The sequence below is a fragment of the Citrobacter freundii complex sp. 2024EL-00216 genome, assembly GCF_043945515.1.
Classification (GTDB): domain Bacteria; phylum Pseudomonadota; class Gammaproteobacteria; order Enterobacterales; family Enterobacteriaceae; genus Citrobacter; species Citrobacter portucalensis.
In genome coordinates, this window is record NZ_JBIMRA010000011.1 from 114558 (window position 1) to 171104 (window position 56547).

The 56547-nt window shown below is 52.0% G+C and carries 57 protein-coding genes and 1 tRNA gene (2 of these 58 running past the window's edge); 33 read left to right on the forward strand and 25 right to left on the reverse strand.

Going from position 1 to position 56547, the window contains the following annotated elements:
* On the forward strand, window positions 1-692 hold the 3' portion of the coding sequence (locus tag ACHHZ7_RS15825; protein ID WP_060682828.1) for a BglG family transcription antiterminator. The gene continues 1222 nt to the left of window position 1, outside the view; 692 of the gene's 1914 nt are visible here — the last part of the coding sequence; the start codon falls outside the window, past its left edge; the stop codon is at window positions 690-692.
* Between the two features lie 33 nt (window positions 693-725).
* On the opposite strand, the gene nrdG is transcribed toward ACHHZ7_RS15825, so the two are convergent.
* The 5 genes from nrdG to treR all read right to left on the reverse strand — a co-directional run bounded on the left by nrdG (window position 726) and on the right by treR (window position 8083).
* Window positions 726-1190: an anaerobic ribonucleoside-triphosphate reductase-activating protein gene (gene nrdG / locus ACHHZ7_RS15830; RefSeq protein ID WP_048227187.1), complete on the reverse strand. Its 465-nt coding sequence runs from the start codon at window positions 1188-1190 to the stop codon at window positions 726-728.
* A gap of 120 nt (window positions 1191-1310) precedes the next feature.
* On the reverse strand, window positions 1311-3449 hold the full coding sequence (nrdD, locus tag ACHHZ7_RS15835) for an anaerobic ribonucleoside-triphosphate reductase (protein ID WP_060682827.1): 2139 nt from the start codon (window positions 3447-3449) through the stop codon (window positions 1311-1313).
* A gap of 408 nt (window positions 3450-3857) precedes the next feature.
* A complete protein-coding gene (gene treC / locus ACHHZ7_RS15840) occupies window positions 3858-5510 on the reverse strand; it encodes an alpha,alpha-phosphotrehalase (RefSeq protein WP_060682826.1) in 1653 nt (550 codons plus the stop codon).
* Window positions 5511-5559: 49 nt separating this feature from the next.
* Window positions 5560-6978, reverse strand: coding sequence for a PTS trehalose transporter subunit IIBC (treB, locus tag ACHHZ7_RS15845; RefSeq protein ID WP_008786051.1), 1419 nt, complete (start codon window positions 6976-6978; stop codon window positions 5560-5562).
* A 157-nt stretch (window positions 6979-7135) separates the two neighbouring features.
* Complete coding sequence (treR, locus tag ACHHZ7_RS15850) at window positions 7136-8083, reverse strand: trehalose operon repressor TreR (protein ID WP_060682825.1); 948 nt, start codon at window positions 8081-8083, stop codon at window positions 7136-7138.
* 191 nt (window positions 8084-8274) lie between these two features.
* Here treR and mgtL point away from each other — a divergent pair, with 191 nt between their 5' ends.
* From mgtL to ACHHZ7_RS15890, 8 genes are all read left to right on the forward strand, one after another.
* Window positions 8275-8328 (forward strand): mgtA regulatory leader peptide MgtL, encoded by a 54-nt coding sequence (gene mgtL, locus ACHHZ7_RS15855; RefSeq protein WP_223240846.1) that lies wholly within the window; start codon window positions 8275-8277, stop codon window positions 8326-8328.
* A gap of 144 nt (window positions 8329-8472) precedes the next feature.
* Window positions 8473-11181 (forward strand): magnesium-translocating P-type ATPase, encoded by a 2709-nt coding sequence (mgtA, locus tag ACHHZ7_RS15860; protein ID WP_048215054.1) that lies wholly within the window; start codon window positions 8473-8475, stop codon window positions 11179-11181.
* A 375-nt stretch (window positions 11182-11556) separates the two neighbouring features.
* Window positions 11557-12534, forward strand: a complete 978-nt coding sequence (locus ACHHZ7_RS15865) for a TRAP transporter substrate-binding protein (protein ID WP_048215053.1) — start codon at window positions 11557-11559, stop codon at window positions 12532-12534.
* A 62-nt stretch (window positions 12535-12596) separates the two neighbouring features.
* Window positions 12597-13106, forward strand: a complete 510-nt coding sequence (locus ACHHZ7_RS15870; RefSeq protein WP_020996255.1) for a TRAP transporter small permease — start codon at window positions 12597-12599, stop codon at window positions 13104-13106.
* Between the two features lie 30 nt (window positions 13107-13136).
* Window positions 13137-14423, forward strand: coding sequence for a TRAP transporter large permease (locus ACHHZ7_RS15875; RefSeq protein WP_060682824.1), 1287 nt, complete (start codon window positions 13137-13139; stop codon window positions 14421-14423).
* A gap of 192 nt (window positions 14424-14615) precedes the next feature.
* Complete coding sequence (locus tag ACHHZ7_RS15880) at window positions 14616-15290, forward strand: hypothetical protein (RefSeq protein WP_225623062.1); 675 nt, start codon at window positions 14616-14618, stop codon at window positions 15288-15290.
* On the forward strand, window positions 15283-15702 hold the full coding sequence (locus ACHHZ7_RS15885; protein ID WP_048227185.1) for a hypothetical protein: 420 nt from the start codon (window positions 15283-15285) through the stop codon (window positions 15700-15702). Before ACHHZ7_RS15880 ends, ACHHZ7_RS15885 begins: the two co-directional genes overlap by 8 nt.
* Entirely contained in the window at window positions 15699-16067 is a 369-nt protein-coding gene (locus ACHHZ7_RS15890) for a hypothetical protein (protein WP_060682823.1), read from the forward strand. The genes ACHHZ7_RS15885 and ACHHZ7_RS15890 overlap by 4 nt, the downstream gene beginning before the upstream one ends.
* A gap of 34 nt (window positions 16068-16101) precedes the next feature.
* On the opposite strand, the gene ridA is transcribed toward ACHHZ7_RS15890, so the two are convergent.
* From ridA to pyrL, 5 genes are all read right to left on the reverse strand, one after another.
* On the reverse strand, window positions 16102-16488 hold the full coding sequence (ridA, locus tag ACHHZ7_RS15895) for a 2-iminobutanoate/2-iminopropanoate deaminase (protein ID WP_000047544.1): 387 nt from the start codon (window positions 16486-16488) through the stop codon (window positions 16102-16104).
* Window positions 16489-16564: 76 nt separating this feature from the next.
* Complete coding sequence (gene pyrI, locus ACHHZ7_RS15900) at window positions 16565-17026, reverse strand: aspartate carbamoyltransferase regulatory subunit (RefSeq protein WP_003025816.1); 462 nt, start codon at window positions 17024-17026, stop codon at window positions 16565-16567.
* Between the two features lie 13 nt (window positions 17027-17039).
* Window positions 17040-17975 carry an aspartate carbamoyltransferase gene (gene pyrB / locus ACHHZ7_RS15905; protein ID WP_003025818.1) on the reverse strand — a complete coding sequence of 312 codons (936 nt, stop codon included), beginning with the start codon at window positions 17973-17975 and terminating at the stop codon, window positions 17040-17042.
* 2 nt (window positions 17976-17977) lie between these two features.
* Complete coding sequence (locus tag ACHHZ7_RS15910; protein ID WP_106875647.1) at window positions 17978-18031, reverse strand: pyrBI operon leader peptide; 54 nt, start codon at window positions 18029-18031, stop codon at window positions 17978-17980.
* On the reverse strand, window positions 18012-18113 hold the full coding sequence (gene pyrL, locus ACHHZ7_RS15915; protein ID WP_003025819.1) for a pyr operon leader peptide: 102 nt from the start codon (window positions 18111-18113) through the stop codon (window positions 18012-18014). Before pyrL ends, ACHHZ7_RS15910 begins: the two co-directional genes overlap by 20 nt.
* Window positions 18114-18351: 238 nt before the next feature.
* Here pyrL and ACHHZ7_RS15920 point away from each other — a divergent pair, with 238 nt between their 5' ends.
* Entirely contained in the window at window positions 18352-18804 is a 453-nt protein-coding gene (locus tag ACHHZ7_RS15920) for a YhcH/YjgK/YiaL family protein (RefSeq protein ID WP_008786059.1), read from the forward strand.
* Window positions 18805-18910: 106 nt separating this feature from the next.
* On the opposite strand, the gene argF is transcribed toward ACHHZ7_RS15920, so the two are convergent.
* Window positions 18911-19915, reverse strand: a complete 1005-nt coding sequence (argF, locus tag ACHHZ7_RS15925; protein ID WP_060682822.1) for an ornithine carbamoyltransferase — start codon at window positions 19913-19915, stop codon at window positions 18911-18913.
* Window positions 19885-19980, reverse strand: coding sequence for a hypothetical protein (locus tag ACHHZ7_RS15930; RefSeq protein ID WP_370867251.1), 96 nt, complete (start codon window positions 19978-19980; stop codon window positions 19885-19887). The genes argF and ACHHZ7_RS15930 overlap by 31 nt, the downstream gene beginning before the upstream one ends.
* A 98-nt stretch (window positions 19981-20078) precedes the next feature.
* Here ACHHZ7_RS15930 and rraB point away from each other — a divergent pair, with 98 nt between their 5' ends.
* The 3 genes from rraB (at window position 20079) to ACHHZ7_RS15945 (ending at window position 22310) form a co-directional block, all read left to right on the forward strand.
* On the forward strand, window positions 20079-20504 hold the full coding sequence (rraB, locus tag ACHHZ7_RS15935; protein ID WP_060682821.1) for a ribonuclease E inhibitor RraB: 426 nt from the start codon (window positions 20079-20081) through the stop codon (window positions 20502-20504).
* A 51-nt stretch (window positions 20505-20555) separates the two neighbouring features.
* A complete protein-coding gene (miaE, locus tag ACHHZ7_RS15940; RefSeq protein WP_060682820.1) occupies window positions 20556-21314 on the forward strand; it encodes a tRNA isopentenyl-2-thiomethyl-A-37 hydroxylase MiaE in 759 nt (252 codons plus the stop codon).
* Window positions 21315-21479: 165 nt separating this feature from the next.
* Window positions 21480-22310: a hypothetical protein gene (locus tag ACHHZ7_RS15945; protein WP_060682819.1), complete on the forward strand. Its 831-nt coding sequence runs from the start codon at window positions 21480-21482 to the stop codon at window positions 22308-22310.
* A 26-nt stretch (window positions 22311-22336) separates the two neighbouring features.
* Here ACHHZ7_RS15945 and ACHHZ7_RS15950 read toward each other — a convergent pair whose 3' ends face one another.
* The 4 genes from ACHHZ7_RS15950 to pepA form a co-directional block, all read right to left on the reverse strand.
* Window positions 22337-22840, reverse strand: a complete 504-nt coding sequence (locus tag ACHHZ7_RS15950; RefSeq protein WP_003025856.1) for a GNAT family N-acetyltransferase — start codon at window positions 22838-22840, stop codon at window positions 22337-22339.
* A 206-nt stretch (window positions 22841-23046) separates the two neighbouring features.
* Complete coding sequence (locus ACHHZ7_RS15955; RefSeq protein ID WP_008786064.1) at window positions 23047-25902, reverse strand: valine--tRNA ligase; 2856 nt, start codon at window positions 25900-25902, stop codon at window positions 23047-23049.
* Window positions 25902-26345: a DNA polymerase III subunit chi gene (holC, locus tag ACHHZ7_RS15960; protein ID WP_003830256.1), complete on the reverse strand. Its 444-nt coding sequence runs from the start codon at window positions 26343-26345 to the stop codon at window positions 25902-25904. Before holC ends, ACHHZ7_RS15955 begins: the two co-directional genes overlap by 1 nt.
* A gap of 117 nt (window positions 26346-26462) precedes the next feature.
* Window positions 26463-27974 carry a leucyl aminopeptidase gene (gene pepA, locus ACHHZ7_RS15965; protein WP_003025870.1) on the reverse strand — a complete coding sequence of 504 codons (1512 nt, stop codon included), beginning with the start codon at window positions 27972-27974 and terminating at the stop codon, window positions 26463-26465.
* 153 nt (window positions 27975-28127) lie between these two features.
* Between pepA and ACHHZ7_RS15970 the strand changes: the two genes are divergently transcribed.
* The 3 genes from ACHHZ7_RS15970 to lptG all read left to right on the forward strand — a co-directional run bounded on the left by ACHHZ7_RS15970 (window position 28128) and on the right by lptG (window position 30423).
* On the forward strand, window positions 28128-28178 hold the full coding sequence (locus ACHHZ7_RS15970; protein ID WP_212723231.1) for a hypothetical protein: 51 nt from the start codon (window positions 28128-28130) through the stop codon (window positions 28176-28178).
* 62 nt (window positions 28179-28240) lie between these two features.
* Complete coding sequence (gene lptF / locus ACHHZ7_RS15975; protein ID WP_032942200.1) at window positions 28241-29341, forward strand: LPS export ABC transporter permease LptF; 1101 nt, start codon at window positions 28241-28243, stop codon at window positions 29339-29341.
* Window positions 29341-30423: an LPS export ABC transporter permease LptG gene (gene lptG, locus ACHHZ7_RS15980; protein ID WP_008786067.1), complete on the forward strand. Its 1083-nt coding sequence runs from the start codon at window positions 29341-29343 to the stop codon at window positions 30421-30423. The genes lptF and lptG overlap by 1 nt, the downstream gene beginning before the upstream one ends.
* A 65-nt stretch (window positions 30424-30488) precedes the next feature.
* Here lptG and ACHHZ7_RS15985 read toward each other — a convergent pair whose 3' ends face one another.
* Window positions 30489-31991 (reverse strand): helicase HerA-like C-terminal domain-containing protein, encoded by a 1503-nt coding sequence (locus tag ACHHZ7_RS15985; protein ID WP_060683757.1) that lies wholly within the window; start codon window positions 31989-31991, stop codon window positions 30489-30491.
* A 147-nt stretch (window positions 31992-32138) separates the two neighbouring features.
* Window positions 32139-33158 (reverse strand): NAD(P)-dependent alcohol dehydrogenase, encoded by a 1020-nt coding sequence (locus ACHHZ7_RS15990; RefSeq protein WP_060682818.1) that lies wholly within the window; start codon window positions 33156-33158, stop codon window positions 32139-32141.
* Window positions 33159-33378: 220 nt separating this feature from the next.
* Here ACHHZ7_RS15990 and ACHHZ7_RS15995 point away from each other — a divergent pair.
* The 5 genes from ACHHZ7_RS15995 to ACHHZ7_RS16015 all read left to right on the forward strand — a co-directional run bounded on the left by ACHHZ7_RS15995 (window position 33379) and on the right by ACHHZ7_RS16015 (window position 37380).
* Window positions 33379-33463 (forward strand) — tRNA-Leu (locus tag ACHHZ7_RS15995).
* Between the two features lie 163 nt (window positions 33464-33626).
* Window positions 33627-34913 carry an integrase arm-type DNA-binding domain-containing protein gene (locus tag ACHHZ7_RS16000; protein ID WP_060682817.1) on the forward strand — a complete coding sequence of 429 codons (1287 nt, stop codon included), beginning with the start codon at window positions 33627-33629 and terminating at the stop codon, window positions 34911-34913.
* A gap of 116 nt (window positions 34914-35029) precedes the next feature.
* Window positions 35030-35707, forward strand: a complete 678-nt coding sequence (locus ACHHZ7_RS16005; protein ID WP_060682816.1) for a DNA methyltransferase — start codon at window positions 35030-35032, stop codon at window positions 35705-35707.
* Window positions 35708-35716: 9 nt separating this feature from the next.
* Entirely contained in the window at window positions 35717-36100 is a 384-nt protein-coding gene (locus ACHHZ7_RS16010) for a hypothetical protein (RefSeq protein WP_060682815.1), read from the forward strand.
* 2 nt (window positions 36101-36102) lie between these two features.
* Complete coding sequence (locus tag ACHHZ7_RS16015; protein ID WP_060682814.1) at window positions 36103-37380, forward strand: DUF6575 domain-containing protein; 1278 nt, start codon at window positions 36103-36105, stop codon at window positions 37378-37380.
* 652 nt (window positions 37381-38032) lie between these two features.
* Here ACHHZ7_RS16015 and ACHHZ7_RS16020 read toward each other — a convergent pair.
* The 3 genes from ACHHZ7_RS16020 to ACHHZ7_RS16030 are packed head-to-tail and all read right to left on the reverse strand — an operon-like array spanning window position 38033 to window position 39601.
* On the reverse strand, window positions 38033-38599 hold the full coding sequence (locus tag ACHHZ7_RS16020) for a phage polarity suppression protein (protein ID WP_060682813.1): 567 nt from the start codon (window positions 38597-38599) through the stop codon (window positions 38033-38035).
* Window positions 38600-38614: 15 nt separating this feature from the next.
* Complete coding sequence (locus tag ACHHZ7_RS16025; protein ID WP_000468231.1) at window positions 38615-38854, reverse strand: ogr/Delta-like zinc finger family protein; 240 nt, start codon at window positions 38852-38854, stop codon at window positions 38615-38617.
* A 3-nt stretch (window positions 38855-38857) separates the two neighbouring features.
* Entirely contained in the window at window positions 38858-39601 is a 744-nt protein-coding gene (locus ACHHZ7_RS16030; protein WP_265453569.1) for a capsid protein, read from the reverse strand.
* Between the two features lie 539 nt (window positions 39602-40140).
* Between ACHHZ7_RS16030 and ACHHZ7_RS16035 the strand changes: the two genes are divergently transcribed.
* From ACHHZ7_RS16035 to ACHHZ7_RS16055, 5 genes are read left to right on the forward strand one after another with little or no spacing between them, the layout of a single operon-like run.
* Window positions 40141-40407, forward strand: coding sequence for an AlpA family transcriptional regulator (locus tag ACHHZ7_RS16035; protein ID WP_000556587.1), 267 nt, complete (start codon window positions 40141-40143; stop codon window positions 40405-40407).
* Window positions 40404-40955 carry a host cell division inhibitor Icd-like protein gene (locus ACHHZ7_RS16040; protein WP_058678336.1) on the forward strand — a complete coding sequence of 184 codons (552 nt, stop codon included), beginning with the start codon at window positions 40404-40406 and terminating at the stop codon, window positions 40953-40955. The genes ACHHZ7_RS16035 and ACHHZ7_RS16040 overlap by 4 nt, the downstream gene beginning before the upstream one ends.
* The gene (locus ACHHZ7_RS16045) at window positions 40952-41179 is read left to right on the forward strand and encodes a hypothetical protein (RefSeq protein ID WP_001216599.1); all 228 of its coding nucleotides are present in this window, start codon (window positions 40952-40954) and stop codon (window positions 41177-41179) included. Before ACHHZ7_RS16040 ends, ACHHZ7_RS16045 begins: the two co-directional genes overlap by 4 nt.
* A complete protein-coding gene (locus ACHHZ7_RS16050) occupies window positions 41176-41496 on the forward strand; it encodes a DUF5375 domain-containing protein (RefSeq protein WP_001472077.1) in 321 nt (106 codons plus the stop codon). The genes ACHHZ7_RS16045 and ACHHZ7_RS16050 overlap by 4 nt, the downstream gene beginning before the upstream one ends.
* 14 nt (window positions 41497-41510) lie before the next feature.
* Window positions 41511-43844 (forward strand): primase-helicase zinc-binding domain-containing protein, encoded by a 2334-nt coding sequence (locus tag ACHHZ7_RS16055; protein ID WP_060682812.1) that lies wholly within the window; start codon window positions 41511-41513, stop codon window positions 43842-43844.
* A 544-nt stretch (window positions 43845-44388) separates the two neighbouring features.
* Here the strand turns inward: ACHHZ7_RS16055 and ACHHZ7_RS16060 are convergent.
* On the reverse strand, window positions 44389-45261 hold the full coding sequence (locus tag ACHHZ7_RS16060; RefSeq protein WP_060682810.1) for a phosphorothioated DNA-binding restriction endonuclease: 873 nt from the start codon (window positions 45259-45261) through the stop codon (window positions 44389-44391).
* A 140-nt stretch (window positions 45262-45401) separates the two neighbouring features.
* Between ACHHZ7_RS16060 and ACHHZ7_RS16065 the strand changes: the two genes are divergently transcribed.
* Complete coding sequence (locus tag ACHHZ7_RS16065; protein WP_060682809.1) at window positions 45402-46037, forward strand: HNH endonuclease; 636 nt, start codon at window positions 45402-45404, stop codon at window positions 46035-46037.
* Between the two features lie 45 nt (window positions 46038-46082).
* Here ACHHZ7_RS16065 and symE read toward each other — a convergent pair whose 3' ends face one another.
* Complete coding sequence (symE, locus tag ACHHZ7_RS16070; protein ID WP_060682808.1) at window positions 46083-46445, reverse strand: endoribonuclease SymE; 363 nt, start codon at window positions 46443-46445, stop codon at window positions 46083-46085.
* A 777-nt stretch (window positions 46446-47222) separates the two neighbouring features.
* On the opposite strand from symE, the gene ACHHZ7_RS16075 reads away from it, so the two are divergent.
* From ACHHZ7_RS16075 to pdxY, 3 genes are all read left to right on the forward strand, one after another.
* Complete coding sequence (locus ACHHZ7_RS16075) at window positions 47223-48593, forward strand: tyrosine phenol-lyase (protein WP_016155590.1); 1371 nt, start codon at window positions 47223-47225, stop codon at window positions 48591-48593.
* Window positions 48594-48782: 189 nt separating this feature from the next.
* Window positions 48783-50048: an aromatic amino acid transporter gene (locus ACHHZ7_RS16080; protein WP_003830097.1), complete on the forward strand. Its 1266-nt coding sequence runs from the start codon at window positions 48783-48785 to the stop codon at window positions 50046-50048.
* 11 nt (window positions 50049-50059) lie between these two features.
* Complete coding sequence (pdxY, locus tag ACHHZ7_RS16085; RefSeq protein WP_060682807.1) at window positions 50060-50917, forward strand: pyridoxal kinase PdxY; 858 nt, start codon at window positions 50060-50062, stop codon at window positions 50915-50917.
* A gap of 500 nt (window positions 50918-51417) precedes the next feature.
* On the opposite strand, the gene ACHHZ7_RS16090 is transcribed toward pdxY, so the two are convergent.
* Window positions 51418-52971, reverse strand: a complete 1554-nt coding sequence (locus ACHHZ7_RS16090) for an L-lactate permease (RefSeq protein ID WP_008786084.1) — start codon at window positions 52969-52971, stop codon at window positions 51418-51420.
* Between the two features lie 581 nt (window positions 52972-53552).
* On the opposite strand from ACHHZ7_RS16090, the gene ACHHZ7_RS16095 reads away from it, so the two are divergent.
* From ACHHZ7_RS16095 to ACHHZ7_RS16105, 3 genes are read left to right on the forward strand one after another with little or no spacing between them, the layout of a single operon-like run.
* Window positions 53553-54272: a (Fe-S)-binding protein gene (locus ACHHZ7_RS16095; protein WP_001102107.1), complete on the forward strand. Its 720-nt coding sequence runs from the start codon at window positions 53553-53555 to the stop codon at window positions 54270-54272.
* A 10-nt stretch (window positions 54273-54282) separates the two neighbouring features.
* Complete coding sequence (locus ACHHZ7_RS16100) at window positions 54283-55710, forward strand: LutB/LldF family L-lactate oxidation iron-sulfur protein (protein WP_008786085.1); 1428 nt, start codon at window positions 54283-54285, stop codon at window positions 55708-55710.
* Entirely contained in the window at window positions 55703-56398 is a 696-nt protein-coding gene (locus ACHHZ7_RS16105; RefSeq protein ID WP_032942282.1) for a lactate utilization protein C, read from the forward strand. Before ACHHZ7_RS16100 ends, ACHHZ7_RS16105 begins: the two co-directional genes overlap by 8 nt.
* 49 nt (window positions 56399-56447) lie before the next feature.
* On the opposite strand, the gene gntP is transcribed toward ACHHZ7_RS16105, so the two are convergent.
* A protein-coding gene (gntP, locus tag ACHHZ7_RS16110) for a gluconate permease GntP (RefSeq protein WP_060682806.1) crosses the window boundary here: on the reverse strand, window positions 56448-56547 show its end. 1244 nt of this gene lie beyond the right edge of the window; the window shows 100 of its 1344 coding nt (coding positions 1245-1344); the start codon falls outside the window, past its right edge; it ends in the stop codon at window positions 56448-56450.

Sequence of the window (56547 nt, forward strand, 5' to 3'; positions counted from 1 at the left end):
GCGATGCCGGAAATGCGATGGCGCGGATGATTGAAGCGGTACTGGCGCGTAAGTATCCGCAGATAGAGATCGTCGATACCGTAACGCTTCGCGACTACGAACAGCGGGAAAGCATCAGCGAAGATTTTGTCATCTCAACCGCGCGGATTGGTGAAAAAGATAAGCCGGTGGTGATGATTGCGCCGTTCCCTACCGATTATCAGCTGGAGCAGATTGGCAAACTGGTGCTGGTCGACAGAACCCGTCCGTGGATGTTGAACAAATTCTTCGATGCCGCCCATTTTCGTGTGATTGACGAGCCAATGGATCAACAAACGTTGTTCAAAACCTTATGCCGTCAGTTGCAGGATGAAGGTTTTGTCGACGCGGAATTTCTTGATTCGGTGGTTGAGCGTGAGGCCATCGTCAGCACCATGCTGGGTGACAGCATTGCCTTGCCGCACGCCCTTGGTCTGCTGGCAAAGAAAACGGTGGTCTACACCATCCTCGCCCCACAGGGTATCGCCTGGGGCGATGAAACGGCCCACGTGATCTTTTTGCTCGCCATCAGCAAGAGTGAATATGAAGAGGCGATGGCTATCTACGATATCTTCGTTACCTTCCTGCGTGAACGCGCGATGACGCGACTCTGCGCGTGCCGTAATTTCACCGAGTTCAAAGCGGTTGCGATGGAGTGTGTGAGCCGTTTTTGAGAGGCGGATAACAGAATGTTTACCGCCTGAAAGTTAACGCAAATGATGTACAACCTGGTTGCTGCTACCGCGCCAGATCAGCGCCGGGTCTTTAAGATCCTGCACAAATTTACCATCGACCAGCACGTTGATGAGATCCACCACCTGCATTTGTGCGGCGTTGAGTTCATCAAGCTTGTAGCCAGTCCACACCCAGATATCTTTCCCCGGACACTCAGCGTGAATACGCTGTACCAGTTGCAGGATATCCGGCACGTTTTGCGGATGCAGCGGATCGCCGCCGGACAGCGAAATACCCTGGCGAGGGATTCGCGTGTCGTTCAGATCGGCAATGATCTTGTCTTCCATCTCTTTGGTAAACGGCTGGCCGGAATTGAGTCGCCAGGTGCTTTTGTTATAGCAGCCAGGGCATTCATGCACGCATCCCGACACAAACAGGGTGCAGCGAGTGCCGGGGCCGTTAACGATATCGACGGGATAGTATTGATGGTAGCGCATAGCGGGTGTCCAGAAAGCATGTAGGCCGGATAAGGTGCTTGCACCGCATCCGGCAACATTGTGATGCCTGATGGCGACGCGATTGCGTCTTATCAGGCCTACGGCCTTTGCAAACGGAAATTAACCTATCTGCCCATTACCTAAATGCTTAACGCGGCGCTTCACTTCTTCCTGCTTACCGGCGTTAAACGGACGAGCGTCCGGGCTGCCTAAATAACCGCATACGCGGCGAGTGACCGACACGCGCGCGGCGTCGTGGTTACCACATTTCGGGCAGGTAAAGCCTTTGCTGGTGCACTCGAACTCACCGGTAAAGCCGCACTCGTAGCATTCATCGATTGGCGTGTTGGTCCCGTAATACGGCACGTGCTGATAGCTGTAATCCCAGACGTCTTCCAGTGCTTTCAGGTTGTGCTGAATGTTCGGATACTCGCCGTAGCAAATGAAACCTCCGTTCGCCAGCGGCGGGTACGGCGCTTCGAAATCGATCTTGTCGTACGGGTTAACCTTTTTCTCCACGTCGAGGTGGAAGCTGTTGGTGTAGTAACCTTTGTCGGTAACACCCAGCACCACGCCAAACTCGGCGGTATCCAGACGGCAGAAACGATCGCACAGGTTTTCACTTGGTGTACTGTACAGACTAAAGCCGTAGCCGGTTTCGTCTTTCCACTGATCGACCGCCTGACGCAGACGTTCCACAATGGCGATAGCTTTAGCGCGAAGCTGCTCGCTGTCGTACAAGTGTTTGTCGCCAAACAGCGCGTTGATGGTTTCGTGAATGCCAATGTAACCCAGAGAAATCGATGCGCGGCCGTTTTTAAAGATTTCAGACACGTCATCGTCTGCTTTCAGACGCACGCCGCAGGCCCCTTCCATATACAGGATTGGTGCAACGCGGGCCTTCACGCCTTCCAGACGCGCAATGCGGGTCATCAGCGCTTTACGCGCCAGGATCAGACGGTCGTCGAGCAGTTTCCAGAAGGTGGTTTCATCGCCATGAGCTTCCAGCGCGATACGCGGCAGGTTAAGGCTGATAACGCCGAGGTTGTTACGGCCATCGTGGACCTGTTCGCCGTTCTCGTTTTCCCATACGCCCAGGAAGCTGCGGCAGCCCATCGGCGTTTTGAAGGAGCCGGTCACTTTAACCACCTGATCGTAGTTCAGGATATCCGGATACATACGCTTGCTCGCGCACTCCAGCGCCAGCTGCTTGATGTCATAGTTCGGATCGCCAAACTTGTGGTTCAGACCGTCACGAATCGCAAACACCAGTTTCGGGAACACGGCGGTTTTACGATTTTTACCCAGGCCGGCAATGCGGTTACGCAGAATGGACTGCTGGATCAAACGCGATTCCCAGCTGGTTCCCAGGCCGAAACCGAAGGTGACGAACGGCGTCTGACCGTTGGCGGTATGCAGGGTATTCACTTCATACTCAAGGGACTGGAATGCGTCGTAGCACTCTTTCTCGGTACGGGAATGCGCATAACCGTCGGCATCTGGGATCTGCCACTCTTCAGCGGTTTTGCGATGCTTATTAAAGCTCTCGGTCACGAACGGTGCGAGAACTTCGTCAATACGGTTAATGGTGGTACCGCCATAAATATGACTGGCAACCTGCGCGATAATTTGCGCGGTGACGGCCGTCGCGGTGGAGATGGATTTTGGCGGCTCAATCTCCGCGTTACCCATCTTAAAGCCCTGCGTCAGCATACCTTTCAGGTCGATCAGCATGCAGTTAAACATTGGGAAGAACGGAGAGTAGTCGAGATCGTGATAGTGAATATCACCACGCTCGTGCGCCTGGACGACATCACGCGGCAGCAGGTGTTGACGCGCATAGTGTTTGGCGACGATACCGGCCAGCAGGTCGCGCTGGGTCGGGATCACTTTGCTGTCTTTGTTGGCGTTTTCGTTCAGCAGAGCAGAGTTGGTTTGCTCAACCAGACCACGAATTTCCTGGTTCAGACGGCCACGTTTTTCACGCTGTATATCACGGTCGTGGCGATATTCGATGTACGCACGGGCGAGTTGTTTGTACGGACCAGACATCAGCTGGTTTTCAACCGCTGTCTGGATCTCGTTGATATCGACCTGGCTGCGCTCATTCATCTGGCTACTAACGACTTCTGCGACGGTGGCACAGTAATCTGCGTCATCGACTCCCGCTGCTTTAGCTGCACGCAGAATGGCTTCTTTGATGCGCTCTGATTTAAACGGCACTTTACAGCCATCTCGTTTCATCACATGCGGTGTCATGATCACTCCATATTTATAAGAACAGGTTATCCACAGAGGTTGGGGAAGCGGTCATGGCTTTATTCATCTATCTGGCCAATGACTTCCCGCAATCCTGACCCACTTTATCCACAATTCCACCGTTAAACGGTGCACTGTAGTTGTAGCAATTGTAGTCGATTAATACAACATATTGGGTCGGCGTGCATTTTAAGTTCTATATGTAGTGATTTGCATCAAGGATGTTTACGATTTATTTGATGTAGCGCAAAGTAAAAATCGGAGCGTACAGATGACGGGCAGTACAGCGATTGTAAATTGTGGGCAGAAAATTCTGATTAATTATTCAACAAAAACAGGAAGCTAAGCTAAGCGTATGTAGCAACGCCCGGTAGCGCTATGCGTACCGGGCCTGAACATAATTGCAAGCTATTTTTGCACCCACCAGACGGCCTCAAAAGGACGCAGTGTCATGTCCCCTGGTTGGCTGGCAACCTCGGCATAGTTGTGCATCAGCACCTGCCAGTTTCCGTCGGTCTGGGATGGCTGCCAGCTCTGAAAGGTATCGCTTAGATTGGCAATGACCAGCAGCCGCTGCCCTTGCCACTCTCGTTGATAGCACCACAGATGCGGGCTGTCCGGTAGCAGATCCTGGTAGTCGCCCCAGGTGATAACCGGCTCCGCTTTGCGCAAGGCGATCAGCTTCTGATAGGTGTAGAACACCGACTCGGCATCGTTCAGTGCTGCCGCTACGTTAATGTCTGCTGCGTTGTCACACAGATTGATCCACGGCTCGCCGTAGGTGAAGCCCGCGTGTTTGCTGCTATCCCATTGCATCGGCGTGCGGCTGTTATCGCGTGATTTACTGGCGAGGATCGCCAGCAGTTCTTGCGCATCGCGTCCCTGGCCGTTCAACTCGGCAAACATGTTATGGCTTTCCACATCGCGATAATCGGTAATCTGGCGGAAGTGCGGGTTGGTCATGCCAATCTCTTCACCCTGGTAGATGTAGGGGGTGCCCTGCATGCCATGCAGCACCATCGCCAGCACTTTGGCCGACGGAACGCGGTATTTACCTTCATCGCCAAAACGCGACACGATGCGCGGCTGATCGTGGTTACACCAGAATAGCGCGTTCCAGGCCTGATTGTGCATGCCCTGCTGCCAGTGGCGGAACAGGGTTTTTAGCGCCACATAATCGGGTTTTGCTAACGTCCACTTCTCACCGTTGGGGTAATCCACTTTCAGGTGGTGGAAGTTAAAGGTCATCGACAGTTCACTACCATCTTGTGCGGCGTACTGCTGGCAATGTTCAAGCGTAGTGGAAGACATTTCGCCGACCGTCATCAGGTTGCGTGGGGTAAAAACATCGCGGTTCATCTCACGCAAAAATTCATGCGCGCGCGGGCCGTCGGTATAAAAACGCCGTCCATCGCCGTCGGGATCGTTCGGGAAGTCCTGGTCTTTAGAGATAAGATTCACCACGTCGAGGCGCAGTCCGTCCACGCCGCGATCGGCCCAAAACTCGCATACTTTCTTAAGCTCGGCGCGTACCGCCGGGTTTTCCCAATTCAGGTCGGCTTGCTCCGGAGCAAAGAGGTGCAGATAGTACTGCTCGCTTTCGGCGTGCCAGCCCCAGGCGTTGCCGCCAAACTTGGAGCGCCAGTTATTTGGCGGGCAGTCTGGCGTGCCGTCGCGCCAGAGATAAAACTGACGATACGGGCTGTCTTTATCCAGCGCTTCACGAAACCAGGCGTGCTGGGTTGAGGTGTGGTTAAACACCATGTCGAGAATAATACGGATGCCGCGCGCTTTCGCCTGCGCCACCAGTTCATCAAAGTCTTCCAGCGTGCCGTAGGCCGGATCGACAGACGTGTAGTCTGCGACGTCGTAACCGTTATCAACCTGCGGCGAAATATAGAACGGCGTCAGCCAGATGGCATCAACGCCCAGCTTTTGCAAATAGTCGAGGCGCTGCGTCACGCCGCGTAAATCTCCGGTGCCGCTGCCGGTGGTGTCCTGAAAACTCTTGGGGTAAACCTGATAGATAACGCCGTTTTGCCACCAGTGGGGAATATTCATGGTTGTTTCCTGGAAATACGCTGGGGCGCAACTGCGCCCCGAAGAAAAGTTAGACAATCTGTAATGTGCCCAGACGGTGTTTACGCTGGTAAACGAACGAGGTCAGTATCATTGGGATGACAATCGCAATGACCATCGCCATGCCAAAGACCTGCCAGTAAGTCGGCTGGATGGAGAGGATGCCCGGCAAACCGCCGACGCCAATCCCGTTCGCCAGCACACCGTTCAGGCCGCACAGCAGTCCGGCGAGACCGGAGCCGATCATCGCGCACAGCATTGGGAAGCGGTATTTCAGGTTGATCCCGTACATTGCTGGTTCGGTTACCCCGAGATAGGCGGAGATCGCGGCAGGAACGGAAATTTCACGTTCGTTGTGTTTGCGACTGGAGATAATGATCCCGACCACCGCAGAGGCCTGAGCGATATTCGACAGTGCGATCAGTGGCCATACCGGCGTACCGCCCATGCTCTGAATCATCTGCATGTCGATAGCCAGCGTGGTCTGATGCACACCGGTGATCACCAGCGGGGCATACAGGAAGCCGAACAGCGCCGCGCCAATCGGAGCAAAACTGCCGGTCAGCAGATGACGGACCGCAAACGCGACACCGTCGCCAATCATGCGGCCAAATGGACCGATAAAGGCATGCGCAAGGAATACCGCAAGGATCAGCGAGCACACCGGGACGATCACCAGATACAGGTAATCCGGGACGATGCGCTTCATGCGTGTTTCAATAAACCCGAGCGCCAGCCCGGCCAACAGTGCCGGAATGACCTGCGCCTGGTAGCCCACTTTCTCAATGCTGAACAGGCCGAAGTTCCACACGTCCGGCACCTGCTGACCGAGCAAATAGGCGTTCATCAGTTGCGGAGAAACCAGGGTCACGCCCAGCACAATACCGAGGATCGGCGTACCGCCCATTTTCTTCACCGCCGACCAACAAATCCCGACCGGCAAATAAAAGAAGATCGCTTCGCCAATCAGCCACAGGAAGTCATAGAGGGTTTTCAGCGAAGGATGCATCTGCGCCAGCGTCTGCCCGTTACTCATGGGCAGATCGCCGATCACGTTACGGAAACCTAAGATCAGGCCGCCGCTAATCAGCGCTGGCAGCAGCGGGAAGAAGATCTCCGCGAAGTGAGAAATCAGCTGCTCGTGCCACTTCATGTTCTGCCGCGCCGCTTTCTTTGCCTGCTCTTTGTCGGCACTGGCTTGTCCGGTGGTCGCCAACAGCGCTTTGTAGTAATCGCCCACCTCGGTGCCAATTACCACCTGAAACTGCCCGGCGTTGGTGAAGCAGCCTTTGACCATTGGCAACAATTCGATCTCTTTCGGTCTGGCGTTTGCAGGCTGATTCAGCACAAAACGCAGGCGAGTAATGCAGTGACTCACCGTAGCGATATTGTCGCGCCCGCCAACCAGCTCAATCAGCCGGTCGATGTCTGCTTGTTTTATTTTGCTCATGATGGTGTGTGTTCCCCGTAGACCGGAAAAGACGCTGTTGCGTCGTCATTCGGCAACTCTCTCGTTGTTGGCGCCAGAGTATATCTTCGATGAATATTTAAAAATGGGAACGTTCCCGAAACGCAGCGAAGATCACAAATTAATGCTCAGAAAGCGATCAGGAGAGGGTGGAAGGAATAACGATTTGTCGTGGTTCGCTGCGGCCGTTGATCTGTTCGATCAGCTGCGAGGCCGCTTGTCGCCCGGCTTCGGCGTATCCTGGATCGACGGTGATAATTTCCGGATGGAGGAATTTCATCAGCGGCGTGCTGCCCACGCTCGCCAGCTGCAGGTTCTCAATCCGCTGCTCCTGCAGGTATTTGCTGACGCCAAGGGCAAGGGTATCCGTCGCACAGACTAAAGCGGTGGTTTCCGGGGTGATGACGTTGGCGGCCAGCTCATAGCCCTGCTTCATGGCCAGACCCGGCAGCGCGGCCACAGGATGTAGTTTGTGTTTTTTACAGAATGCCAGGTAGGCCTCATGGCGGCGTTTACCAGTGGTCACATCGCTATGCGGAACACCAAGAAAGCTAATATGGCGATGCTCGCGTTCGTATAAACGCTGCATCAGGGTACGAATGGCACCCTCATCGTCATAGCAGACGGAGGCAAAGCCTTTGGCATCTCTAGCCAGCAGCACCAGAGAATCCTGCCAGGAGGCGAGCATGGCTTCAGTAATGCCGGTAAAACCAAACAGCACCACGCCATCAATGTTGCGGCGTCTGAGCATGCCGAGATGTTCTTCAACCAGCTCGGGCGAGAACTGGCTTTCCATCATGATCGGATCGTAGCCCTGTTCATAAAAGGCGGGCAGCATGGTCTGCACGGCGAGATTTTCCGAAAGCGAGTCCAGACGCGTGACGATAATCGCCACCACCTTGTCGCTTTGTCCGCGCATAGCGCGTGCGGAACGGGAAGGGGAAAAACCGTGCTGATTCATCACCGCCTCAACGCGTTCGCGGGTGCGTTCACTCACGCCGCTTTCATTGTTGAGCACACGGGAAACGGTTGATTTTCCCACACCGCTTAAGCGGGCGATGTCTTTAATGGTCAGCCGATTTTGCATCCTGTTTTCCCGTGTTGCGTGTGAAGTTATGCCAAATAGAGAATAACTTTACTCAAGCGCGGCGCAATGGGCAAAGTCTGGTATACGTTTGGTTTAGTTTCCATGGTTTATCATACCGCCATAATTGCCACAAACCTTATGGTTTTCTGCGTATAATCCGCGGCGCAAATCATTCACTTACCGGAGGCTATATGGATCCCGATCCCACCCCTCTCCCGAGATGGAGAAACAACCCTTTCCGGTAAGCCTGTCTTTCACTGTCTTACCGGAATAGTAAGACAGTGACGTTCTGACGTCCCTGTTGTGATTTTAATATTGCCACCAGGCAAGGCTTTGCCACGCCTGAAGGCTTTACTGCGCCTGTTTATACAGGTGCAGAGGGACTGCCTATGTTCAAAAATATGACCCGCCAGCTGTTTGCCCGGCTAAACCGCCATTTACCGCATCGTCTGGTGCATCGTGATCCATTGCCGAATGCTCAGACCGTTGCCAGCACGCCGATCCCGCCATCGCTGAGCGAACATTGCCTGAAAATGGCGCTGATGGACGAAGACGCGCTGTGGAAAACGTTCGGCGCTCATCCGGAAGGCTTAAACGCCGCAGAAGTCGAGAACGCCCGCGAAATACATGGCGAGAACCAGTTGCCGGCGCAGAAGCCGTCGCCCTGGTGGGTGCATCTGTGGGTCTGCTACCGCAATCCGTTTAATATACTGCTGACCATTCTCGGGGCGATTTCCTATGCCACCGAAGATCTGTTTGCCGCTGGCGTCATCGCCCTGATGGTCGTCATCTCTACGCTGCTGAATTTTGTGCAAGAGGCGCGTTCCACCAAAGCGGCTGATGCGCTGAAAGCGATGGTCAGCAACACCGCCACGGTGCTGCGCGTCATCAACGAGAAAGGGGAGAACGGCTGGGTTGAACTGCCGATCGACCAGTTGGTGCCCGGCGATGTCATCAAGCTTGCAGCAGGGGATATGATCCCGGCCGATCTGCGCGTGGTACAGGCTCGTGACCTGTTCGTAGCCCAGGCTTCGCTGACCGGTGAATCGCTGCCGGTGGAGAAAGTGGCAACCAGTCGCGATCCGCAGCAAAGCAACCCGCTGGAATGCGATACCCTGTGCTTTATGGGCACCAACGTGGTGAGCGGCACGGCGCAGGCCATCGTGATTTCAACCGGAGCCAATACCTGGTTTGGGCAACTGGCCGGTCGCGTCAGCGAGCAGGAAAGCGAGCAGAATGCCTTCCAGAAAGGGATCAGCCGCGTCAGCATGCTGCTGATCCGCTTTATGCTGGTGATGGCGCCCATCGTGCTTATCATCAACGGCTACACCAAAGGTGACTGGTGGGAAGCGGCGCTGTTTGCCCTGTCTGTGGCGGTGGGACTGACACCGGAAATGCTGCCGATGATCGTCACCTCGACGCTGGCGCGTGGGGCGGTGAAGCTGTCAAAACAAAAGGTTATCGTTAAACACCTCGACGCTATCCAGAACTTTGGCGCAATGGATATTCTGTGCACCGATAAAACCGGCACCCTGACTCAGGATAAAATTGTACTTGAGAATCATACGGATATCTCTGGTAAACCCAGCGAACATGTCCTGCATTCTGCGTGGCTGAACAGCCATTATCAGACCGGGCTGAAGAATCTGCTGGATACGGCGGTGCTGGAAGGTGTGGACGAAGAATCAGCCCGCCAGCTCTCGACTCGCTGGCAGAAAATCGATGAGATCCCGTTTGATTTTGAACGTCGCCGCATGTCGGTAGTGGTGGCAGAAGAAACCGATGTGCACCAGCTGGTCTGTAAAGGGGCGCTACAGGAGATCCTCAGCGTATGTACCCAGGTGCGTCACAACGGTGAGATAGTCCCGTTAGATGACAACATGCTGCGTCGGGTGAAACGCGTTACGGACACGCTGAACCGCCAGGGGCTGCGTGTGGTGGCGGTGGCGACGAAATACCTGCCAGCGCGTGAAGGTGATTACCAGCGTATTGATGAATCAGATCTGATCCTCGAAGGCTATATTGCGTTCCTCGATCCGCCGAAAGAGACCACCGCACCTGCGCTTAAAGCGCTGAAAGCCAGCGGCATTACGGTGAAAATCCTCACTGGCGATAGCGAATTGGTGGCGGCAAAAGTGTGTCATGAAGTGGGCCTGGATGCGGGCGATGTGGTTATCGGTAGCAGCATTGAAGGGTTAAGCGATGATGAGCTGGCTCGGCTTGCTCAGCGCACCACGCTGTTTGCCCGTCTGACGCCAATGCACAAAGAGCGCATTGTCACGCTGCTCAAGCGCGAAGGCCATGTGGTCGGCTTTATGGGCGATGGTATAAACGATGCCCCGGCGCTGCGTGCGGCGGACATTGGTATCTCCGTTGACGGCGCGGTTGATATTGCGCGTGAAGCGGCGGATATCATCCTGCTGGAAAAGAGCCTGATGGTGCTGGAAGAAGGGGTGATTGAAGGACGCCGTACCTTCTCTAACATGCTGAAGTACATCAAAATGACGGCCAGTTCAAACTTTGGTAACGTATTTAGCGTGCTGGTGGCGAGCGCCTTCTTACCGTTCCTGCCGATGTTACCGCTGCACTTACTGATTCAGAACCTGCTGTACGATGTATCCCAGGTGGCGATTCCGTTTGATAACGTCGACGAAGAGCAGATCAAAAAGCCGCAGCGCTGGAATCCCAGCGAATTGGGCCGCTTTATGATCTTCTTTGGACCGATCAGCTCGATCTTTGACATTCTGACCTTTTGCCTGATGTGGTTCGTCTTCCATGCCAATACGCCTGAACATCAGACGTTGTTCCAGTCTGGCTGGTTCGTGGTGGGCCTGCTGTCGCAAACGTTGATTGTGCATATGATCCGTACCCGTCGTGTGCCGTTCATCCAGAGCCGCGCCGCGTGGCCGCTGATGTTGATGACGCTGGTGGTGATGGTCGTCGGCATTGCATTACCGTTCTCGCCGCTGGCCAGCTATCTGCAATTGCAGGCATTGCCGCTGAGCTACTTCCCGTGGCTGATTGCGATTCTGGCGGGTTACATGACATTGACTCAATTAGTGAAAGGTTTTTATAGCCGTCGCTACGGCTGGCAGTAAACATCAAACGCCTCAGCAGGATGGTGTTAATACCATCCTGCATTCCTCATTTTCATTCGAAGATATTACCTCGCAACATTAGTGTTTTATTTTTATTGAAATGCTAACGGGTGTTATTAGTATCAAATCGCCTTCCTTGCGTTGTTTTTTTATCAATAAAACGATCTGCATTGCAAAAGTGAAACAGTGTGCTAAAAATTTTAAGCATCTGCGATTTTTTGTGAACGCAGTCATCGAAATAAATTGTTACACCAGTTAGTCTGCGCAGGTAACGTCGTTAAGAAAGTTTCTCGCTGCCCGTTTTTAATTCCGGCAGTCATTTGCTCTGCAAGCTATTCCTGTTAATGGATATTATGAACTTCTGGAGAAGGACAAATGAAACTGACAAAAAACCTGTTAAGTCTGTGTATTGGCGCGTCTGTATTCCTGGCGAGTCATGCAACGCTGGCACAAACTTTTCGCGCCGCAGATGTGCATCCGGCTGATTACCCGAACGTTGTCGCAGTGAAACATATGGGGGAAAAACTTAGCGCTGCGACCGACGGCCGTCTGGAGATTAAAACATTTCCTGGTGGCGTGTTAGGCGATGAAAAACAGATGATTGAACAGGCGCAATTAGGCGCTATCGATATTATTCGTGTCTCAATGACGCCTGTTGCCGCCATTCTCCCTGAAATTAACGTGTTTACCCTGCCATATATTTTCCGCGATGAGGACCATCTGCATAAGGTTCTCGACGGCATGATCGGGCAGGAAATTGGCGACCGTCTGACGGCTAATACCAAATCGCGGCTGGTGTTTCTCGGCTGGATGGATGCCGGCACGCGTAACCTGATCACCAAAAATCCGGTGGTGAAACCGGAAGATTTACACGGTATGAAAATCCGTGTTCAAGGAAGTCCGATAGCGCTGGATACCCTGAAAGCGATGGGCGCTAACTCCGTTGTCATGGGCGTCAGTGAAGTATTTAGCGGCATGCAGACCGGCGTTATTGATGGCACGGAAAATAACCCGCCAACGTTTGTTGCGCATAACTATTTGCCGGTCGTGAAAAACTATACCTGGAGCAAACACTTTATTATTCCTGAGCTTTTTCTGTTTTCGAAAGCTAAATGGGATAAGTTGAAAAAAGAAGATCAGGATCTCATTATTAAACTCGCCAAGGAAGCACAGATAGAGCAACGAAAACTTTGGCAGGATTATAATGCGAAATCACTGGAGACCATGAAAGCCAATGGCGTTCAGTTCCACGATATTGATACGGATTATTTCTATAAAGCCACGCAGTCAGTGCGGGATAATTATGGTAAAGACCACCAGGATTTGATCAAACGTATTCAGGATGTGAAGTAATTCATCAGGTGGAGGATATCAACCCTCCGCCTGAATCTTTTGATTAATTCGAGGTGATAATTATGGGTGAATGCTATTCATCGGTAATGGATTTTCTTTATCGGGTGTCAATGTGGATTGCCGGTATCGCATTATTGGTCATGGTCGCCATTATCCCCATTGGCATATTCGCGCGTTATGTTCTGAATAACGCTCTGTCATGGCCTGAACCCGTCGCTATTCTCTGTATGGTGACATTCACCTTTATTGGCGCGGCGGTGAGCTATCGTGCAGGCTCGCATATCGCGGTGAGCATGGTGATTGACCGTCTGGGGGATGCTTCCCGCCGTTATTGCTCGGTAATCGCTGACGTTATGTTGGTGGCGATAAGTCTGTTCATTCTGTGGTACGGAACCAATCTCTGTCTTGAACTGTGGGACCAGCCTGTGGCGGAATTCCCGCTTTTAAGCGCCGGGCAAAACTATCTTCCGTTGCCGATAGGCTCTGCCATAACGCTGCTGTTTATCGCTGAAAAGATTTTCCGTGGTCCGCAGTACCAACGTCCCGTTGTCATGCTGGGATCGACCAGCTAGTTACCGCCCCCATTTCAGAAAGGAAAGCAGATGGATGCATTTATTCTCGTCTTTACGCTCGGCATAATGCTGGCGATTGGGGTACCGGTAGCGTACGCAGTTGGCATTAGCGCCATCATTGGGGCCTGGTACATAGATATTCCACTGGAAGCGGTAATGATCCAACTGACCAGTGGGGTGAATAAGTTTTCGCTGCTGGCGATCCCATTCTTTATTCTGGCCGGGGCTATTATGGCCGAAGGGGGAATTGCGCGGCGACTGGTGAACTTTGCCTATATTTTTGTTGGTTTTATCCGCGGCGGACTGTCGCTGGTAAATATTGTGGCATCAACCTTTTTTGGCGCAATTTCCGGATCGTCGGTGGCTGATACCGCGTCCATCGGTTCGGTAATGATCCCGGAGATGGATAAAAAAGGTTATCCGCGTGACTTTGCCGCAGCGGTAACGGCCAGCGGTTCGGTACAGGCGATTCTTACGCCGCCCAGCCATAACTCGGTTATTTACTCGCTGGCGACCGGCGGCACGGTGTCGATTGCCGCGCTGTTCATCGCCGGGATCCTGCCGGGGCTGCTGTTAAGCCTCAGCCTGATGGTGATGTGCGTGGCTTTTGCGCACAAGCGCGGTTATCCAAAAGGAGAACGTGTACCGTTTCGCCAGGCGCTGAAGATTTTCGTCGATACGCTGTGGGGCCTGATGACCGTTGTGATCATCATGGGCGGTATCCTGTCAGGTATCTTTACCGCAACGGAGTCTGCGGCAATTGCCTGCCTGTGGGCTTTCTTTGTCACCATGTTCATCTACCGTGACTATAAATGGTCTGAGCTGCCGAAGCTGATGTTCCGCACGGTGAAAACGGTCACTATCGTTATGATCCTGATAGGTTTTGCTGCTGCGTTCGGTGCCGTCATGACTTATATGCAGTTGCCGATGCGTATCACTGAAGCCTTCACCAGCATCTCGGACAACAAATACGTCATCCTGATGTGTATTAACATCATGCTGCTGCTGATCGGTACGCTGATGGATATGGCACCGCTGATCCTTATTCTGACGCCGGTTCTGCTGCCGGTGACCAACGCGCTCGGCATTGATCCGGTTCATTTTGGCATGATCATGCTGGTGAACTTAGGGATCGGCCTGATTACGCCGCCGGTAGGGTCGGTGCTGTTTGTGGCCAGTGCGGTGAGTAAACAGAAAATAGAGCAGGTGGTGAAGGCGATGTTGCCATTCTACCTTGTGCTATTCCTGGTGCTGATGCTCGTGACGTACATTCCGGCGATTTCGCTGTTCCTGCCGAAACTGCTTGGTGTGATGTGATAAATGCCCGGTGGCGCTCGCGCTTACCGGGCCAACCTAAATTCATTCCGGGCTTCCATGCCCGTTTTTTTTGTGTTTCACCCAATACAGCTAAATATTTTCTGAATTATGGCATTGCCAGTGTCTTCCAACAGAATATGCTAGATTATAAATGTTAACATCTTGTCATGTTAATTATTCTTAGGAAGTATTATGATCGGTTATATATTGAGGAGAGAGGAACCTGAATATAGTGTTGATGTTGGAAGTGGTGAATGGTGTAGTGCGGGGCATTTTTCAGATCAATTTTATTATTATAAATATTACCTGGAGCAGTTGATTGATGGGAGCTTATATTTAAAGTATCGCTATCCTTTTTCACGAGAAAATTTACTGCATTATTTGCAAAATACGGGTGAAGACATACATATTAACTTAACTGATATGATGGGAAAATCAGCCCAGTTAAGGGATAATTATGTACAATTATTGAATGAGGCAAAGAGTTTTTGTAAAACATTACCGCCAGGTCAACATGAGTTTACTTCTGCGCATGTTAATACTGATGATTTTATTTCTAGCGATCCAGACTTGTTTTATGCTATAGGAGGTTATCAATACTGGGGTAAAGGTCGGGTGCAAATTACCGAAGATAAGTATAAAAATAAGATGAGCAATGGTAGTAGATTATGTAGTTATAATTTGACATTTCATTTTAAGTTTTTTGACAGGTATAACTGGAATGTAAGTGTCGCAAATTCTGGCGTTCGTTTAGGTAGTGTCGTTCCTGTGAGTGATAATTTTATGGGGAGGTTTCATCAGGAGTGTCTGGCCAGAGAGTACAATATTTTTGGTGCCATTGAGTCAGAGGTAAAATGGCATGACTGAGCATAGCACTTTATTTTACATGGAAAAAATACTCACTTTCGCTTTAGTTTGTGCCTTTTGTTATATGCTGTATATTATTTCGGTTTGCTGGTTACCCGTGCGTGAAAGTCACTATCTTCTGGTTGTACAATGGTGCCGTAACGATGATTCAAATACCCACTATGCAAAGAATTTATCTTGGCATGGTTTATATGTTTATTTGGAGAAATCGTCTGGGAATATTATTGTAAGGGAAATGAACACTCCTCTACACGATCCATTTCAGCCTTACCGGTACGTTTACCGTAAAATTGCACATGAAAATGATATATCCTTGGTCGCAGAGAAATGGGGGGTAATTAAGTGTCAGGAAAAAAATAAAGCGCTCATTGGTTCATCTGGCTATTCTTTTTTATGGGGACATGATCAATGAACACTTTTATAAGACGAACTACTCTAAAAATATTTTTTTTACTAATTATAATGTTTATCTGTGTTTTTTCTATTAATTCAGTTGAAAGATATAACAATATTGTTAATTTTAATATTCACAATAAGATAGTTTATACATTGGAAAAGATGAAAAATGATAGTGATGATGATATTAAATTTAATGTTTATAGTTCAAGGTTGAACTGGGTTTTAGGACAAACCTGTTTCTCAGAGAATATAGAGTTACAGCAGAAAGGGGAAATGGAATTATATAATTGGGGAGTGGGGATAATCGAAAATGAAACCATCACCTTAAAGAATAATGGAAGAGAATTGATTTTTTCAGTTATAGGCTGCAATACTTAAGGAACCCTGCCAGAGCAGGGCTCTCTAATAAGACTTAGCGACGAACGGCGATCGCTTCAATCTCGATTTTCACGTCTTTCGGCAGACGGGCAACTTCTACGCAAGAACGCGCAGGGAAGGTCGCGTTGTGTTCGGTGAAGAACGCTTCGTAGGTCGCGTTTACAGTTGCGAAATCGTTCAGGTCTTTTACGAAGACGGTCGTTTTTACGATGTCGCCCACTTTCAGGCCTGCTGCTTCAACGATAGCTTTTACGTTTTCCAGCGACTGACGTGCCTGAGCGGACACGTCTTCCGCTACGGCACCGGTTTTCGGATCGACCGGGATCTGACCGGAAGTGATTACCATGCTACCCAGGTCAACGCCCTGAACGTATGGGCCGATTGCTGCTGGTGCATTTTCCGTCGCGATAGTCTTGCTCATGATTTCTCCTGAATTACAGCGGTAGTAGAATGTTCCCGCTCATTATAGGGAGCCGGGATCTCATAACCAACCCCAATTAGTTGGCCAGCACCACATAATGCGAAAACTCTTTTTCACAGTATTTGCATTTGAGTGCGATGTCATCAGCACGCTTTTTCACTGCAAAACTGGAGGAAACCGGCTCAGCATGGCTGATACAGTTGCTGTTCGGGCAAACCAGTACATTGTCGATACGCTCAGGCAGGCTCGGACGAGATTTACCCACCACGTCGTAATCGTCAATGCGGTTTACCGTTGCCTGCGGGGCGTACAGGGAGAGCTGGTTTACCTGCTCATCGGTCAGGAACGTGTTTTCAATTTTAATCAGGTCCTTACGGCCCATCTCGCCTGACGGCAGGTTCAGACCGATGGTGATACGCTGGTCGGTTTCCGTCAGTTTGAACAGCGTCAGCAGCTTAAAACCAACCTGTGCGGGAATATGGTCAATCACGGTGCCACGTTTGATGGCTTCAACCTGCAGTTTGTTATCGTGTGTCATCTCTTTTTCTCCCTTACAGTGCCAGTTCGCTATTCAGTACCAGTGCCAGTAACGCCTGGCGGGCGAAGATGCCGTTGCCAGCCTGCTGGAAATACCAGGCGTGCGGCGTCTTGTCGACGTCGGTGGTGATCTCATCGATACGCGGCAGCGGATGCAGTACCTTCATGTTTGCTCTGGCGCCGTTCAGATCGCTGGCGCGCAGAACAAACTGCGCTTTCACGTTGGCGTATTCGGACGGGTCCAGACGCTCTTTTTGTACGCGGGTCATATAGAGGATATCGACCTCCGCCATCACCTCTTCAATAGTGCCGTGGAGGCTCCAGGCGATACCTTTTTCATTCAACATATCCAGAATGTATTGCGGCATGGCCAACGCGTCCGGGGCGATGAAGTAGAAACGGTTACCTTCAAACTTCGCCAGCGCCTGGGTCAGGGAATGGACGGTGCGGCCATATTTCAGGTCACCCACCATGGCGATGTGCAGATTGTCCAGGCGACCCTGAGTTTCCTGAATGGTGAACAGATCCAGCAGCGTTTGGGTGGGATGTTGGTTGGAGCCATCGCCTGCGTTCAGTACCGGAACGTTACCGGAGAACTCCGTAGCCAGACGCGCGGCGCCTTCCTGCGGATGGCGCATTACGATGGCGTCGACATAGGTGCTGATGACGGAAATAGTGTCGGCTAGTGTTTCACCTTTTTTGCCCAGAGAGGTGTTGCTGCTGTCAGAGAAACCCACCACGCTGGCGCCCAGGCGGTGCATGGAGGTTTCAAAGGATAAACGGGTGCGGGTTGAGGCTTCAAAGAAGCAGCTGGCGATAACCTTATGCTTTAACAGCTCCGGCTGTGGGTTAGCTTTTAATTTCGCCGCTGTTGCGAGGACCAGATTGAGGTCATCGCGGCTGAGGTCGTTTATGGAAATGATGTGTTTTTGATAGAGCGGGTTAGCCATGTTTATCTCCTGACGCCTGGGCAAAAAAAAAGCCCCTCAATTGAGGGGCTCGGAATGGGTGATCAACGGAAAGAAAAATGGCAGGCCAGCGTCCTTTTTCAGACGCGGTAAGACAAAATGTCGTACACACTGAACCATACATCCTCCCGGCAAATTGTCCGCGATTATACTCAGCTCCGTTATGGGATCAAGCGAAAAATGCACAAATTATTCATCGCAAACGATTCTCATGAATATTCATTCACCCTGAATGCCAAACAGCAACAATGAGATAAACATGCGTTGACGCAAAATATCGGCAAATAGCAGTAGTATGGCAGACCGTTTTTTCGTATAACAACTAAAATGAAACGATGTTTTAATTAAGGGGTTTAAGATGATTGTCGGCAATATTCACAACCTGGATGCCTGGCTGCCGGAAGAGCTGCGTCAGGCGATTGAACACATTAAAGCGCATGTGACGGATGCGACGGAAAAGGGTAAGCACGACATCGACGGCGATCGTCTGTTTTATCTGATTGCTGAAGATATGACGGAGCCGTTTGCACAGCGCCGCGCTGAGTATCACGCGCGCTATCTGGATATTCAGATCCTGCTCAAAGGTCAGGAAGGCATGACCTTCAGCACGCAGCCTGCGGGCGCGCCGGAAACTGACTGGCTGGCGGATAAAGATATCGCCTTCCTGCCGGAAGGGGTACAGGAAAAAACGGTGGTGCTGAACGAAGGTGATTTCGTGGTGTTCTATCCGGGCGAAGTGCATAAACCGCTGTGCGCGGTCGGTGCACCAGCGCTGGTACGCAAAGCCGTGGTGAAAATGCGGGTGGCATAAGCGTATTTGCCGGGGGCGGCTTCGCCTTACCCGGCCTACGGGAGCGCGATTGTAGGCCGGATAAGATGCTTAGCATCGCCATCCGGCATTCTTTTCATCCATGCTCTTACTTCGCCAGCGTCGCCACCATCACCGCTTTGATGGTGTGCATCCGGTTTTCTGCCTGATCAAATACGATACTGGCGGGGGATTCAAAGACCTCATCGGTCACTTCCATTCCACCGTGCAGACCATATTCCTGTGCCATTTGTTTGCCAAGCGTGGTTTGATCGTCATGAAACGCGGGCAGGCAGTGCAGGAATTTCACCTGCGGATTGCCGGTCAACGCCATCATCGCGCTATTAACCTGGTATTTACGCAGCAGCGCAATACGTTCGGCCCACTTCTCTTTTGCCTCGCCCATTGATACCCAGACGTCGGTATAGATGAAGTCCGCGCCTTTCACGCCCGTGGCGACATCTTCGGTCAGCGTAATATTGCCGCCGTTTTTCTGTGCCAGCGCTTTGCACTCCGCAACCAGACTTTCTTCCGGCCAGCAGGCTTGCGGTGCGATCAGACGCAGATCCAGCCCGGTTAACGCGGCGGCTTCCAGCATGGAATTGCCCATATTGTTGCGGGCATCACCGGTGTAGACCAGCGTCATCTCATTAAACGCTTTACCCGGCAGGTGTTCCTGCATAGTTAACAGATCCGCCAGCAGTTGGGTGGGATGAAACTCGTTGGTTAATCCGTTCCACACCGGAACTCCGGCATATTCCGCCAGCGTCTCGACAATCTCCTGACCGTGGCCCCGATACTGAATACCGTCGTACATGCGGCCGAGCACGCGGGCGGTGTCTTTGATCGACTCTTTATGGCCAATCTGGCTGCCGCTTGGCCCGAGGTATGTCACGCGCGCGCCCTGATCGTATGCGGCAACTTCGAAAGAGCAACGGGTACGGGTTGAGTCTTTTTCGAAGATGAGCGCGATGTTTTTACCGGTGAGCTTTGCGACTTCAGTGCCGTTTTTCTTTTCCGCCTTCAGCTGTGCGGCGAGCTGAAGCAGTGACGTGAGTTCAGCAGAGGTGAAATCAAGCAGTTTCAAAAAATGTTTCTGATAAAACGCAGACATGGTTCCCTCACATGGCTTAGGCCATTTATTGAATTAAAATTCAATTTATATGGATGTTTATTCATTTGCAACCTTGTTTAACAAATCTTTCCTGGAAAGGTGGAGGCAATGACAGCGGTATGTGACAATAAGAGTATCGGCAGGACATTATGAGGAACGAGCCATGGCAAACCCGGAACTACTGGAAGAACAGCGTGAAGAAACGCGCTTGATTATTGAAGAGTTACTCGAAGATGGCAGCGATCCAGACGCGCTGTACACCATTGAGCATCACCTTTCCGCGGATGACTTCGAAACCCTGGAAAAAGCGGCAGTAGAAGCCTTCAAGCTGGGTTATGAAGTGACCGAGCCGGAAGAGCTGGAAGTGGAAGAAGGCGACACGGTTATTTGCTGTGACATTCTGAGCGAATGTGCACTGAATGCGGAGTTGATCGATGCTCAGGTTGAGCAACTGATCAACCTGGCTGAAAAATATGATGTGGAATACGACGGTTGGGGCACCTATTTTGAAGACCCGAACGGCGAAGAAGGTGAAGACGGCGACGATGAAGACCTCGTCGACGAAGATGATGACGGCGTGCGTCACTAAGTCATCAACTGACCTGCGGTAGCCCAGGCTGCCGCAGGCCAAGGACAACGTATGGATTACCTGCAAATACTCTCCCCGATCCACAACTTCCTGCACTATAAAACCCCCCAGGCCTGGCTTGATAAAGCGCGGGACCCGGCAAATCTGCCTCTGTTATTGACCGATCACCTCGTCTGTGAGCTGAAAGCGGCGCAAACGGCGATGCTGCTGGTGCGTAAGTATGTCGCGGATAAACAGGGATCGCAGGCGCTGCTGGACTGGCTGAAACCCTATGAAGCGTTTGCTTTCAGAGAAGGGGATGAGCCGGATTTTATCGCGCTGAATAAACAGATAAGCAAAAGCGTGATGCCGCAAACCGACGACCCGTGGGGACGCAAGCTTATCGACAGCATGGTTTTGCTTATCAAAGAAGAACTGCATCATTTCTGGCAGGTGCGTGAGGCGATGATGAGCCGCAACATTCCCTATATCAAGATTACCGCCAGCCGTTACGCCAAAGGCATGCTCAAAGAGGTACGCACCCATGAGCCTTTAACGCTAATCGATAAACTGATTTGCGGGGCTTACATTGAGGCACGTTCCTGCGAAAGGTTCGCCGCGCTGGCGCCGTATCTGGATGACGATTTGCAGGCGTTTTATCTGTCGCTACTGCGATCCGAGGCGCGGCACTATCAGGATTACCTGGCGCTGGCGCAGCAGGTTTCAGCCGATGATATCAGTAGCCGGGTGCGGTTTTTTGGCGAAGTAGAAGCCGCGTTGATCACCTCTCCTGACGATGAATTCCGTTTTCACAGTGGTGTGCCAGCTTAATTCCTTTCTTTGACGCGCGGTGTCCATCGCCGCGCGGATTAATCCTTCCTCTTTCTGTTAGCAAAATCTGGTGGCTGGAAATCGCTCGCTGCTGCCGTAATAATCAAAACACACGAAGGGGAAATATATCCCCGTAACAGAGATGATTTGGCATAAGGATGGTTAATGAACTGGGCACACGTTTTGTTGGCAGGTTATATCGGGGCGGTGATTGCTATCGTCGTCGGCATGTTTCGCAAAAAAGGCTGGCTGGGCAAGATCTCCGGCGCGGTGGTTTTTGTGGTGGCGATTATCGCGTGGAATCTGTTTGATGTGCACTACCTGATCCCACGCGAAAGCCCGGATTATGGTCTGACCGAAGAGCAGCAGTTTGAAAAGGCGATGCTCTCCAATCCGGCGTTTCAGGTGATTAAGGAGCAGGAACCTGAGCTGACACAAAAAATTATCAGCCAGGCTGCGCAGATGAAGAAAGCAGGGAGTAGCGAACAGCAGGTTATCGACGCGATACAGCCGCAAATTCTTCAGTTGCAAATGGCGAGATTGCAGCAGGCGCCAGATGCCAATGTCATTGAATATATGAAAATTAACCTTGAGCAGATCGCTGCTGTGGCCAAAATCGGTGATGACGAATGCTTCCGCTTTCTGTTTCCGGCAGTGAAAGGGGGGATTAATCCGGCACGTCTGGTTCCGCGTGAGATCATGAACCGTCGTATGGCGAGTGATATGAGTATGATGCGTGCTGCCTATGGTCCAAACAAACATACGGTCACGGCAGAAGAGAAACAGCTGGCGTTGCAGGATCTGCAAGCAATAAGCCCTGGGCTAGTACAGCGCTATGGGCCGGATATTCAGATCATGGCCGATCCGACTAAAGCGATCGGCAAAGAGAAGATTGCCTGTGAGATAGTGCAGGATCTCTGGTCACAGGTGCTGAAGCTGCCAACCGCCCGCGCGGCTGGCGTTATTCGACTGATGCTCTCAGCCGAGATGCAGTAACGCGGCTAAAGCCTCTCGGCGTAAGGTCAGAGGGGCTTTAACATCCGCACTTCACAATCTACGTGCCCGGTACAGCCCAGCGCTTCGCTGATATGCTCAAAGCCTAAATGCTCATACAGGCGGATTGCCTCAGTCAGAAACGCTGTGGTCTCCAGATAGCACTGTTTAAAACCCTGCTCGCGGGCATGTTCGAGCGCCATCAGCGCCAGTTTTTTCGCCAGCCCCTGACCGCGCGCGCTCGACAGGAAGTACATCTTTTGCAGCTCGCAAATGTCTGGTTCACTACATCCTAACGGTGCAACACCGCCGCCGCCCACGACTTCACCATTTTGCTCAACCACCCAGTAGGCCGCGCCCGGCTGGCTGTAAACCTGGAACAGTTCGTCCAGATTAGGGTCGGCAACGGTATACCCCTTATCGGCGGTAAGCCCGTATTCAGCGGAAACTTTGCGGATAACGCGGGCAATGGCGGCGTTATCATCGGCAGAAATTCGGCGCAGCGTTGCCGCGACGGAGGTAATGGCACTCATAGCGAACTCATGACATAAAAGTGAGACATATGCAGTTAATACCACTGCGGTGAGGGGAAGCGCAAGCGAGGATAATTCAATAAAAAGCCTCTGAGCATATGCGTCAGAGGCTTTATCGTCTGTGGTGTCGGATGCGCTACGCTTATCCGACCTACGTTGACGGTGCCCGTTTGCCGGATAAGCGTAGCGCTATCCGGCATAGGCAATTACAGCGCGGCGATGACCGCCTGCTGTTCAATCAGCTTCGCTTTGGCTTCTGCGTAACCATCCAGCTTCTCACGCTCTTTGGCGATGACTGCTTCCGGTGCGCGGGCAACGAAACCTTCGTTGGAAAGTTTGCCTTCGATACGGGCAATCTCACCTTCGATTTTCGCCACTTCTTTCGCCAGACGCGCCAGCTCATCTTCTTTGTTGATGAGGCCAGCCATCGGGATCAGCAGCTCGGCGCCGTCGATGATTTTGGTCACGGAGACCGGGCCTTTGTCATCGGCTGGCAGCACGGTAATGCTTTCCAGACGTGCCAGGTTCAGCAGGAAGCTGCGGTTGTCGTTCACACGACGCATCGCATCAGCGCTGCAACCACGCAGCAGCAGCTCCAGCGGTTTGCCCGGGGCGATGTTCATTTCCGCACGGATGTTACGTACGGCGACGATTGCCTGCTTCAGCCATTCGGTATCGGCCAGCGCCGCTTCATCAACCTGCGCTGCGTTATATTCCGGGAACGGCTGCAGCATGATGGTATCTGCAGTGTTGCCACAAATCACTTTCACGCGCTGCCAGATGGTCTCGGTGATGAACGGAATGATTGGGTGCGCCAGGCGCAGCAGACCTTCCAGCACGGTAACCAGCGTATTGCGGGTGCCGCGCAGTTCAGATTCGGAACCACCGTTCATGACCGGCTTGGTCAGCTCCAGATACCAGTCGCAGAACTGGTTCCAGGTGAACTCGTACAGAATGCCCGCGGCGATATCGAAGCGGAAGTTATCCAGCGCTTCGCGGTACGCTTTGATGGTCTGGTTGAATTCAGCGAGGATCCAGCGGTCCGCCAGAGACAGGGTCATTTCGCCGCCGTTGAAGCCGCAATCCTGATCTTCGGTGTTCATCAGCACGAAGCGGCTGGCGTTCCACAGCTTGTTACAGAAGTTACGGTAACCTTCCAGACGCTTCATGTCCCAGTTGATATCGCGACCGGTAGAGGCCAGCGCTGCCAGGGTGAAACGCAGGGCGTCGGTGCCGTGCGGCTCGATGCCGTCCGGGAACTGCTTCTCGGTACGCTTGGCAATTTTCTCAGCCAGCTGCGGCTGCATCATGTTGCCGGTACGTTTCTCCAGCAGTTCTGCCAGAGAGATACCGTCGACCATATCCAGCGGGTCAATCACGTTGCCCTTGGATTTGGACATCTTCTGGCCTTCGTCGTCACGGATAAGACCGGTCATGTAGACGGTCTTGAACGGAACCTGCGGCTTGCCGTTTTCATCTTTGATGAAGTGCATGGTCATCATGATCATGCGGGCAATCCAGAAGAAGATAATGTCGAAGCCGGAAACCATCACGCTGGTTGGGTGGAACTGACGCAGCGCATCGGTGTTTTCCGGCCAGCCGAGAGTGGAGAACGTCCACAGCGCGGAGGAGAACCAGGTATCAAGAACGTCTTCGTCCTGACGCAGTGCAACGTCGGCGCCGAGGTTGTTTTCCTGACGCACTTCGTCTTCGGTGCGGCCAACGTAGACATTGCCGTCGTTGTCATACCATGCCGGGATACGGTGACCCCACCACAGCTGACGGGAAATACACCAGTCCTGAATATCGCGCATCCAGGAGAAGTACATGTTTTCGTACTGCTTCGGTACGAACTGGATGTCGCCATTCTCAACCGCTTCAACCGCCGGTTTTGCCAGCACGTCGGCACGGACGTACCACTGGTCGGTCAGCATCGGTTCGATAACCACGCCGCCACGGTCGCCGTAAGGTACGGTCAGGTCGTGCGGTTTAATTTCTTCCAGCAGGCCCAGGGCATCAACGGCGGCAACCACCGCTTTACGCGCAGCAAAACGTTCCAGCTTCTGGAACTCAGCCGGGATTTCATTGGAGTAAACGTCGGACTCTTCGCCTTTGGTGTCGTACACTTCCGCGGTTTCGCGGATGTCGCCGTCAAAGGTCAGAATGTTGATCATTGGCAGGCCATGACGTTTCCCGACTTCGTAGTCGTTAAAGTCGTGCGCCGGGGTGATCTTCACGCAGCCGGTGCCTTTTTCCATGTCGGCGTGTTCATCGCCGACGATCGGAATGCGACGGTTAACCAGCGGCAGGACAACGAATTTGCCGATCAGATCTTTGTAGCGCGGATCTTCCGGGTTAACGGCTACGCCGGTATCACCCAGTACGGTTTCCGGACGGGTGGTGGCGACGACCAGGTAATCTTTACCGTCTGCGGTTTTCGCGCCGTCAGCCAGCGGATAGCGGATGTGCCACATGGAGCCTTTAGACTCGCGGTTTTCCACTTCCAGATCAGAAATAGCGGTGCGCAGTTTCGGGTCCCAGTTGACCAGACGCTTGCCACGGTAGATCAGATCTTCTTTGTACAGGCGGACAAAGACTTCTTTCACGGCATTGGAAAGACCTTCGTCCATAGTGAAGCGCTCGCGCTCCCAGTCAACGGAGTTGCCGAGACGGCGCATCTGACGGGTAATGGTGCCGCCGGATTCCGCTTTCCACTGCCAAATTTTGTCGATAAACGCTTCGCGACCGTAGTCGTGACGGGTTTTACCTTCTTCAGCGGCAATCTTACGCTCAACCACCATCTGGGTAGCGATACCCGCGTGGTCGGTACCGGCCTGCCACAGGGTGTTTTTACCCTGCATGCGCTGGTAGCGAATCATGGTATCCATGATGGTTTGCTGGAAAGCATGACCCATATGCAAACTGCCGGTGACGTTCGGCGGCGGGATCATGATGCAGAAGGACTCTTTGCTTTCATCGCCGTTAGGTTTGAAATAGCCCTGCTTTTCCCAGTGCTCGTAAAGCGGCTGTTCGATATCTTGTGGGTTGTATGTCTTTTCCATTATTTCCAGGTTGCCGTATTCAGGTTAAAACCAGCCACGCGGTAAGCTTTGTAGCGATCGCGTGCCGATTGTTTCAAAGAATCTTCGTAAGGAACGAAGTCTATCACTTCTGTGAAAGCGGTGGCAAAATCTGCAAAGCCAACGCGCAAACTGATGAGCAGGTCGCGCGGGCTGCTATTGCGTTTCTCCGGCCAGGCAATCTCTACCGGCGCGCCGCCTCTGGGGCCTTCTCCCGCCAGATTATGCGGAACAAAACTTTCTGCCGGTCTCGCCCACAGAGCTTCATCCAGTCGAAGAGCCTGCTTTTCGTTTTCACAGGCGATCAGCACGCGCTTGCCAGCACGCCAACGTTCTGCGGCAATTTCACACACCAGTTGTTCAACGGCGCTTAAGCCATCGACGGTGTTGTCATTGTCCAGAATATAGAACGTTGCGTTTCTCATGATATGGGGCTTCTTGTTGTGGATTTAAATGCAAAGCCGGGTGGCGCTACGCTTACCCGGCCTACGGTTGAGTGACGTTGTAGGCCGGGTAAGCGTAGCGCCACCCGGCGTTTTACATCACTCTTCGCCGTTAAAACCGGCACGATTGAGCAGGAACTGCGACAGCAACGCGACCGGACGACCGGTTGCGCCTTTAGCTTTCCCTGAACGCCATGCAGTACCGGCGATATCCAGGTGCGCCCAGTTGTACTTACGGGTAAAGCGTGACAGGAAGCAGCCCGCGGTAATGGCACCGCCAGGACGTCCGCCGATGTTCGCCATATCCGCAAAGTTGGACTCTAACTGCTCCTGGTATTCATCACCCAGCGGCAAACGCCACGCGCGGTCACCAGCCTGCTCGGACGCACCGATCAGCTCATGCGCCAGCGGGTTGTGGTTCGACATCAGGCCGGTGATGTGATGGCCCAGCGCAATCACGCACGCGCCGGTCAGGGTTGCGACGTCAATCACCGCTTCTGGCTCAAAGCGCTCGACGTAGGTTAACACGTCGCACAGCACCAGACGGCCTTCGGCATCCGTATTGAGCACTTCGACGGTCTGTCCAGACATCGTGGTCAGCACGTCGCCTGGGCGATACGCGCGGCCACCCGGCATGTTTTCACAGCCCGCCAGCACGCCGACAACGTTGATGGGGAGCTGAAGCTCGGCCACCATGCGCATCACGCCGTATACCGCTGCCGCGCCGCACATGTCGTATTTCATCTCATCCATGCCTTCGGCAGGTTTGATGGAGATACCGCCGGAGTCAAAAGTTAACCCTTTACCGACCAGCACAATCGGACGCGCGTCTTCGGACGGATTGCCTTTGTACTCGATGACCGACATCAGCGACTCGTTCTGCGAGCCGTGACCGACGGCCAGATAAGAGTGCATGCCCAGCTCTTTCATCTGCTGCTCGCCGATTACACGGGTCACAACATTTTTGCTGTAGCTGTCTGCCAGCTGGCGCGCCTGAGAGGCCAGGTAGGCGGCGTTACAGATGTTCGGCGGCATGTTGCCAAGATCTTTTGCCGCTTTAATGCCGGCGGCGATCGCCAGACCGTGTTGGATCGCACGCTCACCGCTGGTCAGCTCGCGGCGGGTCGGCACATTGAAGACCATTTTACGCAGCGGGCGACGTGGCTCGCTTTTGTTGGTCTTCAGTTGATCAAAGCTGTACAGCGTTTCCTGTGCCGTCTCAACGGCCTGACGCACTTTCCAGTAGTTATTGCGCCCTTTGACGTGCAGCTCAGTCAGAAAGCAGACGGCTTCCATTGAGCCTGTATCATTCAGGGTATTGATGGTTTTCTGAATGACCTGCTTGTACTGGCGCTCATCAAGTTCGCGCTCTTTGCCACACCCAATAAGGAGAATTCGCTCAGACAGAACGTTAGGAACATGGTGCAGCAACAGGGTTTGACCCGGTTTGCCTTCCAGTTCGCCGCGACGCAGCAGTGCGCTGATGTACCCGTCGCTGATCTTGTCGAGCTGCTCTGCAATCGGAGAGAGGCGGCGTGGTTCAAAGACACCCACGACGATGCACGCACTCCGCTGTTTCTCCGGGCTACCGCTTTTTACACTGAACTCCATGCACTACGCTCCTGAATCTTAAAGACAACGGCGGTGGCTACGGATAGAATTGCAAGCTTTCGTAACTCATACCCGCTGTTGCGGTGACTTCGTGTTAATCTTAACGTTATTACGGCATTGGCACGTCAGAACAATTTCTGAGAGGTGGATCCGTTGAGTATAATGATCTTAGCGACGATTTCGACGACTCAAGAGAATAAATGACGTTTAAGCCATGAAACAAGCTAAATTCCGGCAAAAGACGGGTTTTTACGGGCGTATTTAAAGTGATAATCATAAGATATCTGGTTCGGGAAACGCTCAAAAGCCAACTTGCGATCCTATTCATCCTGCTTTTGATCTTCTTTTGTCAAAAGTTGGTCAGGATCCTTGGTGCGGCTGTTGACGGTGATATCCCGGCAAATCTGGTGCTCTCGCTGCTGGGGCTGGGCGTGCCAGAAATGGCGCAACTTATCTTGCCCTTAAGCCTGTTCCTCGGGCTGTTGATGACGCTGGGCAAACTGTATACCGAAAGCGAAATTACGGTCATGCACGCCTGCGGGCTGAGCAAGGCAGTGCTCGTGAAAGCGGCGATGGTGCTGGCGCTGTTTACCAGTATTATTGCGGCGGTCAACGTGATGTGGGCCGGGCCGTGGTCCTCCAGACATCAGGACGAAGTCCTGGCGGAGGCGAAAGCGAACCCCGGTATGGCGGCGCTTGCTCAGGGGCAATTCCAGCAGGCGACCAACGGCAGTTCGGTGCTGTTTATCGAAAGCGTTGACGGCAGCAACTTCAAAGACGTGTTCCTCGCGCAAATCCGCCCGAAAGGCAACGCTCGTCCTTCGGTCGTCGTAGCCGATTCCGGACATCTTACCCAGATGCGTGATGGCTCTCAGGTCGTGACGCTGAACCAGGGGACGCGCTTCGAAGGTACCGCGCTGCTGCGCGATTTCCGCATTACCGACTTCCAGGATTATCAGGCGATTATCGGTCATCAGGCCGTGGCACTGGATCCAAATGATACCGACCAGATGAACATGCGTACGCTGTGGACGACCGACACCGATCGTGCCCGCGCGGAGCTGACCTGGCGTATCACGTTAGTATTCACCGTATTTATGATGGCGCTGATGGTCGTACCGCTGAGCGTGGTGAACCCGCGTCAGGGGCGCGTGCTGTCGATGCTGCCAGCAATGCTGCTCTATTTGCTGTTCTTCCTGGTTCAGACGTCGCTGAAGTCGAACGGCGGTAAAGGTAAGCTGGATCCAGTGTTCTGGATGTGGACGGTTAACCTGGCGTATCTGGCGCTGGCGATTGTGCTTAACCTCTGGGATACGGTGCCGATGCGCCGCTTGCGTGCCCGTTTTATGCGTAAAGGAGCGGTATAATGCAGCCTTTTGGTGTACTTGACCGCTATATCGGTAAAACCATTTTCACCACCATCATGATGACGCTGTTCATGCTGGTGTCGCTCTCCGGGATCATCAAGTTCGTTGACCAGCTGAAAAAAGCCGGGCAGGGGAGCTACGATGCGATGGGCGCCGGGCTGTATACCCTGCTCAGTGCGCCGAAAGATATTCAGATCTTCTTCCCGATGGCGGCGCTGCTGGGGGCATTGCTGGGGCTGGGCATGCTGGCCCAGCGTAGTGAACTGGTGGTGATGCAGGCTTCCGGCTTTACCCGTATGCAGGTGGCGTTGTCGGTGATGAAAACCGCGATTCCGCTGGTGCTGCTGACGATGGCTATCGGCGAATGGGTCGCGCCACAAGGCGAACAGATGGCGCGTAACTACCGTGCGCAGCAGATGTACGGCGGCTCGCTGCTCTCTACCCAGCAGGGTTTGTGGGCGAAAGACGGTGACAGCTTTGTCTACATCGAGCGGGTGAAAGGCGATGCCGAGTTAGGCGGGATTAGCATCTACTCGTTTAACGACAAGCGCCGTCTGCAGTCTGTACGCTATGCCGCAAGCGCGACGTTTGACCCGGAGCAGAAGGTCTGGCGTTTGTCGCAGGTAGATGAATCCAACCTGACCGATCCGAAGCAAATCACCGGCTCGCAAACGGTGAGCGGCACCTGGAAAACCAACCTGACGCCCGACAAGCTCGGCGTTGTGGCGTTGGATCCTGATGCGCTCTCGATTAGCGGTCTGCATAACTACGTGAAGTACCTGAAGTCGAGCGGCCAGGATGCCGGACGCTACCAGCTCAATATGTGGAGCAAAGTCTTCCAGCCGCTGTCGGTGGCGGTCATGATGCTGATGGCGCTGTCGTTTATCTTTGGTCCGCTGCGTAGCGTCCCGATGGGTGTGCGCGTGGTGACAGGGATTAGCTTCGGCTTTGTGTTCTATGTGCTGGACCAAATCTTTGGCCCGCTGACGCTGGTGTACGGCATTCCGCCGATTATCGGTGCGCTGCTGCCAAGCGCCAGCTTCTTCCTGATAAGCTTGTGGCTAATGCTACGTAAGTCGTAATCACAGTAATCGTAGGCCTGATAGCGTTGCGCTTTTCAGGCCTACTCCGGACCCGTAACACGGGGCTAGCGTTTTCTCCCGCCCATCAAACTCCCCAACATGCCGCGGATTATCTGATTGGTAACCTGCCTCGCTGCGCTTTTCGCCACGCTCTGCACTACGCCATCGCGCTTACCGCCGCGGGGGCCGGTGCTGCCAAACAGAATATCCTTCAACCCACCGAGAATACCGCCATCCACATCGACAGCTTTACCGTTGGCGGGAGGTGTATTTTGCTGCTCGGTACTGGCCTGCACGCCTTGCTGTAAACGTTCATAGGCGGACTCGCGGTCGATCTCTTCTTCATATTTGCCGTACAACGAAGAGTGATTAATCAGCCCGTTACGCTCGTCGTCCGTCACCGGTCCCATCCGTGAGTATGGCGCAATCACCATTGCTCGTTCAACCACCGACGGGCTACCTTTGGCGTCCAGAAACGACACCAGCGCCTCACCGGTACCCAGCTCCTGAATGGCTTTTTCGGTATCAAATGCCGGGTTGGCGCGCATGGTTTGCGCCGCGCTTTTCACCGCTTTCTGGTCTTTCGGCGTGAACGCGCGCAGGGCATGTTGCACACGGTTTCCCAACTGACCAAGCACGTTGTCCGGAATATCCGACGGGTTTTGCGAGACGAACCACACGCCGACCCCTTTCGAGCGGATCAGGCGGATCACCTGTTCGATTTTATCCAGCAGCACCTGCGGAGCATCGTTGAACAGCAGGTGCGCTTCATCGAAGAAGAACACCAGTTTTGGTTTCTCCAGATCGCCCGCTTCCGGCAGCTGTTCGTACAGCTCGGAGAGCATCCACAGCAGGCTGGCGGCGTACAGTTTGGGCATCTGGTAGAGCTTCTCGGCGCTGAGGATATTAATCATCCCTTTGCCGCTGGCGTCGGTACGCATCCAGTCTTTGATGTCCAGCATCGGTTCGCCAAAGAAGTGTGCCGCTCCCTGCTGCTCCAGCGACAGTAGCCCGCGCTGGATCGCCCCGACCGAGGCGCTACTGATATTGCCGTACTGATTCTGGAAGGATTTAGCGTTATCGCCAATGTACTGGGTGATGGCCCGCAGGTCTTTGAAATCGAGCAGCAACAGACCCTGGTCATCGGCAATACGGAAGATAATATCCAGCACGCCGGACTGCACGTCGTTGAGGTTCAGCAGACGGGCCAGCAGCAACGGACCGAGGTCTGATACCGTGGCCCGCACGGGGTGACCTTTTTCGCCGAAGATATCCCACACGGTGACCGGATTAGCATGCGGTTGCCAGTCGGTAATGCCGATATTTTTCAGGCGGGCGAGCAGCTTTTCAGAGGCTTGTCCTTCCTCGGCCACGCCGGTTAAGTCACCTTTCACATCGGCCATAAATACCGGCACGCCAATCTCGGACAGCGATTCGGCCAGCTTCTGTAGCGTGACGGTTTTACCGGTCCCGGTCGCGCCGGTAATCAGCCCGTGACGGTTGGCCATGCCTGGCAGTAAAAACAGTTCGGTGTCCGGCGTGCGGGCAATTAGCAGGGGTGCGCTCATTGAGATTTCCTCCATTTATCCTGCCTGGAGTATAGGCAACCGTGACGCACTCTTCACCGCTAAATTACGGAGATTGTGAGGAGAATTTAACCTGTCTGGAATAGCGGGGAGAATAGCCGGGAAGCTTACGCCACCCGGCAAAGATGATCAGAAGTCTGCTTTAAGCACTACGCGGTAGCGGGCCTTACCGTCACGCACGTGCTGGATGGCTTCGTTAATTTGCGACATCGGGTACAGTTCGGTGGTGGGCGACACCTTGCTGCGCCCGGCAAATTTCATCAGCTTGCGCAGTTCGAACGGCGTACCGGTTGCCGAACCGGAGATACTGCGATCGCCGGCTATTAAGGTGAACGCCGGAACCGGCAGCGGCTTCAGCACCGCACCGACGGTATGGAAGTTACCGCCGTAGGCCAGCGCTTCAAAATAGGGCTGCCAGTCGAGATCGACGTTAACCGTGTTAATGATGAGATCGAACTGGCCCGCCAGCGCTTGTAGCGCATCCGGATCACGGCTGTTGACCACCTTATCCGCCCCCATTGCCAGCACTTCCTGCTCTTTCGCCGGATTGGAGCTGAACGCGGTCACTTCGCAGCCCATCGCGTGTAACAGCTTAATGGCGATATGCCCCAGGCCGCCGATGCCGATCACCCCGACGCGGCTGGTGGCGGTGATATGGTGCATCAGCAGCGGTTTGAACACCGTGATGCCGCCGCACAGTAATGGGCCAGCGGCCGCAAGATCGATGCTCTCCGGCAACGGAATCACCCACTGCCAGTCGGCCCGCAGCTTCTCGGCAAAGCCACCGCGATTAAGAATTGTGGGAACAGACCCTTCAAGGCAGTTGATCTGATTACCGCTGATACAGGCGTCGCAGTGCCCACAGCTGCGCGCCGTCCAGCCAACGCCGACGCGCTGACCAACCTTCAGACCTTTATCCTGCGCCGCGCTGCCGAGCGCCGCCACGCGACCAATCACCTCATGCCCGGCAACCAGCGGATACTGAGAGAATCCCCATTCGTTGTCGATCATCGACAAATCAGAATGGCAGATACCGCAGTAATCGACCTGGACTTCGACATCTTCCGGCTTAAGCTCGCCCGCATCATATTCATAGAGTTCGAGTTCGCTGCCCGCCGCTTTTGCAGCGTAGCTTTTTATCATCGACATCGTGTTTCCCTCAGTGTGGTGTTGAACTGGAAGTGTAGAGCATGGGGAAACGGGACGCTTCGCAGAAGGGGGGATTAAGGCGGGGGCAAACTGTGATGAGGGTTACAGCTAAGAAAGGTAATGCTGAAATTTTCAACACTTAGCGAGCCAGACACACGCTGGCGCTTGCATGGTGGCGCATGACAGGTATAATCCACAACGTTTTCCGCATCCCTTCCGTGCCGGAGTGGCGAAATCGGTAGACGCAGTTGATTCAAAATCAACCGTAGAAATACGTGCCGGTTCGAGTCCGGCCTTCGGCACCATTAGTACTTCCAAGACCATCCGAGAAAGTCCAATTATCCCTTTAAAATCAATGCTTGCAGCGATTTTTACGTCCTGAGTCGTCCGAGATAGTCCGTTGAAATCCGGATGTCATTGGGGGCATAATTGGGGGCATCTTAACTTCGATTAGAAATGTGCCCCCAAATGAAGCTCAACGCCAGACAGGTCGAGACCGCAAAGCCAAAAGACAAAAACTACAAAATGGCCGATGGCGGTGGTTTGTATCTCGAGGTTTCGGCCAAGGGTTCTAAATACTGGCGCATGAAATACCGACGCCCCTCTGACAAAAAAGAAGATCGCCTCGCGTTTGGTGTTTGGCCTACTGTGACGCTTGCTCAGGCACGAGCAAAGCGTGATGAAGCTAAAAAGCTGTTAGTGCAGGGCATTGACCCAAAAGCCGAACAGAAGGAAGCTCAGGCCGAGAATTCGGGTGCATATACTTTCGAAACCATTGCTCGTGAATGGCATGCCAGTAACAAGCGCTGGAGCGAAGACCATCGATCGCGCGTTCTTCGCTATCTTGAGCTTTATATCTTCCCTCATATCGGTTCGTCCGACATTCGCCAGCTCAAAACCAGCCACCTGTTAGCCCCGATTAAAAAAGTTGATGCCAGTGGTAAGCATGATGTTGCTCAGCGCCTGCAACAGCGTGTCACGGCCATAATGCGTTACGCCGTACAGAACGATTACATCGACTCAAATCCAGCCAGTGATATGGCCGGTGCGCTATCAACAACCAAAGCGCGACATTACCCCGCTTTACCCTCCAGCCGGTTCCCTGAGTTTCTTGCACGTCTTGCTGCATATCGTGGCCGCGTAATGACACGGATCGCGGTCGAGCTTTCCTTACTAACTTTTGTGCGTTCCAGTGAGTTACGTTTCGCGCGTTGGGATGAGTTCGACTTCGATAAATCTCTTTGGCGTATTCCTGCAAAACGAGAAGAAATTAAAGGCGTGCGCTACTCGTACCGTGGCATGAAGATGAAAGAGGAGCATATCGTTCCGCTTAGTCGGCAGGCGATGATTTTGTTAGAAAAGCTAAAGCAAATTAGTGGTGATAAAGAGCTGCTATTTCCGGGTGATCATGATGCAACTAAGGTTATGAGTGAAAACACTGTAAACAGCGCCTTGCGTGCGATGGGATATGATACGAAAACCGAAGTTTGTGGGCATGGATTTAGGACGATGGCACGTGGTGCAATGGGTGAGTCAGGGTTATGGAGTGATGACGCTATAGAACGACAATTAAGCCATTCAGAACGTAATAATGTGCGTGCGGCTTACATACATACTTCTGAGCATTTGGATGAGCGTAGGTTAATGGTGCAGTGGTGGGCGGATTACCTTCAGATGAACATGACAAAACCCATCACTCCTTATGATTATGCAAAGTTGTTTAACATGGAAAGTCTACTTCAGTCTTCATTTTGACATATATGGCATCGCACTTCGAAACTACATAGTAAGATTAAGATGGATTGAAAGAATTACTGTATGGATATACAATATTATTTATGTGAATAATTAGCCGACAGTGATACAAAAAAATGAATAATAAATATAATGTTTTTCAAATGGATGCTGTTGATTTCCTTAAGACTCTGAAAGATGGTTCATTAGACTTGGTCATTACTGACCCTGCTTATGAGTCACTTGAAAAACATCGGAAAGTCGGCACAACAACAAGATTAAAAAATAGTACGAAATCAAGTAATGAGTGGTTCGAAATCTTTCCTAATGAACGATTCGAAGAGTTATTTAGAGAAATCTATAGGGTCATGAAAAAAAATACACATTTTTATCTTTTTTGTGATCAAGAGACAGCCTTTTATGCTAAGCCGGTGGCTGAGAAGGTGGGGTTTAAGTTTTGGAAACCCTTGGTTTGGGATAAACAACGGATAGGGATGGGCTACCATTACCGTGCGAAGTATGAATTTATTCTATTCTTTGAGAAGGGAAAACGAAAACTTAACGACCTTTCTATTCCAGATGTCCTCTCTTGCCCAAGAATTTTGAAGGGATATCCTACAGAAAAACCCTCAAAGCTTATGGAAATATTGCTAAAACAAAGTAGTATTGCTGGTGAAATTGTCTGCGATCCATTTATGGGAGCCTGCCCGGTAGGTGTTGCTGCTCTAGAAAATGATAGATTCTTTCTGGGCAATGACCTTAGCAAAGAATCGCTTAGGATTGCGACTGAGAGGCTTAACTCTTTGATAAATTGAGGGATTGATATGGATTATTCTGAGTATCCTTGGCCGGCTGATTTTCCTGAGTATGTTCCTCCTGAAGATGCAGTCGATGCTACAGGAGATGCTTTCCGGATCGTGGCAAATGACCCGCCGACTGACAAGGACTTTGTTGGGCATAACCAGGAACCTCACATTAAAAAAACAGGCAAGCTTAGGCCTAGCGATTATGGTACATCCATGTTCAGGGACCTTGAGCAGGTGCAGTGTGCAAGAAATTTTCACGCCGCTTTACGGAAAAAAAAGATTGCAATTGGCAGGCTTGAACCTGTTCATGGTAAAGCGTCAAAACCAAATAAAAAATCTCATTTCGAAACTTGGTTAAGACTAAATACTCGAATTGAAAGTAATTTTAAGATAGTAGGTTAATTATGTATTACTTACCAATTACGAATGAACTTGGTGAGCTTTCTATAGAGAAAATCTATAGTTTTTATGATGTACCAAGGACATTTTTAGCTAAGAGTGCAAAAACTAAAGAGTTCTATTTAGTTTATTGGTTTGATGAGTCTGATAGTTTTGATTCATGGTATTATGCACCGATGAACAACTTAGAAATTTCTAATCTTGATTCTGGACTTATTCAAGTTAGAGATTTTTTCATTAATAAAAATATTATTATTATATCAACTCCGTATGATTTATCTGACTGCAAAGTAGATGTTCTTCCTTATCGGAGTATTGATTCAGAAACGCTCCCGCCAGCTGGCTATTTTGTAGCATTAGATGAGGATGGGGAGTTTTCTGTTGTCTATAATGACGAGAAAGAAATATTAAATAATGTCCACGAAATAAGAATTTATCGTGACCGAAGCGAGAAGAATATTGAGTGGGAGCCAATCCAAAAAATTGTTAATACTTGGAATTCTTTATATAATAAAGTAGCCAAAGTTATTTGTAATGATGACTTTTCACTTATACCCTATACTTCATCCATAGGTTCTTATAAATCAAAGTTTATCGCCGAGAATAATGACGTTTTCATAAGCAATTTCATTGAATTTCTTTCTGTTTTGAAATCATCTGAACTTGATTATGAGGCCATTAAAGGTCTTGGTGTTGATTTGGACGATTTTGAGGCTCTACTCTCCAGTTTAAGAACTTACAACTATAAATTAGAAGTCAGGTCAAATGCTGGTGCATCGTTATTCACTATAGATGCAAAAAAATTAGCATCTGAAAAAGAGAAAATTCAAGAACATAACCAAAGATACTTTTCGAGTGAACTTGTTCCCCAAGCTGATGATATTCATAGGGTTATTAAGTTGGTTGGTTCTGTCGGTAATAATGAGTTATTCAATGAAGAGTCTGAGGGTATTACTCCTCGACAAATAAATTATTATAAACACGCAGCAAGATTATTGGGGTTAGTTAAAACTAATGGTTTTGTTCTCCAACCTCTTGGCTGGAAAGTTTTTTATGCTCAAAACCCCAAGGAACAAATATCTTTGCTGGCAGAGGCATTCGAAAACTCAGATTGTGGCTGGGCTTGGATGAAATATTGTGGTGTGGAGAGAATTACCGAAATTGATGAGTCTACCGCTGCAGATTTTCTTATCGAAAAAGCTAATGGGTTAGCAGTAGACACAGCTAAACGGCGCTCAAAAACTTTATTTTCATGGGTTAAAGAGTTTAAATCGGCTTTATGATCTTATTTGGCTAAGATTCGATGGAGAACATTCCCCATCGAATCTGCCCATACCCTAATTTAATTCACCTTTAATTTTTATTAAATAAAACCATAGAATTAGAATTTCTTTTTTTCTCCACTGGGAAATACAGTTTAAGGTGAGCTTAGAATATCGATTGAATCGAATCAAGTTAGATAGATAGAGGTGTTTGTAAGCAACAAAATATAGCCATTACAAAAGGGTTGTAAAAGGTTGGTGTTAGATTTGGTATTTAGGACTCAGTTAATGAGTTAGGAATTGAATCCATTAAATGATCATCCGGGGCATTAGAAACCTCTTGTTTTCAGAATTTGAACATCTGCCATTTATCACATTGGATCTTCCATCTCAAAAACATTAATTACATCGCAATTTCTTAAAGTCGAGCCATCATGACGCTATGTGAGCGCAAAATAATTATTATCACTGTTAGCGCGCAATGCTCTCCCCGCCACGCCTGCCCGCTTAAGAGGTCGCTTTTAATGCAGATGCATGAACCGTCTCAGGCCGCGCCGGTACTGGTGTTGCGTGGGATAAAAAATACGGGGATTTGCATGCAAAACCATGCACCTTATGGATGCATGGCTTTTTTCGGCAAAAATAGTGGAATTTTCGGGGATTTTTTTGCGTGCTACCGTGCGGCCAGTTCTGCACGTCGGCGGGTGTAAATCAGGTTCTGTGCCGGGGTGAATTTCTCGCGATTATCATCCCGCGAAGCCGCATCAGGCCTGAATCCGATGGCCGTTAAAATATCGCTGTCCTGCACGGAATAATTAATTTTTTCACCTGCGGCCAGCCACACCGACAGGGCTTCACGCAGATAATCAACCGAGTGCTGCATGGCGCTCTGTTTTACTGCGGGAAGCTGTTCGTTATACCCCATCAGCTCAGGAGCCAGCGTGGCGGCCAGTTCCGCGCCGTGCTGCTGCATAAAGTCATGGAGACGGTTGCGGATGCTGATATGCTGCACCTCCTCATGTGAGCGGATATAGCGACCGGCGGCCTGATTAATCTCCCATTTTTTCACGTCGATATTGTCGCGCAAATCCTGCATTCTGCGCGGGATTTGTTCGTCACCGGCAAGGAGCTGTTCACGGTATTCCCGTTCAAGGTCTGCCAGTTCGGCTTTACGTTTCAGCCAGGTATTTTTGTTCGTCTGACAGGCCTCAAAGGCCTGCTGTATGGTCACAGTGGTCACGAGTCTCTCTCCTGATTAATGCCGGAACGGCGAGCTGTAGCAGCCCTGTACTTTACGCGGCGGCGGTGGCGTCACCGGGGCGGGGTCGGTTTTCTCCGGTGCGGCACGTATCACACCGTCAACCGACTCGATGGTGCGGAAAGTGGCCGAACATTCGATATTGGTACACTGGTGATAACGCTGTTTGACGTTTTCCGACAGATACCGGCTGGTACGGACGTGCGCGGTCTTTTTGCAGAACGGGCAGTGAAACATGATTCAGCCCTCTGCATGTTCGTGGGATTTTTCGGCCAGTTCAGCGGCAAGCTTCATCCGTCTGGCCGGGCTTCTTAACAGCGCCATATCAACCCCGGTTATGACCGGGCGATTCATGCCCGTTACGGACAGAACCGGTTCCTGCGCCATATCAAAATGATACAGGGCTGACTGCAGATTCAGGGCATCACCCAGCTCACGAGTCACGGTCGCACGCGGCGAGGTTTCTCCGCTCATTTCCAGCGACCGTATACGCAACAGAAAGGCACGTAACAGTGCGGGGCTGATACCGGCCAGCGCCTTCTTCCACTCGCTGTTGGCGTAAGTGGTGAACGCTTTTTCATGGGCGCTGATATAAGCAGTACCGGAGGAGCATGCTCCAAGCATGGCGTGGCTTTTGTCTTTCTCCAGCTCGGTAATCAGACCGGTGAACTCATCAGCCAGTTCGCGGCTGGCGATACGTTTACTGTGTTCAGCTTTCAGTTCAGGAGTGAGGTTACCGCGCAGGGTTCGAAAGCGGCTGCGCCAGTCCTGTTCGGCCTGTGCGCTTTCACTGAGGGCAGTCTGTCGTTCCTGCTCACAACGCTGAATGGAAGCCTCAATGTCGCTGAGTTTTCCCATGCTGGCCGTGTGTGCGTCTTTTGCTTCATTAAGTGCGGTCAGTGCACCGGCAATACGTTGTTCCGCGCCTTCATCCTGTTTACTGATAACGGTCTGCATGGCTTTGATAATGAGTTCGGGTTTCATGTTCAGGCTCTCCGTGTGTTCAACCTGAAATGATTCTGACGCCTCCTGCACAACAACACGATTCATTGCCGTTGTCAGAGTGCTGGCACAAACAGACCTTAAAATCAGGCTGGCCAGAGAAAGGTCGCAGGAAAACCTTACTCACCGTTTGTTTTTTTACTTATAACTATTCACCACTGTTCACCTTAAATAAAAAGATAAGTAATACAGCGAGTTAAGAGGTGAACAGTTGAAGGTCTGACTGTTCACCGTCTGTTCACCACTGTTCACCCTTCAGTTTGTTCAGCCAGCCAGCTACTTAGACTTTTTAGCAATTAAAAATAATAAATATATAAATAAAAGTAATTATCGGTTTGCCATTTTGTTATCAGAGATTGTCAACAATTGTCACTGTTTGCCACTGTATAAAAATCGCTCTGTTGTGTGGTGGAGTAATACAAAATGACTTGTTGCCCTGAAGGAAAATATTCACAAAATAGAGAGCTACCCGAAGCCGGACGGACACGACCGGCACTGTATGGACTTTGTGAGGTAGCCCGATGCACACTGCTTTTTCTTCCCCGTCTTCTGCCCCTGCCGCGCCGCTGATGCCGGTTTCTGATACCGTTCACGAGCGCTTTATCCGTCTGCCCGAAGTGATGCATCTGTGCGGCCTGTCCCGCTCGACCATTTACGACCTCATCAGCCGGGAAGCCTTCCCGAAACAAATCTCCCTAGGCGGAAAAAATGTGGCGTGGGCGCAGTCTGAAATCACTGCATGGATGGCGGATCGCATTGCCGAACGTAACCGGGGCTATGACGCATGATGATGACCGTTCAGCAAACAGCCCCTTTTTCTGGCTTGCTTCTTTTCGCCGTTTCCAGGTATAGTTTTCCCGCTGTCGCAAAATCGGCAGCCGGGATTTGCAGCCCGTGTAACTTCAAGGCGACACAACACGCGCCGAGCGTGTTTTTTTATGTCGTTGCTCAGGCACACCTATTTTTCGGGCTGTGGTGCTTATTCCATAGCCCCTGTCAGATAATGGTGGTCCGGGCGGGGCAGCCTTCGGGCTGGCCGGTTTCCTTGAAGGCCGGTACTGCAAACCCCGTCCGGGCTACCACCCATGAGATTTGCAGCTCCGGTGGTGGCAATAACCGCTACTTCAAGGAGGTTGCCCTTATGGCTACGACCCTCACCCCGTCACACCCGCAGTTTGTCTTTGTGTTTGCCGCCGTTCGTCGCGCAGACCGTAAACCCCGTATTTGTATGCTTCGCACCGTTGCCGGTGATGAGCACGCCGCACGCCTTTCCCTCGTTCGCGATTACGTCCTCTCGTTTGCTGGGCGTCTGCCGGTTGCGGAGGTGCGCGCATGAGGCACACCACCATTACCGCCCGTGACCTCGAATGTCTGGAGCATATGCGCAATGTCGGCCAGCTCGTCGGCGACCTGATGCAGGTGCAGGACTGCGCCACCGTTCGTCGTGACCCGGCGCAGCAGTTACAGCTCACCTCTGTGATTTACCTCATGACCGCCCAGCTCGACGGCGTGGTCGAACGCTGCAATCAGCAGTGGCTTACCGGGGAGGGTAACGTATGAAAAAGCCATTACCGCCCGTATTACGCGCCGCGCTCTATCGTCGCGCCGTGGCCTGTGCATGGCTGACCCTGTGCGAACGTCAGCACCGCTATCCACACCTCACCCTCGACGCGCTGGAAAGCGCCATTGCCGCCGAGCTGGAGGGCTTCTACCTGCGCCAGCATGGCGAGGAAAAAGGCCGCCAGATTGCCTGTGCACTGCTGGAAGATTTAATGGAAGCCGGACCACTCAAAGCCGCGCCGTCGCTGTCCTTTCTCGGGCTGGCCGTGATGGATGAGCTTTGCGCCCGCCATATCACCGCACCAGTACTGCACTGAGGGAGAAAACAACCATGAAAATGAACGTAACAGAAACGGTAAAACAGGCGTGCGGCCACTGGCCGCGCATTCTCCCTGCGCTGGGTGTGAAGGTGATTAAAAACCGCCATCAGGCCTGTCCGGTATGCGGCGGCTCCGACCGCTTTCGCTTTGACGATAAAGAGGGGCGCGGGACGTGGTTCTGCAATCAGTGTGGCGCAGGTGACGGGCTTAAGCTGGTAGAAAAAGTGTTTGGCGTGACTCCCTCAGAGGCCGCCGGGAAGGTGAACGCCGTGACCGGCAATCTGTCGCTGGTTGCCCCGGAAGTGATTGCGGCCGCAGAGGCCGAAACTGTGGCCGACCGCAAAGCGGCGGCTGCGCTGGCCGTCAGGCTCATGGAGAAAACCCGACCAGCCACCGGCAACGCCTACCTCACCCGCAAGGGTTTCCCCGCTCTGGAATGTCTGACGCTCACCGCCATGCATAAAACCGGCGGCGTGACGTTCCGCGCCGGGGATGTGGTTGTCCCGCTGTCTGACGATACCGGCGCACTGGTTAACCTTCAGCTTATTAATTCTGACGGTCTCAAACGCACCCTGAAAGGCGGCCAGGTCAAAGGGGCATGTCATATCATCGAAGGACAGAAACAGACCGGAAAACGCCTGTGGATTGCGGAGGGTTATGCAACCGCGCTCACCGTGCATCTCCTGACCGGCGAAACCGTCATAGTGGCGCTGTCCTCCGTGAACCTCCTTTCTCTGGCGAGCCTTGCCCGTCACAAATACCCGGCCTGTCAGATTGTCCTCGCCGCCGACCGTGACCTTAACGGCGATGGCCAGACAAAAGCCGCCGTGGCCGCAGAGGCCTGTGAGGGCATTGTTGCCCTGCCGCCGGTGTTCGGTGACTGGAATGATGCGTTTATGCAGAAAGGTGAAGAAGCCACCCGGAAAGCCATTTATGACGCTATCCGGCCACCGGCGCAAAGTCCGTTCGACACCATGAGCGAGGCGGAATTTACCGCCATGAGCGCCAGCGACAAGGCTTTGCGGGTGCATGAGCATTACAGCGAAGCGCTGGCGGTGGATGCGAACGGCCAGCTCCTGTCCCGCTATGAAAACGGCATCTGGAAAAATATCCCTGCCGCCACTTTTTCACGGAATGTGGCTGACTTATTCCAGCGTCTGCGCGCCCCGTTCTCATCGGGGAAAATTGCCTCGGTGGTGGAGACCCTGAAACTGATTATTCCGCAGCAGGATACACCGGCGCGTCGTCTGATTGGCTTTCGCAACGGGGTACTCGATACCCAAAGCGGCCTGTTCAGCCCTCACAGTAAATCACACTGGCTGCGCACGCTGTGCGACGTGGATTTCACTCCGCCGGTGGACGGGGAAACGCTGGAGACTCACGCGCCGAACTTCTGGCGCTGGCTCGACCGTGCAGCCGGTAAAAATCCACAAAAACGCGACGTGATTCTGGCTGCGCTGTTTATGGTGCTGGCGAACCGCTACGACTGGCAGCTCTTTCTCGAGGTTACCGGTCCCGGCGGCAGCGGCAAAAGTATTCTGGCTGAAATCGCGACCCTGCTTGCCGGGGAAGATAATGCCACGTCGGCCGACATCGACACGCTGGAAGACCCGCGCAAGCGTGCCTCCCTGATTGGCTTCTCGCTAATCCGTCTGCCTGACCAGGAAAAATGGAGCGGTGACGGTGCAGGACTCAAGGCAATCACCGGCGGCGATGCGGTCTCGGTTGACCCGAAATACCAGAATCCGTACTCAACGCATATTCCGGCGGTGATTCTGGCCGTGAACAATAACCCGATGCGCTTCACCGACCGCAGCGGCGGCGTCTCCCGTCGCCGGGTGATTATTCATTTCCCGGAGCAGATTGCCCCGGAGGAACGCGACCCGCAGCTCAGGGATAAAATTGCGCGCGAGCTGGCCGTCATTGTGCGTCAGCTTATGCAGAAGTTCAGCGACCCGATGACTGCACGCGCACTGCTCCAGTCGCAGCAGAACTCCGACGAGGCGCTCAGTATCAAACGTGATGCAGACCCGACGTTTGATTTTTGCGGCTATCTGGAAATGCTCCCGCAGACCAACGGGATGTTTATGGGGAATGCCAGCATCATCCCGCGTAATTATCGTAAATATCTCTATCACGCGTATCTGGCCTATATGGAGGCTAACGGCTACAGGAACGTGCTCAGCCTGAAAATGTTCGGGCTGGGGCTGCCCATGATGCTGAAAGAGTACGGCCTGAATTATGAGAAGCGGCACACCAAGCAGGGGATACAGACCAATCTGTCGCTGAAAGAGGAAAGCTACGGCGACTGGCTGCCGAAGTGCGACGACCCCACAGCAACATAACCTCACTCAGACCGGCATCAGCCGGTCTTTTCCTTTCTGGCCATTGGCACAAGGTGAACAATCCACTGTTCACCCTTCACCGTATATTCACCCTGTATCACTATGAAATTATTGATAAAAAACCAGAGGTGAACAGTGTGAACAGTAAAACCTGAAAAAACTTTTTATCACCCCGCGTATCGCCCGACCGGACAGATCCAGAACGAGCACAAATCACAAAGGTGAAGAGTCGACTGTTCACTCTTCACCAACTCATCACCACCTAACCACATGATATAAAATGATAAATAACCGAGGTGAACAGTGTGAACAGTTAAATGCAAAAAAACTTTTTTATGGCGCTCTTGTCCCGGTTAGGTTCCGAGTGACGGATCCTAACCGAAAAGAAGCTTTAACACTTATTTAGTGAGTCATATCAGATAGCTAGGGTGAAGCGGGGTGAAAAAATGGTTGGGGGCACAAATGGGGGCATATGTCATTGTTTGTGAAATTTTTTTGTTGTTTTTCATTTGGTTGAGTGATGTTTTGAGTCCGGCCTTCGCACTCACCCCCTAAACACCTCCTTCCTGTGCCACTCCACAAACCCTTCTTTTGGATAATTCTCGCGTATCATCGGTAGAGCAATCTCCTTCCCGGAAAAATCCCAGAATAGTCTGCCTACTATGCCGCTGCCATTTACTGCGGGTGACACCTGAACTCGCATACTCTCATCCAACCCAATCGAACCTTTATCAAAGGCTTTATGATGAATTGCACACAGCGCCAGGCCGTTTGAAATCTCGCATGGGCCGCCGTGCTGTTTCCATTTGATATGGGCGGCTTCCAGGGCAACCGAAGTGCTGTCGTGGCGCATATTGAAGCCACAGATGGCGCATTCATAGTTATAGGCTCGTAGAACCTGCTGGCGGAACAACGGGTCCCGCTGTTTGCGGATTTGCAGGATATCAAATCCCAGTTCATCCGCGATCTCTTCCTGGATGCTTTCGGTGAAGTGAGCCTCGAGAATTTGCTGTGCCAGGGTGTTAATGAGACTGTTGCTCTTTTTCAGCAGGGCAAAATGTTGTTCATCAAAGCCTCCGGCAACGTTATGCGCCACCAGTTCTCCGGCAGGGGGCTGTTTGCTGCTGCCGGATGTTGAGCAATGCTCAGCGTTTTGGAGCTCCCAGAATCCATCGCCCTGTAAGCGCCAGAAGGGCATATCCGGGCGGTACTGCGCGCGCTGTGGTCCAAATCGCTCCAGCAGGCTATGCAACGGGTCGCGAACTTCTGAACCGTAGTCAAACAGGCGACCGTGACCCTGCTGATACCCCGCCAGCACATGAAGCAGCAGCAGAGGCTTGTGCGGCGCACGCTGCTCGCCTTTACGCCAGATAGTGATGTCGGCAATTGCCTGTTGCAGGGTTTTACTGGAAGTCATTGATTTCATTATCAGGTAAATAATTGCGATGATGCTCGCAAAATATCACCTGATCAAGAGGAGTGAGGCCGATACACTATCGATGTCACTTTATCGCTTGCCGTTATTTCAGAAAGCCTTTAGTTAAAGGAACCTGCCCCATGAATGAATTACCTGACACGATGCCGCGCGAGTACATCATCAAGGCCATTCACGCCTATGACTCGGGCTTCTCGCATCGTTTCAAAGAGGCACGACTTTATGAGCTGGAATTTCAGGGGCGACTCTATCCATCAAAAGCTATTGCCGGAATTGCGGCTACGCTTTTGACGGGCAAAGCGTTTACCCCTCAGGATTTCTCCGGCGGTATCAGTTCGAAATGCGTTAGATTATTGACTGAGCAAGGTTTTCATATTGTTCAGGATAAAAATCGTGCTGCGGTGGTGAGCGACACGATCTTCCCTGAAGAACTCGAGGCGCAAACTGAATATATCGAGGGGGCAGCGACTCAGGTGACCGTGAATCGCTATGAGCGCGACCGCAACGCCCGACAGGCAGCGCTTCACCACCACGGCTATCAGTGCAAAGTGTGTGGCATGGATATGTCAAAGGTCTACGGTAAGATTGCTGAAGGGTTTATCCATGTACATCACCTGGTACCCTTATCGGTAATAAAAGAAGACTACCGCCTTGATCCCATCAATGACCTGATCCCTGTGTGTCCAAATTGTCATGCTATGCTGCACCGGCGCATGCCGCCGTATACCCCAGAAGAACTGAAAAATATGCTGTGCTAAACGCTCAAAAAGGCGCCCACAGGCACCTCAATGACAATCACACTCTCACCCCTTCGACCCTTTCCCCGCAATCACCCCGATAAACTCCAGCACCTGCTTTTGTTTGCATGCTGACAGCTTTTCTACTTTGCGCAGCGATTTCATCAGCGCTGACTCTTCGGGTTGGGGCGTTTGGGCGGTGAGCACGATGCAGCCTTGCATTACGCGCACATCAACGCGGGTGCCGGTGTCGAATACGGCGGCTTTAAGCCACTGTCCTTTCATCACAATGAATGGAAACTGGACGTACTTCACCGGCAGACGGCTGTAATCAGGATAACGGCTCGCATAAGCCACTTTCAGGCGATGGTTATCTGCGGCGTGCACTTCTGGATCAAATGAAACTGCAATACAATGCGTATCAGTCATGGTGACTATTCTCACTTAATAGTTACTGTGATTAGCGATGCGCAGGTGTTGGCGCACCTTCGCATCGCGCTAATAAAACCCCTGTAAATTACGCCAGTATCTCGGGGGAAGTCCAGATGTAAATAAGATGAAATAAGCGCGAATAGCACGCTTTCGGAATAAATAGAAAACGCCTTCATCCCAATAAACCCGGTATTATTCATCGCATTTATTCATTATCTTTCACACGCCTGAATATCCCTACGCTCCAGAAAACAACACCTGTCGGCACCAGACTAAAAATGCGATCTAACTCACTGAAGCAAATAGCAAACTCTGAAACAACGCTTAATTGTACACTTTGCTTTACACTTTTAGTGATGTGAATCACAAATATAAACCCGCGAAGTGATCCGACTCTCACAAATTGGGGTGTACTCATTGAGCAATACATTATGAGAACAGCCTGGAAAGTTAAGTTTTCAGTATTTTCCCTCTCCAGTGACATGCAACGGTGAAGGGCAAATCAACACGCAAAAAAAACTCGTTGAATATGAACGGGTAAAAAAATGACGTGTGATTTGCATCACTCATATTTACAGCTTTTTAAATTATTGCCAGTGATTAATGTTGACCGGGCTATTTCCATAATCAATCAAATCTTGCATAGTGCCTCCACATTATTTCTCCCCCTGGCTCAGGAGGCGAATAGTTATATTTCATCAGACTTTATTGATGAACCAGGTATGATTTACTTCACATTAATACGTACATGACCACTGTTACTGGAGAAACAAAATGAATTATCCGGCAGAACCCTTCCGTATTAAAAGCGTTGAAACTGTATCTATGATCCCGCGTGATGAGCGCCTTAAGAAAATGCAGGAAGCGGGTTACAATACTTTCCTGTTAAATTCGAAAGATATTTATATTGACCTGCTGACCGACAGTGGCACTAACGCAATGAGCGACAAGCAGTGGGCCGGAATGATGATGGGTGATGAAGCGTACGCGGGCAGCGAAAACTTCTATCATCTGGAAAGAACCGTGCAGGAACTGTTCGGCTTTAAACATATTGTTCCGACTCACCAGGGCCGCGGCGCAGAAAACTTATTATCACAACTGGCTATTAAACCAGGGCAATATGTTGCCGGGAATATGTATTTCACTACCACCCGTTATCATCAGGAAAAAAATGGTGCGGTGTTTGTCGATATCGTTCGTGACGAAGCGCACGATGCCGGTCTGAATATTGCGTTTAAAGGTGATATCGATCTTAAAAAATTACAAAAACTGATTGATGAAAAAGGCGCAGAGAATATTGCGTATATCTGCCTGGCGGTGACGGTTAACCTCGCGGGCGGGCAGCCGGTCTCGATGGCGAACATGCGTGCGGTGCGTGAACTGACGGCAGCGCACGGCATTAAAGTGTTCTACGACGCTACCCGCTGCGTGGAAAACGCCTACTTTATCAAAGAGCAAGAGCAGGGCTTTGAGAACAAGAGCATCGCCGAGATCGTGCATGAGATGTTCAGCTACGCCGACGGTTGTACCATGAGTGGTAAAAAAGACTGTCTGGTGAACATCGGTGGCTTCCTGTGCATGAACGATGACGAAATGTTCTCTTCTGCCAAAGAGTTAGTCGTGGTTTACGAAGGTATGCCATCTTACGGCGGCCTGGCCGGACGCGACATGGAAGCCATGGCGATTGGTCTGCGCGAAGCCATGCAGTACGAGTACATCGAGCACCGCGTGAAGCAGGTTCGCTACCTGGGCGATAAGCTGAAAGCCGCTGGCGTACCGATTGTTGAACCGGTGGGTGGTCACGCGGTATTCCTCGATGCGCGTCGCTTCTGCGAGCATCTGACGCAGGACGAGTTCCCGGCACAAAGTCTGGCCGCCAGCATCTATGTGGAAACCGGCGTGCGCAGTATGGAGCGCGGAATTATCTCTGCGGGCCGTAATAACGTGACCGGTGAACACCACAGACCGAAACTGGAAACCGTGCGTCTGACTATTCCACGCCGTGTTTATACCTATGCACATATGGATGTCGTGGCTGACGGTATTATTAAACTTTACCAGCACAAAGAAGATATTCGCGGGCTGAAGTTTATTTACGAGCCGAAGCAGTTGCGTTTCTTTACTGCACGCTTTGATTACATCTAAAAAATAGTTATGGCCCCATCACGTGATGGGGCTTTTTTGTATTCCTTTTCCTTGAACAGGAAGCCTTTGCGGTGCCCGTTACCGTGACATAACTAAAAAAAGTAAACCCTGACTCCGACATTTTTATTATCCGCATGATGTACAAATGACAGCTGTAATTATAACGAATAGTCTACAGGAACATTTATCATGGATATTAATGCCATTGAGCGACAGAGTAGTACCCCCGGACTGATTAGCGGAACCATGTTGGTTATCGCGACCGTAGTGGGTGGCGGGATGTTCTCCCTGCCGATTGCGATGGCCGGCGTATGGTTCCCCGGTGCGTCTGTTATTCTTCTGTTTATCGCCATCATGATGTTATTAACCGGTCTGATGCTGGTTGAAGTCAACCTGCATTATGGCGCCGGTGCCAGTTTTAATACCTTTACTCAGGATTTATTAGGCCGTAAATGGAATATCGTTGTCGGTATCGCTTTCGGCTTTGTGCTGTATATTCTGACCTATGCCTATATTTCCGGATCGTCAGCGGTGATGGCGCAAACCGTGTTCAAATACAGCGGCGTGCGTTTTCCGGCGAATATCTCGGTGGTGATCGTCAGTATGCTGGTCGGCGCGATTGCCTGGTACAGCTCCTTGCTGGTCGGACGCATCACTACCGTGTTGATTATCGGTAAGTTTATCGCGTTCTTTGCTACTTTCTCTGGGCTGGTTGGTCATATTGAAGTGGCGAAACTTGTCGACAGCGTGGCGGTGGCGCTGCCCAACTCACAGTACCTGCCTTACATTCTGATGACGCTGCCGTTCTGTATTATCTCGTTTGGTTTTCACGGTAACGTGCCGAGCCTGGTCAAGCTGTATGGCAAGAGTGGGGTCCCGAATATCACGCGTTCGATTATCATCGGTACGCTGTTTGCCCTGCTGCTGTATATCTTCTGGCTGGGCGTCACGATGGGTAACATCAGCCGTTCCGCGTTCCCGCCAATTATCGCCAAAGGCGGCAATATCGACGTGTTTGTTGAGGCCATCAGCGAGCTGTTCACCAGCCGGTATATGGATCTGATCCTGACCTTCTTCGGCAACTTCGCAGTAGCCAGTTCTCTGCTGGCGGCGACGCTTGGCTTGTTCGATTACATCGCCGACCTGTTTCACTTCCCGGATGACGGCATGGGCCGCCTGAAAACCGCGCTGGTGACCTACTTCCCGCCAGCCGCCGTGTGCTTCTTCTTCCCGAACGGTTTTGTGCACGCGATTGGCTACGCCGGTCTGGCCTTTACCATCTGGAGCGTGATCCTGCCGCCGTTCCTGGTGAAAGCCGCGCGGAAACGTTTTCCGACCGCCAGCTATACCGCGCCCTGTAATAACACCGTGCTTAACCTGGTGATTGTCTGTGGAGCGGTTGTCTATCTGACGGTTGTTCTGGACGTATTTGGTCTGCTGCCAACGTTTCGTTAGACGGAGTCAAAATGAAAAACGTGTTGTCTGTTCAGTCGTCAGTCGTTTATGGCTATGCCGGAAATAAAGCCGCTGTGTTGCCGATGCAGCTTTCGGGGATCGATGTCTGGCCGTTTTACACCGTACAGTTTTCCAACCACACCCAGTACGGGATGTGGCAGGGCATGGCGATGCCGCACGGCGAGCTGAGCGCCATCATCAGCGGGCTGGATGACCTGCAAAAGCTGGCGCAATGCGACGCCGTGCTGTCCGGGTATCTTGGAGATAAACGTCATTGTGAAGAGGTGAAGCACGCGGTCACCACCATTCGTCAGCGTAATCCGCAGGCGCTCTATTTTTGCGATCCGGTGATGGGCGATCCGCAAAAAGGCTGCATTGTCGCGCAGGGCGTAGAGTCCTTTTTTGTCGATGATGCCATTCAACTGGCCGACATCATGGGACCGAATCTCTATGAGCTGGGCGTGCTGACGGGCAGACAACTGCGTGGTTTTGACGAGGTGGTGGAAGCTGCGCAGCAGCTGGTGTCGTGGGGTGTGAAGAAGGTGCTGGTGAAGCATCTCGGCGACTGTTCGCGGGACAAACAGGCGTTTGAAATGCTGCTGGTGACGCCGGAACAGACGTTACACATTGCCCGGCCGCTGTATACCTTTGCCAAAATGCCGGTGGGCGTTGGGGATCTGATTTGCAGCGTGATGCTGGCTTCACTGCTCAATGGTTATGAGGACAAGCAGGCGCTGGAGCGGACCACCAGTGTCGTCGATGCTGTGATGCGACTGACGAAAGAGCATGATTCGTATGAACTGCGGCTGATAGATGCGCGTCACCAGATAATGGATCCGCAAATTCGCTATCGGGCAGCGGTACTGTAGCGCCACGAGGGGGCTCTATGTTTCTGACATTGCTGCGGCTTCAGCATCCGCTGGTCTACCGTTTCGCGTGGCTTCGTCTGTGGGTGGCGGTGTTAAGAGCATGCGGTCTGCGTAAGAGGAAGGGGTGAGCATTTTACGCTGCTGTCGCTGCCGGATGCGGCTCGCGCCTTATCCGGCCTACAAATGAGCGTGAAACGCAGGCCTACAAATGAGTGTGAAATGTAGGCCTGATAAGCGAAGCGCCATCAGGCATAAGCGCCAGGTATTACACGCGGAAGTAGCGTGGTGGAATCAACGCGGAAAAGGCGTCGAACTTCTTCACCATCTTTTTCCAGAACAACATAACAACAATCCTCGATTTGAAACATCGGCGCTATTTTAGTCAGCGCCGACAAATCGTAAAGCCTGTCGCCTTGTTCCGTTCCTGGGGCGGTGTAAACCTTTTTGGTCACTGTGTCGTCAAATACGATTGCCGCGAATTTGACGGGGTTGACAATGGCTTACGCCATAAACCAGTAATAAAAGAGACCGACTTTCAGGCCGAGGATCACAATGTAGGCGCAGCAGTATTTCATGGTGCCAGACATAATCTGGTTGGCCTGACCGTCCATTTTGGTGGCAGAAACCGCGATGGCGATGCTTTGCGGCGAAATCATTTTCCCCCCCGTAGCGCCAGAGGTATTGGCCGCCGCCAGCCAGTTAGGATCGATATGCAACTTGCTGGCAGCAATGGTTTGCAGCTTGCCGAACAGAATGTTCGAGTTGGTATCGCTGCCGGTAACGAACGTGCCCAGCGCGCCAATCACCGGGGCGAGGAAGACGTATGAGCTGCCGGTCAGATCGACAATCGACTGCGCCAGCGTGGAGATAATCCCGCTGAGATCCATCACCGTGGCCAGCGCGACGATCGCCATAATTGCGACGATAGAGTTTTTAAGCTGGAAAATCGTTTTGATAAATACTTCCAGCATCCCGCGTGCGGACGCCCCCTGAATAAAACCGCCGATAATGGTCGCAAAGATGATCAGCATCCCTGGTGTGGTCACCCATTCAACTTTCAGTGCCATCGTTTTACCGTCAGCCAACGTGAAATGCAGCACCGAAGCCAGTTGGGACGCCGCGCCTTTTATTGTCGGGAACAGCGGCGAACACAGCAGGATAAACACAAAAATAAACAGATAGATAGAGCCCACGCGGAACAGCACTTTTGCCGAGCGCGGCGTGGTTTCGCGGGTATGGCTGACCTCAATGCGCCACTCTGGATCGGTTTTCCCTTTGCGCAGGCGACTGACCATCGCCACGGCAAACAGGCTTACCAGGCTACCGGCAAAAGCGGGTAATTCCGCGCCAAGATGGATGGCGACAAAATATTGCGGAACCAGCGTGGTGATGCCGCAAATCAACGTGATCAGAAATACGCCACGAATGGCTTTCAGGCCGCCGCCAATAATGCAGACAATCACAAACGGCAGCAGAATATTAAACAGCGCAAGCTGCAAAATAATGGTTCCGCCTAAGGTATAAACCGGCAGATTAACCTGTTCAGCCAGAATAGAAACCGGGATCCCGACCGCGCCGAATGCGGTGGGAACGGTATTCGCCACGAGAGAAGCAATCGCTGCTTTCAGCGGGTTGAATCCCAGCGCAATGAGAATGCCGATCGGAATAGCGACCGCCGTGCCATAGCCCGCTGCGGCTTCAAGAAATCCACCAAAACACCATGAAATCAGCAGCACCTGAATACGCTTATCTTCGCTAATGCTGGCGAGAATATCGCGCAAAATATCCAGCGCTTTGGTCGCCTGCATGACGTTATAACTGAAAATAGCGCCGAGGATCACAATCACAATCGGCCATAATCCCTTCAGTGCGCCATAGCCTATCGCGGCTTTCAGATTTTGTACGGGCATTTCCCAGAATATTGCCGATAGTGCAGCGGTGAATACCAAAGAAATCAGTACGGAATAATGGATGGGCATTTTTAATTTCAGTATTAAAAATACCATAAGTAGTAAAGGAGAGAGTGCCAGGGCAAACATAAAATATTCGTTCATTGCTATTCCTGATTGGTTCATTAAACCTGATTTATATTTATGGCGGGAAGGCTACATTGCTGTGTAAATAAAATATGTAAACTGAATCGCTTCAGTGAATAAAGTAATTATGATTTATGGTTTTGTAACTATTGTAATCTTTTAATTAAAATTCAATGCCAGATAAATATACTTAAGAGCAAGGTAAATACCCATAAGTGGTTATTTAATAACATTTTTAATAATGGTAGTGACGAAGGTAGTAATCATTCGAAACTATTTTATAAGGTGTTAATAACACTGTTGTTTTCAATATAAAAATGTGAGCAAGTCCGAAATAAATAAACATGGGTATTGCATATGCATGTTGATTAGGGGATTATTTGATTTTGTCATACAAATGAAAATACAGACATTTGCGATTGTCCTGATATAAGAAGAGGAGAGTCGCTATCAAAGGAAAACGATCCGTGCATCATAATGAGCCCAGACATTAGTAAAACAAGCAAATACAAAAACTGGGCGTGAAATACAGCTGAATCTTTGCTTGATATCGCGATATCAAGCGCAATAAACAGAAATGAAGCAATGGAGTAGTTATTGTGAATGTAAATTTCTTTGTTACCTGCATTGGTGACGCACTGAAATCACGGATGGCACGAGACTCCGTATTGCTGCTGGAAAAACTGGGTTGTCGCGTGAATTTCCCCGAGAAGCAAGGGTGTTGCGGTCAGCCAGCCATCAACAGCGGATACATCAAAGAGGCGATCCCCGGGATGAAAAACCTGATCGCCGCGCTGGAAGACAACGACGATCCGATTATCTCCCCGGCAGGCTCCTGCACCTACGCGGTAAAAAGCTACCCAACGTATCTGGCCGATGAACCGGAATGGGCGCTGCGTGCTGAGAAAGTTTCCGCGCGTATGCAGGATCTCACCTCCTTTATCGTCAACAAACTGGGCGTGGTGGACGTTGGTGCCAGCCTCCAGGGCCGCGCTGTGTATCATCCTTCCTGTAGCTTGACCCGCAAACTGGGGGTGAAGGAAGAGCCGCTCACGCTGCTGAAAAACGTGCGTGGACTGGAGCTGTTGACGTTTGCCGATCAGGATACCTGTTGCGGCTTTGGCGGGACGTTCTCGGTCAAGATGGCCGAGATATCCGGTGAGATGGTGAAAGAGAAAGTCTTACATCTGATGGATGCAAAGCCGGAATATTTGATTGGCGCAGACGTTAGCTGCCTGCTGAACATTGGCGGCCGACTGCAACGGGAAGGCCAGCCGGTCAAAGTGATGCATATTGCTGAAGTGCTGATGAGCCGCTGAGGGGAAAGAGATGTCGATAAAAACCAGCGATGTAGAATTTAAACTGCGTATTCGTCAGCAGATAGAAGATCCGATCATGCGCAAAGCCGTGGCTAATGCGCAGGAGCGTATCGGCGCGAATCGGCAAAAAATGGTCGATGAGTTAGGCCACTGGGAAGACTGGCGCGATCGTGCCAGCCAGATCCGCGATCACGTTCTGAGCAACCTCGACGCTTACCTGTACCAACTCTCCGAGAAAGTGACGGAAAACGGCGGACACGTCTATTTCGCCAAAACCAAAGAAGACGCCACTCGCTACATTTTGCAGGTCGCGCAGAGTAAAAATGCGAAGAAGGTGGTGAAGTCCAAGTCGATGGTGACCGAAGAAATCGGCGTCAACCACGTGCTGCAGGATGCCGGAATCCAGGTGATCGAAACCGATCTCGGGGAATATATTCTGCAGTTGGATCAGGATCCGCCCTCGCACGTCGTGGTCCCGGCGATTCATAAAGATCGCTACCAGATCCGCCGCGTGCTGAACGAACGTCTGGGGTACGACGGCCCGGAAACCCCGGAAGCTATGACCTTGTTCATTCGTCAGAAGATCCGCGAGGATTTCCTCAGTGCCGAAATCGGTATTACTGGCTGTAACTTTGCCGTGGCGGAAACCGGCTCGGTGTGTCTGGTGACCAACGAAGGCAACGCGCGCATGTGCACCACGCTGCCGAAAACGCACATTGCGGTGATGGGCATGGAGCGTATCGCGCCGACCTTTGCCGAGGTGGATGTGCTGATCACCATGCTGGCGCGCAGCGCCGTGGGCGCACGTCTGACGGGCTACAACACCTGGCTGACCGGCCCGCGTGAGGCGGATAACGTTGACGGACCGGAAGAGTTCCATCTGGTGATTGTCGATAACGGTCGCTCGCAGGTGCTGGGCTCAGAGTTTCGCGATGTGCTGCGCTGCATCCGCTGCGGAGCCTGTATGAATACCTGTCCGGCGTACCGCCACATCGGCGGACACGGCTATGGCTCTATCTATCCTGGACCTATCGGCGCGGTGATTTCTCCGCTGCTCGGCGGCTATAAAGATTTTAAAGACCTGCCGTACGCCTGTTCTTTATGCACGGCCTGTGACAGCGTCTGCCCGGTGCGTATTCCGTTGTCAAAACTGATCCTGCGTCATCGCCGGGTGATGGCCGAGGAGGGCATTACGCCGAAAGCCGAGCGACGGGCGATCAAGATGTTCGCCTATGCCAATAGCCATCCGGGGTTGTGGAAAGTCGGGATGATGGCGGGCGCGCATGCGGCGAGCTGGTTTATCAATGGCGGCAAAACCCCGCTCAAGGTTGGCGCGATTGGTGACTGGATGGAGGCGCGCGATCTGCCTGATGCTGACGGCGAGAGCTTCCGTAGCTGGTTTAAGAAACATCAGGCGCAGGAGAAAAAGAATGGATAACCGTACCGCGTTTTTAAACACCATCGCCCAGGCGCTGGGTCGCCCGCTGCGCTTCGAACCGCAAGCGGATGCCGCACCGGTTAACAACTATGCCAACGAGCGCCTGACCGAGCTTAGCCCCGAGCAGCGCTGCTCTGCGTTTATCCAGTTTGCCAGCGAAGTGATGCTGGCCCGCTGCGAACTGACCAGCGAGGACCAGGCCGCAGACGCGGCACTGCGCCTGTGCGAAGAATTGGGTCAGCAGCCTGTGGTGCTGAGCGGCGACAGCCGGCTGGTGGAGCTGGGCATCACCGAACGCTTGCAGCAGGAATGCCACGCCGTGGTCTGGGATCCGGCGCGTGGTAGCGAAAATATTACCCAGGCCGAGCAGGCGAAAGTGGGCGTGGTGTATGCCGAGTATGGCCTGACCGAGTCCGGCGGCGTGGTACTGTTTTCCGCACCAGAGCGCGGGCGCTCCCTGAGTCTGTTGCCGGAGTCCTCGATTTTCGTGCTGCGTAAAAGCTCCATTCTGCCGCGCGTGGCGCAGCTGGCAGAAAAACTGCATCAGAAAGCGCAGGCCGGTGAGCGTATGCCATCGTGCATTAATATCATCAGTGGACCCAGCTCGACGGCGGATATTGAGCTTATCAAGGTGGTTGGGGTGCATGGCCCGGTGAAAGCGGTGTATCTGATTATTGAGGATTGTTGAGGCAGGATGGAAAACCGCTCTGGCGCTATAGGCCAGAGCGGTATCGACGTTATGCAATTATGCTGATGATCAACACGATTATCAGGCCAACCACGGAGTTTACCAGCTCCAGCAGACCCCAGGTTTTCAGCGTATCCTTCACCGACAGG

Bases quoted from the DNA above. Each gene is read 5' to 3' on its own strand.
- nrdG (WP_048227187.1), bottom strand. From the start codon at position 1,190: ATGCGCTACCATCAATACTATCCCGTCGATATCGTTAACGGCCCCGGC.
- nrdD (WP_060682827.1), bottom strand. From the start codon at position 3,449: ATGACACCGCATGTGATGAAACGAGATGGCTGTAAAGTGCCGTTTAAA.
- treC (WP_060682826.1), bottom strand. From the start codon at position 5,510: ATGAATATTCCCCACTGGTGGCAAAACGGCGTTATCTATCAGGTTTAC.
- treB (WP_008786051.1), bottom strand. From the start codon at position 6,978: ATGAGCAAAATAAAACAAGCAGACATCGACCGGCTGATTGAGCTGGTT.
- treR (WP_060682825.1), bottom strand. From the start codon at position 8,083: ATGCAAAATCGGCTGACCATTAAAGACATCGCCCGCTTAAGCGGTGTG.
- mgtA (WP_048215054.1), top strand. From the start codon at position 8,473: ATGTTCAAAAATATGACCCGCCAGCTGTTTGCCCGGCTAAACCGCCAT.
- ACHHZ7_RS15865 (WP_048215053.1), top strand. From the start codon at position 11,557: ATGAAACTGACAAAAAACCTGTTAAGTCTGTGTATTGGCGCGTCTGTA.
- ACHHZ7_RS15870 (WP_020996255.1), top strand. From the start codon at position 12,597: ATGGGTGAATGCTATTCATCGGTAATGGATTTTCTTTATCGGGTGTCA.
- ACHHZ7_RS15875 (WP_060682824.1), top strand. From the start codon at position 13,137: ATGGATGCATTTATTCTCGTCTTTACGCTCGGCATAATGCTGGCGATT.
- ACHHZ7_RS15880 (WP_225623062.1), top strand. From the start codon at position 14,616: ATGATCGGTTATATATTGAGGAGAGAGGAACCTGAATATAGTGTTGAT.
- ACHHZ7_RS15885 (WP_048227185.1), top strand. From the start codon at position 15,283: ATGACTGAGCATAGCACTTTATTTTACATGGAAAAAATACTCACTTTC.
- ACHHZ7_RS15890 (WP_060682823.1), top strand. From the start codon at position 15,699: ATGAACACTTTTATAAGACGAACTACTCTAAAAATATTTTTTTTACTA.
- ridA (WP_000047544.1), bottom strand. From the start codon at position 16,488: ATGAGCAAGACTATCGCGACGGAAAATGCACCAGCAGCAATCGGCCCA.
- pyrI (WP_003025816.1), bottom strand. From the start codon at position 17,026: ATGACACACGATAACAAACTGCAGGTTGAAGCCATCAAACGTGGCACC.
- pyrB (WP_003025818.1), bottom strand. From the start codon at position 17,975: ATGGCTAACCCGCTCTATCAAAAACACATCATTTCCATAAACGACCTC.
- pyrL (WP_003025819.1), bottom strand. From the start codon at position 18,113: ATGGTTCAGTGTGTACGACATTTTGTCTTACCGCGTCTGAAAAAGGAC.
- ACHHZ7_RS15920 (WP_008786059.1), top strand. From the start codon at position 18,352: ATGATTGTCGGCAATATTCACAACCTGGATGCCTGGCTGCCGGAAGAG.
- argF (WP_060682822.1), bottom strand. From the start codon at position 19,915: ATGTCTGCGTTTTATCAGAAACATTTTTTGAAACTGCTTGATTTCACC.
- ACHHZ7_RS15930 (WP_370867251.1), bottom strand. From the start codon at position 19,980: ATGAATAAACATCCATATAAATTGAATTTTAATTCAATAAATGGCCTA.
- rraB (WP_060682821.1), top strand. From the start codon at position 20,079: ATGGCAAACCCGGAACTACTGGAAGAACAGCGTGAAGAAACGCGCTTG.
- miaE (WP_060682820.1), top strand. From the start codon at position 20,556: ATGGATTACCTGCAAATACTCTCCCCGATCCACAACTTCCTGCACTAT.
- ACHHZ7_RS15945 (WP_060682819.1), top strand. From the start codon at position 21,480: ATGAACTGGGCACACGTTTTGTTGGCAGGTTATATCGGGGCGGTGATT.
- ACHHZ7_RS15950 (WP_003025856.1), bottom strand. From the start codon at position 22,840: ATGAGTGCCATTACCTCCGTCGCGGCAACGCTGCGCCGAATTTCTGCC.
- ACHHZ7_RS15955 (WP_008786064.1), bottom strand. From the start codon at position 25,902: ATGGAAAAGACATACAACCCACAAGATATCGAACAGCCGCTTTACGAG.
- holC (WP_003830256.1), bottom strand. From the start codon at position 26,345: ATGAGAAACGCAACGTTCTATATTCTGGACAATGACAACACCGTCGAT.
- pepA (WP_003025870.1), bottom strand. From the start codon at position 27,974: ATGGAGTTCAGTGTAAAAAGCGGTAGCCCGGAGAAACAGCGGAGTGCG.
- lptG (WP_008786067.1), top strand. From the start codon at position 29,341: ATGCAGCCTTTTGGTGTACTTGACCGCTATATCGGTAAAACCATTTTC.
- ACHHZ7_RS15985 (WP_060683757.1), bottom strand. From the start codon at position 31,991: ATGAGCGCACCCCTGCTAATTGCCCGCACGCCGGACACCGAACTGTTT.
- ACHHZ7_RS15990 (WP_060682818.1), bottom strand. From the start codon at position 33,158: ATGTCGATGATAAAAAGCTACGCTGCAAAAGCGGCGGGCAGCGAACTC.
- ACHHZ7_RS16000 (WP_060682817.1), top strand. From the start codon at position 33,627: ATGAAGCTCAACGCCAGACAGGTCGAGACCGCAAAGCCAAAAGACAAA.
- ACHHZ7_RS16005 (WP_060682816.1), top strand. From the start codon at position 35,030: ATGAATAATAAATATAATGTTTTTCAAATGGATGCTGTTGATTTCCTT.
- ACHHZ7_RS16010 (WP_060682815.1), top strand. From the start codon at position 35,717: ATGGATTATTCTGAGTATCCTTGGCCGGCTGATTTTCCTGAGTATGTT.
- ACHHZ7_RS16015 (WP_060682814.1), top strand. From the start codon at position 36,103: ATGTATTACTTACCAATTACGAATGAACTTGGTGAGCTTTCTATAGAG.
- ACHHZ7_RS16025 (WP_000468231.1), bottom strand. From the start codon at position 38,854: ATGTTTCACTGCCCGTTCTGCAAAAAGACCGCGCACGTCCGTACCAGC.
- ACHHZ7_RS16030 (WP_265453569.1), bottom strand. From the start codon at position 39,601: ATGAAACCCGAACTCATTATCAAAGCCATGCAGACCGTTATCAGTAAA.
- ACHHZ7_RS16035 (WP_000556587.1), top strand. From the start codon at position 40,141: ATGCACACTGCTTTTTCTTCCCCGTCTTCTGCCCCTGCCGCGCCGCTG.
- ACHHZ7_RS16040 (WP_058678336.1), top strand. From the start codon at position 40,404: ATGATGATGACCGTTCAGCAAACAGCCCCTTTTTCTGGCTTGCTTCTT.
- ACHHZ7_RS16045 (WP_001216599.1), top strand. From the start codon at position 40,952: ATGAGGCACACCACCATTACCGCCCGTGACCTCGAATGTCTGGAGCAT.
- ACHHZ7_RS16050 (WP_001472077.1), top strand. From the start codon at position 41,176: ATGAAAAAGCCATTACCGCCCGTATTACGCGCCGCGCTCTATCGTCGC.
- ACHHZ7_RS16055 (WP_060682812.1), top strand. From the start codon at position 41,511: ATGAAAATGAACGTAACAGAAACGGTAAAACAGGCGTGCGGCCACTGG.
- ACHHZ7_RS16060 (WP_060682810.1), bottom strand. From the start codon at position 45,261: ATGACTTCCAGTAAAACCCTGCAACAGGCAATTGCCGACATCACTATC.
- ACHHZ7_RS16065 (WP_060682809.1), top strand. From the start codon at position 45,402: ATGAATGAATTACCTGACACGATGCCGCGCGAGTACATCATCAAGGCC.
- symE (WP_060682808.1), bottom strand. From the start codon at position 46,445: ATGACTGATACGCATTGTATTGCAGTTTCATTTGATCCAGAAGTGCAC.
- ACHHZ7_RS16075 (WP_016155590.1), top strand. From the start codon at position 47,223: ATGAATTATCCGGCAGAACCCTTCCGTATTAAAAGCGTTGAAACTGTA.
- ACHHZ7_RS16080 (WP_003830097.1), top strand. From the start codon at position 48,783: ATGGATATTAATGCCATTGAGCGACAGAGTAGTACCCCCGGACTGATT.
- pdxY (WP_060682807.1), top strand. From the start codon at position 50,060: ATGAAAAACGTGTTGTCTGTTCAGTCGTCAGTCGTTTATGGCTATGCC.
- ACHHZ7_RS16090 (WP_008786084.1), bottom strand. From the start codon at position 52,971: ATGAACGAATATTTTATGTTTGCCCTGGCACTCTCTCCTTTACTACTT.
- ACHHZ7_RS16100 (WP_008786085.1), top strand. From the start codon at position 54,283: ATGTCGATAAAAACCAGCGATGTAGAATTTAAACTGCGTATTCGTCAG.
- ACHHZ7_RS16105 (WP_032942282.1), top strand. From the start codon at position 55,703: ATGGATAACCGTACCGCGTTTTTAAACACCATCGCCCAGGCGCTGGGT.